Source organism: Pseudomonas citronellolis (assembly GCF_900112375.1).
GTDB classification, from domain to species: domain Bacteria; phylum Pseudomonadota; class Gammaproteobacteria; order Pseudomonadales; family Pseudomonadaceae; genus Pseudomonas; species Pseudomonas citronellolis.
The window spans coordinates 113,376-167,061 of sequence record NZ_FOLS01000014.1; the positions used below are offsets into that span (position 1 = coordinate 113,376).

Consider the following 53,686-nt stretch of genomic DNA (forward strand, 5'->3'; position numbering starts at 1 on the left):
GGATCACCCCGGTGGCCGAGCAGGGCGCGTCCAGCAGGATGCGCTGGAACGGCTTGCCGTCCCACCAGGCGACGGTATCGCGGCCGTCGGCGGCGAGCAGCGTGGCATCTAGTCGCAGGCGCTGCAGATTTTCGCGCACGCGCACCAGGCGGCTTTCTTCCAGGTCCACGCCGAGCACGCCAGCCAGGCCCGGCTCGGCCTCCAGCAGGTGGCAGGTCTTGCCGCCGGGGGCGCAGCAGGCGTCGAGCACGCGCTGGCCGGGGGCCAGTTCGAGCAGGTCGGCGGCCAACTGTGCGGCCTCGTCCTGCACGCTCACCCGGCCTTCGGCGAAGCCCGGCAGCTCGCGCACGTCGCAGGGCTGGGTTAGCTGGATGCCGTCGCGGCTGTAGGCGCAGGGCGCGGCCTCGATGCCGGCGGCCTGCAGTTCGGCCAGGTAGGCGTCACGGCTGCCCTGGCGGCGGTTCACCCGCAGGGTCATCGGCGGGTGGGCGTTGTTCGCCGCGCAAACGGCTTCGAACTGCTCCGGCCAGGCCTGCTTCAGCGCCTTCTGCAGCCAGCGCGGGTGGGCCAGGCGCGCGGCCGGGTCGCGGTCGACGTCGGCCAGCAGCACTTCGCCCTCGCGCTGGGCGCGGCGCAGCACGGCGTTGAGCAGGCCCTTGGCCCAGGACTTCTTCAGCTTGTCGGCGCAGCCGACGGTCTCGCCGATGGCCGCGTGGGGCGGAATGCGGGTGTAGAGCAACTGGTACAGGCCGACCAGCAGCAGCGCCTCGACGTCGCGGTCGCCGGCCTTGAACGGCTTCTGCAGCAGGCGCGCGGCCAGGGCCGCCAGGCGTGGTTGCCAGCGCGCGGCGCCGAAGGCCAGCTCCTGGGTCAGGCCGCGGTCGCGCGGGGCGACCAGCTCCAGCTGCGGCGGCAGCGAGCTGCCCAGCGAGGCGCGGCCGGCGAGCACGGCGGCCAGCGCGCGGGCCGCGGCGAGGCGCGGGCTGAGGCTCATTGGCCGAGCACCAGGCCGGTGGCGAACTGCTCGCGGCGGCTGTTGAACAGGTCGGCGAAGGCCAGCGGCTTGCCGCCGGGCAGCTGCACGCGGGTCAGCAGCAGGCTGCCTTCGCCGCAGCCCACCAGCAGGCCGTCACGGCTGGCGCCGAGGATTTTCCCCGGCTCGCCCCTGCTCTCGCCCAGGCGCGCGGCCCAGACCTTCAGCGGCTCGCCGTTCAGGGTGGTGTGGCACACCGGCCAGGGATCGAAGGCGCGCACGGCGCGCTCCAGTTCCACGGCAGGGCGGCTCCAGTCGAGCTTCGCCTCGTCCTTGCTGAGCTTGTGCGCGTAGGTGGCCAGGGCGTCGTCCTGCACCTCGCCCTTGAGCGTGCCTGCGGCCAGGCCGGCGATGGCCTCGACCACCGCCGGCGGGCCCAGGCGCGCCAGGCGGTCGTGCAGGCTGCCGCCGGTGTCCTCGGGACTGATCGGGGTGACGACCTTGAGCAGCATCGGCCCGGTGTCCAGGCCCGCTTCCATCTGCATCACGGTTACGCCGCTTTCCGCATCGCCAGCCTGCACGGCGCGCTGGATGGGCGCGGCACCGCGCCAGCGCGGCAGCAGCGAGGCATGGCTGTTGATGCAGCCCAGGCGCGGGATGTCCAGCACCGCCTGGGGCAGGATCAGGCCATAGGCGACCACCACCATCAGGTCCGGCTGCAGCGCGGCCAACTCGGCCTGGGCTTCTGGGTTGCGCAGGGTCGGCGGCTGCAGCACCGGCAGGCCATGCTGCGCGGCGAGCTGCTTGACCGGGCTGGGCATCAGCTTCTGGCCGCGGCCGGCCGGGCGGTCCGGCTGGGTGTAGACGGCGACGATCTCATGCGGGGTATCGAGCAGGGCCTTGAGGTGCTCGGCGGCGAATTCCGGGGTCCCGGCGAAGACGATGCGCAATGCTTGGCTCATGCGTAGGCTCGCTTAAAGAAAAAAGGCTTGCCGGAGCAAGCCTTTGGGGAGGAGGGTGTCAGGCGCGCTGGCGGTGCTGCTTTTCCAGCTTCTTCTTGATCCGGTCGCGCTTGAGGTTGGACAGGTAGTCGACGAACAGCTTGCCGTTCAGGTGGTCGCACTCATGCTGGATGCACACCGCCAGCAGGCCCTCGGCGATTTCCTCGAAGGCCTTGCCGTCGCGGTCCAGCGCCTTGACGCGCACCCGCAGCGGGCGGTCGACGCTCTCGTAGAAGCCGGGCACCGACAGGCAACCCTCCTGGTACTCGCCCATCTCTTCGGTGAGCGCTTCCAGTTCCGGGTTGATGAACACGCGCGGCTCGGACTTGTCCTCGGACAGGTCCATCACCACCACGCGCTTGTGTACGTTCACCTGGGTGGCGGCCAGGCCGATGCCGGGCGCCTCGTACATGGTTTCGAACATGTCGTCGACCAGTTGGCGCACGCTATCGTCGACCACCTCGACAGGCTTGGCGATCGTGCGCAGGCGCGGATCGGGGAATTCGAGGATGTTCAGAATGGCCATATGCGTTTGTGATGCACTTGTGGAATAAAGTAAAAATCGGCTGCTAATATGCTGAGCAGCATCGAAAAACCCTGGAAGGCCCGGTAGGGGCGGCTTTCCGGCGTTTCATGTGTATACATAATAAAGGGATTCACCGCATGAGGAAAACACTACTCGCCGTGCTGCTGCTGGCGGCAGGAAGCATGGCGCAGGGTGCCGTGGAACTCAGGGATGGCCACCCGGACCGCTATACGGTGGTCAAGGGCGACACCCTCTGGGACATCTCCGGCAAGTTCCTGAGCAAGCCCTGGAAGTGGCCGGAGATCTGGCAGGTGAATCCGCAGATTCGCAACCCGCACCTGATCTACCCCGGCGACGTCCTCAGCCTGGTGTACATCGACGGCCAGCCGCGCCTGGTGCTCAACCGCGGCGCCTCCCACGGCACCATCAAGCTGTCGCCCAAGGTGCGCAGCACGCCGATGGCCGAGGCGGTGCCGACCATCCCGCTGGACAAGATCAACGCCTTCCTGCTGTCCAACCGCATCGTCGACAGCGAGGGTGACTTCAGCAAGGCCCCCTACATGGTCGCCGGCGATGCCGAGCGCGTGGTCAGCGGCGCTGGCGACCGCGCCTACGCCCGCGGCGACTCCCTGGCCGAGGAAGGCAGCTACGGCATCTTCCGCCAGGGCAAGATCTACTCCGACCCGGACACCAAGGAAGTCCTCGGCGTCGACGCCATGGACGTCGGCAGCGCCCGGGTGACCGCCAAGGAAGACGACATCGCCACCCTCAACCTGACGCGCACCACCCAGGAAGTGCGGCCAGGCGACCGCCTGTTCCCCACCGAGGAGCGCGCGGTGACCTCGATCTTCATGCCCAGCGAGCCGAAGACGCCGATCAAGGGCAGCATCATCGACGTGCCGCGCGGCGTCACCCAGATCGGCAAGTACGACGTGGTGACCATCGACAAGGGCAGCCGCGATGGCCTGGAGGAAGGCAACGTGCTGGCCATCTACAAGCTCGGCGAGACGGTGCGCGACCGCGTCAGCGGCGACCTGGTGAAGATCCCCGATGAGCGTTCCGGGCTGGTGATGATTTTCCGTACCTATAACCGTCTCAGTTATGGCTTGGTGCTTACCGCCAACCGTTCGCTGGAAGTGCAGGACAAGGTGCGCAATCCCTGACTTGCGCGCCTGTGTGAAGAGCCCTGCCACCGCGGTAGTGCTGTTCACTTAAGAAAGAATGCCGTTTCTCTGTTTGGGGAAACGGCATTTTTCATATGGGGTGGGGGATGGCTTGGCTCGCGAGCTTTGATCCTTTGCACCCAACCTAACCCCGTCATTCCCGCGAACGCGGGACGCGGGAATGACGAGGGTGGAGTTAGGCGTTTCAGGATGACTCCAGATTTTCCGCCCACTCAGGACCGCCCCCTCTCCCGCTTGCGGGAGAGGGCTGGGGAGAGGGTGCTCTTGAGCCCAGCGCCTAAAGTTCTCGAGAAATCCGTACGGCGTTATCCGCCGAATCGCGGACAGAGTCCGCTCCTACAGTTCCAGGAAGCTCGGGCGTAGGAGCGGACTTTGTCCGCGATTGGATTCACCGACCACGCCGGAAGCCCCGGTGGCACGAACATCCCCCTCTCCCTCCGGGAGAGGGTTGGGGTGAGGGGCGGAGCCAGGCTTGGCCACCTCCGCTGAACCAACACATCGCTTGAATCAACAACATTGCTGCCACGACGGCGTTCTTCGTCTCTGCCGGCCGGATCTTCCGAAGCGTCCGGCAGGCGGCGGCCGGCGGACGCGGCATAGTCGGGGTTCCCGTCAACGCGCCAAGGACTGCCGCCATGCCCCGCCAACCCTCCCCCGCCGAACTGGAAGCCCGCCTGCGCCTGCACGCCCTGCCCGAACTGGGGCCGCGGCGTTTCGCCGCCCTGCTGGCGGCCTTCGGTAGCGCCTCCGCCGCCCTCAGCGCGCCCGCCGCGGCCTGGCGCTCGCTGGGCTTGCCGGCGGCCAGCGCCGAGGCGCGGCGCAGCGAGACCACCCGCCAGGCGGCAGCCGAGGCTCTGCGCTGGCTGGAAGGGCCCGAGCGGCACCTGCTGATGTGGGACGCCGAGGACTACCCCGCGCTGCTGGCGGAGCTGAGCGATGCGCCGCCGCTGCTGTTCGTCGAGGGCGCCCGCGCGGCCCTGGGCCGGCCGCAACTGGCGGTGGTCGGCAGCCGGCGCGCCAGCCGCCCGGGGCTGGACACCGCCCGCGCCTTCGCCCGCAGCCTGGCCGGCGGCGGCTTCGCCATCACCAGCGGGCTGGCCCTGGGCATCGACGGCGCCGCCCACGAAGGCGCGCTGGAAGCTGGTGGCGTCACCCTGGCGGTGCTCGGCACGGGCCTGCAATGCCTGTATCCCCGACGGCACCTGGGGCTGGCGCGGCGCATCGTCGAGGGCGGCGGCGCGCTGCTGTCCGAACTGCCGCTGGACTGCCCGCCGCGGCCGGACAACTTCCCGCGGCGCAACCGCATCATCAGCGGCCTGTCCCTGGGCGTGCTGGTGGTGGAGGCCAGCCCGGCCAGCGGCTCGCTGATCACCGCGCGGCTGGCCGCCGAGCAGGGCCGCGAGGTCTACGCCATTCCCGGCTCCATCCACCATCCCGGCGCGCGCGGCTGCCACGAGCTGATCCGCCAGGGCGCCACCCTGGTGGAGCGCATCGACGACATCCTCGAAGGCCTGAGCGGCTGGACTGCCGAGGCACCGGTCAGCAAACCGGCCCCGCAGCAGCAGACGCACCCACTGCTGGACCTGCTGCGCGCCGCCCCGCAGGGCTGCGAGGCGCTGGCCGCCGGCAGTGGCTGGGCGCTGCCACAGGTGCTGGCGGCGCTGACCGAGCTGGAACTGGAAGGCAAGGTGGCCTGCGAGGCCGGCGTCTGGGTGCATCGCGGCGGCTGAGCACGTAAACTGCCGCGCAATCGTTATTTCCCCGGAGTTTGCCGATGATCAGCAGCTGGCGTGTGCAGCGTGTGGCCAGGATAGTGCGCGAGGGCGGCGTCATCGCCTACCCGACCGAAGCCGTCTGGGGCCTGGGCTGCGACCCCTGGAACGAGGATGCCGTCTACCGCCTGCTGGCCATCAAGGCGCGGCCGGTGGAGAAGGGCCTGATCCTGGTGGCCGACAACATCCGCCAGTTCGACTTCCTGCTCGCCGACCTGCCGCAGGAATGGCAGGACCGCCTGGGCGCCACCTGGCCGGGCCCGAACACCTGGCTGGTGCCGCACCAGGGGCGCCTGCCGGAGTGGATCACCGGCCAGCACGACAGCGTGGCCCTGCGCGTCAGCGAACACCCGCTGGTGCGCGAACTCTGCGCGCTGACCGGCCCGCTGGTGTCCACCTCGGCCAACCCCGCCGGGCGCCCGGCGGCGCGCTCGCGGCTGCGGGTGGAGCAGTACTTCCGCGGCGAATTGGACGGCGTGCTCGACGGCAAGCTCGGCGGCCGGCGCAACCCCAGCGTGATCCGCGACCTGGTTACCGGCCGGACCTTGCGCCCGGCCTGAGGGCGGGCTGTGTGGTATGGGTGGGAAATTCGGCGCTGGCTGTAGGAGCAACTGTCTTGTATGCCGCGCCGGGGCTCTTCGTAGGAGCGAGCTTGCTCGCGAACAGTGCTCAGCTGTGACTTCGGTGTTTTAGTTTGGCTCCGTCCCCTCTCCCCAACCCTCGGCTGCGCGCCCCGCCCTGAAGGGAGAGGGGGCTGTCCGTGCCGAGAAATGGTATGGCGCCAGCCGAAAACCTCGCGGTAGCCGGCTAACACCAAAATTCCCCGAACACACCGAACGGTCCCCTCTCCCGCTTGCGGGAGAGGGTTAGGGAGAGGGCGCTCTGAACGCCAACATCCACTGTTCCCGGCAAATTCGGTTCGCGAGCAAGCTCGCTCCTACGAGAAGCCGTGCCCGTGGGCGGATAACGCCAACGGCGTTATCCGCTGTTTCCCTCAAGGCAACAGAATGGTCGACCCGGTGGTCCGCCGCGCCGCCAGTTCGGTCTGCGCCTTGGCCGCGTCGGCCAGGGCGTAGCGCTGGTTGATCTCCACCTTGACCTTGCCCGAGACGAGCATGCCGAACAGGTCCTCGGCCATCGCCTGCAGGCGCTCCGGGGTGTTGGCGTAGCCGAACAGCGTCGGCCGGGTGACGAACAGCGAGCCCTTCTGCGCCAGGATGCCCAGGTTGATGCCGTCCACCGGGCCCGAGGCGTTGCCGAAGCTGACGATCAGCCCGCGCGGGGCGGCGCAGTCCAGGGAGATCGGCCAGGTGTCCTTGCCCACCGAGTCGTAGACCACCGGGCACTTCTTGCCGTCGGTGAGCTGCAGCACGCGCTCCGCCACGTTCTCCTGGCTGTAGTCGATGGTCGCCCAGGCGCCATGGGCCTTGGCCAGCTCCGCCTTGGCGGCCGAGCCGACGGTGCCGATCAGCTTCACCCCCAGGGCCTTGGCCCACTGGCAGGCGATCAGCCCGACGCCGCCGGCGGCCGCGTGCCAGAGCACGGTCTGGCCGGGCTGGGCGTTGTAGGTCTGGCGCAGCAGGTACTGCACGGTCAGGCCCTTGAGCATCACCGCGGCGGCGGTCTCGAAGTCGATGGCGTCGGGCAGTTTCACCACGTTGGCCGCCGGCAGCACGTGCAGTTCGCTGTAGGCGCCCAGCGGGCCGGTGGCGTAGCCGACGCGGTCGCCGACCTTGACGTTGCTCACCTCGCTGCCCACCGCTTCCACCTCGCCGGCGCCCTCGGTGCCCAGCCCGGAGGGCAGCGCCGGGGCGGGATAGAGGCCGCTGCGGAAGTAGTTGTCGATGAAGTTCAGGCCGATGGCGCGGTTGCGTACGCGGACTTCCTTCGGGCCCGGCTCGGCGGGGGTGTAGTCGAGGTATTCGAGGACTTCGGGGCCGCCGGTGCGGGCGAACTGGATGCGCTTGGCCATGTCGATCTCCTGCTGCATGCGGCGTCGGAGGGGTCGGCGCCGCGTTGGGAAAAGTCTTTCATCCAAGCCGCCTTGTTGACCGCCGTCAAGCATGGCATGGCGGCCGGGAATGCTATGCTTGCGCCCCTCTCCCGGCCTGCAGCCCTGGCGCCGCAAGGCTTTCCCGCTCCAAGGTGATCCCGTGACCGACCCTATCCAGGCTGTGAAGGCCTACCTGCTCGACCTGCAAGACCGCATCTGCACCGCACTCGAAGCCGAGGACGGCGGCGCCCGCTTCATCGAGGACGCCTGGGAGCGTCCGGCCGGCGGCGGTGGCCGCACCCGGGTGATCGGCGATGGCGCGCTGATCGAGAAGGGCGGGGTGAACTTCTCCCACGTGTTCGGCGCCGGCCTGCCGCCATCGGCCAGCGCGCACCGTCCGGAACTGGCCGGGCGCGGCTTCCAGGCCCTGGGCGTGTCGCTGGTGATCCATCCGCGCAACCCGCACGTGCCGACTTCCCACGCCAACGTGCGTTTCTTCATCGCCGAGAAGGAAGGCGAGGAGCCGGTGTGGTGGTTCGGCGGCGGCTTCGACCTGACGCCCTACTACGGCAACGAGGAAGACTGCGTGCACTGGCACAAGGTCGCCCGCGAGGCCTGCGCGCCCTTCGGCGAGGACGTCTATCCGCGCTACAAGGAGTGGTGCGACCGCTACTTCCACCTCAAGCACCGCAACGAGCCGCGCGGCATCGGCGGCCTGTTCTTCGACGACCTGAACCAGTGGGACTTCGACACCAGCTTCGCCTTCCTGCGCGCCATCGGCGACGCCTACATCGAGGCCTACCTGCCCATCGTGCGCAAGCGCAAGGCCCAGGCCTGGACCGAACAGCAGCGCGAGTTCCAGGAGTTCCGCCGCGGCCGCTACGTGGAGTTCAACCTGGTCTACGACCGCGGCACCCTGTTCGGCCTGCAGTCCGGTGGGCGCACCGAATCCATCCTCATGTCGCTGCCTCCGCAGGTGCGCTGGGGCTACGACTGGAAGCCCGAGCCGGGCAGCGAAGAGGCGCGGCTGACCGAGTATTTCCTCCAGGACCGGGATTGGCTCGCCGGTAGCTGACGAGGGTTCGCGAGCAAGCTCGCTCCTACAGGTACGCGTCTGCTCTTCGTAGGAGCGAGCTTGCTCGCGAACCGCGGCCTGGCAGCTTGCCGCAAAAACCGGCAAGCTGCCGCTCTTTCGGTTTTCCCACCCGCAGGACTCCAATGGACCGCTATTGCGTCTTCGGCAACCCCATCGGCCACAGCAAGTCGCCGCTGATCCATCGCCTGTTCGCCGAGCAGACCGGCCAGGCGCTCACCTACGACGCCCAACTGGCGCCGCTGGACGACTTCGCCGGGGCCGCCCGCGGGTTCTTCGCCGAGGGCCTGGGCGCCAACGTCACCGTGCCCTTCAAGGAAGACGCCTACCGCCTGTGCGGTGAACTCACCGAGCGCGCCCGCCGCGCCGGCGCGGTGAACACGCTGAAGAGGCTCGACGACGGCCGCCTGCTGGGCGACAACACCGATGGCGCCGGCCTGACTCGCGACCTGGTGGTGAACAACGGCGTGGCGCTCAAGGGCCGCCGCGTGCTGGTGCTGGGCGCCGGCGGCGCGGTGCGCGGCATCCTCGAACCCTTCCTGGCCGAGGGCCCGGCGGCGCTGGTGGTGCTCAACCGCACCGCGGCCAAGGCCGAGCAGCTGGCCCGCGAGTTCGCCGACCTGGGCCCGGTGCGCGCCGGCGGCTTCGACCTGCGCGACGAACCCTTCGACCTGATCGTCAACGGCACCTCGGCCAGCCTGGCCGGCGAGCTGCCGCCCATCGACGCGGCGCTGATCCGCCCGGGGCACACCGTCTGCTACGACATGATGTACGGCAAGGAGCCGACCGCCTTCAACCGCTGGGCCGCCGAGCATGGCGCGGCGCGCTGCATCGATGGCCTGGGCATGCTGGTGGAGCAGGCGGCGGAGGCCTTCGTGCTGTGGCGCGGGGTGCGGCCGGATTCGCGGCCGGTGTTGGATGAGTTGCGGCGGCAGTTGGCGGGTTGAGCGCCGGATGCCCCGTGCGCTGGGCGAATAAATCGCGGACGGAGTCCGCTCCTACGCCTCCCGGCAAACACAATGCCCCCGTAGGATGGTGTTGAGCGAAGCGATACCCATCACCGCAACCGCATGGGTTTCGCAAGCTCAACCCATCCTACGAAAAGCACCTCGCCGCTTCCCTACTCCACCTGCAGAACCGCGCCTTCGCCCATCTGCCGCGCCAATTCCTCGCGGACCCTCGGCCGCGCATGGCGCAGCACCAGGTGCCGCCCCTCGCCGGCCAGCCGGCGGGCTTCCTGCTGCAGCATGTGCGCCCCGGCGAAGTCGATGAAGTTCACGTGCCTGGCATCCAGCACCAGGCGCCGGCCCTGGCTGGCCTGGATCAGGCGCTGCAGGTAGTCGCAGGCGCCGAAGAAGATCGAGCCTTCCACCCGCAGCACTTCCTCCTCGCTGGCCTGCCAGCGTTCCACTCGCGGCTGCGAGGTGCGCCGCAGGTAGAGCAGCAGCGAGGCCAGCACGCCCAGGTAGATGGCGTTCTGCAGCGGCAGCAGCAGGGTCGCCGCGGCGGTCAGGGCCATCACCGCGAACTCGCTGCGGCTGCCGCGCCAGAGGGCGCGCAGGGCCGGGCGGTCGACCAGGCCCCAGGCGATCAGCAGGATGCCGCCGGCCATGGCCGGCAGCGGGATGTGGGTGATCAGCCCGGCGCCGGCCACTGCCAGCACCGCGACCCAGGCGGCGGAGAACACCCCGGCCAGCGGCGTGCGCGCGCCGGCTTCGAGGTTGAGCCCGGAGCGGGTGAAGGAGCCCGCCGAGAGGCTGCCGGAGAACCATGGGCCGACCAGGTTGGACAGGCCCTGGGCGCGGATTTCCTGGTTGGCGTCCAGCACCTGCTGGCTGCGCGCGGCCAGGGCGCGGGCGATGGACAGGCTGGTGACCAGGCCGAGCAGCCCGCAGGCCAGGGCCCCGGGCAGCAGCGCGGCGATGCCGGCCGCATCGACCTGCAACGGGCTGAACGGCGGCAGCGCGCTGGCGAAGGCCCGCACCCGCGCCACGCCGCCGAACCATGCGGGCAGCGCCCAAACCGTCAGGCTGGCCACCAGCAGGCCGAACATCAGCGCCGGCCAGCGCGGCCGCAGCCAGCGGCACAGCAGGCTCGCCGCCAGGCTGAGCAGGCCGATGGCCAGGGACGCCGGCTCGCACTCGCCCAGCCGCGCCAGCAGCAGGCGCGTGCCGTCCAGGGCGCTGCCGCGGCTGTGCACTTCCACGCCGAGCAGGTAGGGCAACTGGCCCAGGGCGATGACCAGCGCCGCGCCCAGGGTGAAGCCGAGCATCACCGAGTGCGAGACGAAATTCAGCAGCACCCCGGCGCGCATCGCGCCCAGGGCCCATTGCAGGATGCCGGCGAGGAAGGTCAGCAGCAGCACGTACTGGATGAACGTCTCGCTGCCCGGCGGCGCCAGGGGCGCCACCGTGGCGTAGAGCACCACCGAGATGGCCGCGGTGGGCCCGCCGACCATGTGCCTGGAGGAGCCCCACAGGCAGGCCACCACCACCGGCAGCATGGCCGCGTACAGGCCGTACTGCGGCGGCAGCCCGGCGATCAGCGCGTAGGCGATGGACTGCGGCAGGGCCAGCACCGCGCCGGCCAGGCCGACCCAGGCTTCCCGCGCCATCGCCCGCGGGCCGAGGCCCGGCAGCCAGGCTAGGAACGGCAGCAAGCGATACAGGCGCTCCATCGGCGGTCAGAGCTTGGCCTGCACGGCGGCCAGGGCATCGCCGCCGTCGCGGCTCTTCACCCCGTCCAGCCACTTGCCCAGGGCCTGCGGGTTGGCCTTGATCCAGGCCTTCACCGCGTCGGCGTTCTTCACGTTCTTCTCCAGCACCTCGGCCATGATGGCGTTCTCCATCTTCAGGTCGAAGCTCAGGTTGGCCAGCAGCTTGGCGCTGTTCGGGCACTGCTGGGCATAGCCGTTGCGGGTGACGGTGTAGACGCTGCCGGTGCTGCCGAAGTACTTGTCGCCGCCGGCCAGGTACTTCATGTCGTACTTCACGTTCATCGGGTGCGGCGTCCAGCCGAGGAAGACGATCCAGCGCTCGCGCTTAACCGCCCGGCTGACCTCGGCGAGCATCGCCTGCTCGCTGGACTCCACCAGCTTCCAGTCGCCCAGGCCGAACTCGTTGCCGCCGATCATCTTCTGGATCGACAGGTTGGCCGGCGCGCCCGAGCCGATGCCGTAGACCTTGTGGTTGAACTGGTCGGCGTGCTTCTGCAGGTCGGCGAAGTTCTTCACCCCGGCGTCGTAGACGTAGGTCGGCACGGCCAGGGTGAATTCGGTGCCCTCCAGGTTCTTCGCCAGTCGCGTGACCTGGCCGCTGGCGATGAACTGGTCATGGAAGCCCTGCTGCGCCGGCATCCAGTTGCCGAGGAAGGCGTCCACCTGGCCGTCGCGCAGGCCGCCGTAGGTGATCGGCACCGAAAGGGTGTCGACCTTGGCCTGGTAGCCGAGGCTGTCGAGCAGGAAGCTGGCGACGCCGTTGGTCACGGCGATGTCGGTCCAGCCCGGATCGGCCAGTTTCACCGTGGCGCAGGCGTCGTCCTCGGCCTGCGCGGCCTGGCCGGCCAGCGCCATGGTGGTGGCCAGCAGCAATGCACTTAACTTGGTCATGCTTATCTCCCCTCGGCTTTTTCTGGTTGTGGTTATGGTCAGGGTCTGGGGTAACGGGCGCGGCGCTCCAGGTCGTCCAGGTCGATGTGGTTGCGCATGTACTGCTGGCTGGCATCGACGAACGGCTGGTGGTCCCAGCTGGTCAGCCTGCCGCGCTGCAAGGCGTCGGCGACGAAGCGCCGGCGGCGCTGGCTGGCCAGCACGCGGGCGGTGATCGCCGGTATGTCCCAGCGCTGCCGGGCCTCGGCCAGGAAGGCGTCGAACAGCTCGCGGTGCGCCGCGGAGCCGGCCAGGTTCTCCAGCTCGCGCGGGTCGTTCTTCAGATCGTAGAGCAGGCATGGGTCCTGTTCGGAATAGACGAACTTGTAGTCGCCGCGGCGGATCATCATCAGCGGGCTGAGGGTGCCTTCGGCGGTGTATTCGCCGATCACCTCGTCGTGCCCGCCCTGGCCTTGCAGGTGCGGCAGCAGCGAGCGGCCGTCCAGCTCCAGGTCCGCCGGCAGCTCGCCGCCGGCCAGTTCCACCAGGGTCGGCAGCAGGTCGAGGGTGGACACCGACTCGGCCACATGGCGCGCGGCGAAGCGGCCCGGGGCGTGGATCAGCATGGGCACGCGGGCGGCCATCTCGAACCAGTGCATCTTGTACCAGAGGCCGCGCTCGCCAAGCATGTCGCCATGGTCGCCGGAGAACACCACCAGGGTGTTCTCGGCCAGGTCGCATTCCTCCAGGGTCCTGAGCAGCGCGCCGATCTGCGCGTCGACGTAGCTGCAGGCGCCGAAGTAGGCGCGGCGGGCGTCGCGGATCTTCTCCGGCGGCAGCGGCTTGCCCCACAGGTCGATGACCTTGAGCAGGCGCTGGGAGTGCGGGTCCTGCTCGTGCTGCGCCAGTTCCACCGACGGCAGCGGGATGTCCTCGTCGCGGTACAGGTCCCAGTACTCGCGGGGGATGGTGTAGGGGTCGTGGGGGTGGGTCATGGAGACGGTCAGGCAGAACGGCTGCTCGGCGTGCTCGCGGACGTGGTCGTAGAGGTACTGGCGCGCCTTGAACACCACTTCGTCGTCGAAATCCAGCTGGTTGGTGCGCACGCAGGGCCCGGCCTGCAGCACCGAGGACATGTTGTGGTACCAGCTCGGGCGCACCTCCGGCTCGTCCCAGTTCACCGCCCAGCCGTAGTCGGCGGGGTAGATGTCGCTGGTCAGGCGCTCCTCGTAGCCGTGCAGCTGGTCCGGGCCGCAGAAGTGCATCTTGCCCGACAGCGCCGTGCGGTAGCCCAGGCGGCGCAGGTGGTGGGCGTAGGTGGGGACGTCGGCGGCGAAGTCGGCGGCGTTGTCCCAGGCGCCGATCTTCGTCGGCAGCTGGCCGCTGACCAGGGTGAAGCGCGAGGGCGCGCACAGCGGGCTGTTGCAGTAGGCCGAATCGAACACCACGGCCTGTTCGGCCAGGCGCACCAGGTTGGGCATGCGGATCGGCGAGGCGGCGTCGTGCAGCGGCAGCAGGGGCGCGGCCATCTGGTCGGCCATGATGAAGAGAATGTTCGGACGTGGCATGGCGAGGCTTATCCTATGCACGGTTGTTATGGAATAGTGCGTGACAGCAGTGTCACGCCGCACCGGCAGGGGGTAAACCGCATGGCCATACATGCTTCGGATAATGTCAGCTTATGGGTGGCGAACCCATGAGCCTGCCCCTGGAACTGCTCCGCGTGTTCGAGTGCGCGGCCCGCGAGCAGGGCTTCACCGCGGCGGCCGCCGAACTGGGCAGCAGCCAGCCGGCGGTGAGCCAGCAGATCAAGCGCCTGGAGAAGCTGCTCGGCGCACGTCTGTTCGACCGGGTTCACCGCGGGATCGTTCTGACGGAAAGCGGCCAGTTGCTGCTGCGCCACGTGCAGGCCGGGCTGGCGGAGCTGGAGGCCGGCGTCGAGGCGGTCAGCGCCCGGCGCACCCAGGAGGTGCTGCAGGTGGCCACCGACTTCGCCTTCGCCGCCTACTGGCTGATGCCGCGCCTGCCGCGCTTCCGCCAATTGCACCCGGAACTGGACGTCAGCCTGCTGAGCAGCGAGCGCAGCCCCAGCAGCCTGCGCAGCGACGTGGACGTGGCCATCGCCTTCGGCGACGGGCGCTTCAAGCATGGCGAGCCGCTGCTGCTGTTCGGCGAGGAAGTCTTCCCGGTGTGCAGCCCGCGCCTGCTGGGCGAGCGCCAGGCGCCGCTGCCGCTGGAGGAGCTGCAGCGCTTGCCGCTGCTGCACCTGAAGCCCGAGGCCCACAGCCGCTGGTTCGACTGGCCGGGGCTGTTCCGCGCCCTGGAGCTGCCGCGCCCGCCGGAGGCTTCCGGGCTACGCTTCGACAACTACACGCTGCTGGTGCAGGCGGCCATCGCCGGCCAGGGCGTGGCCATCGGCTGGCGCCACCTGGTCGACGAACTGCTGGAGCAGGGGTTACTGTGCCGGCCCATCCGCGAGAGCGCCGCCTCGCGCTACGGCTATTACGCCGTGCTGCCCGAGCGCAAGCGCCGCGCCCGCCTGCTGCAGCCCTTCGTCGACTGGCTGCGCGCCGAACTGGAACAGGACCCATGAACGAGATCCACGGCTACCACGCCCACGTCTACTACGATGCCGACAGCCTGGAGCAGGCCCGCCAGCTGTGCGAGGAGGCGGTGCGCCTGTTCGGCGTGAAGATGGGCCGCATGCACCAGCGCCCGGTCGGCCCGCACCCGGACTGGAGCTGCCAGCTGGCCTTCGGCAACGACGCCTTCGCCGCCGTGGTGCCCTGGCTGGCGCTGCACCGCGATGGCCTGGTGGTGTTCATCCACCCGGACACCGGCGACGACCTGCGCGACCATCGCGACCACGCCATCTGGATGGGCGCGGTGCGGCCGCTGGACCTGTCGCTGTTCGGTTGAGTTCGATAATGATTCTCGATTCGGTGTATGCTTGCCCGCTTTACCGGCGGCCCGCCCACGGCGGGCCGGCATTCCAGGGTATCGCGGTCATCATGCGGCGTTTCGCCTCCTCCCACCTCCTGCAGAGCTTCCAGGCGCACTATGCGGACCTGCTGCGCTTCCTCGCCCGCCGCCTGGGCGACAACCAGCGCGCCGCCGACGTCGCCCAGGACACCTGGCTGCGCCTGGCCGACCAGGCCCCGGAAGCCGAAGTGCAGGACCCGCGCGCCTACCTGTTCCGCGTGGCCGGCAACCTGGCCATCGACAACCTGCGTCGCGAGGGCCGGCTGGCCGAGCTGCACGTGGAGGAGACGGCGGCCAACGAGGTCAGCGACCCCGGCGCCGGCCTGGAGCGCAACCTGCTGGCCCGCGAGGCCCTGGAACAGCTCGACGCCGCCCTCGACCAGCTGCCGCCCAAGGCCCGCCAGGCGCTGCTGATGAACCGCCTGGACGGCCTGACCCACGCGCAGATCGCCCGCCGCCTCGGCGTTTCCGAAAGCATGGTGGGCAAGTACATCGTCCAGGCCATGCGCCATTGCCGCGACCACCTGCAACAGCGGGAGGCGCAGCCATGAGCCGCCGGGACCTGGAGAACCAGGCCATCGACTGGCTGGTGGAACTGCATTCCGGCCGCGTCGAGGCCGGCCGCCGCAGCGCGTTCGCCCAATGGCGCGCGCAGAGCCCCGAGCACGAAAGCGCCGCACGCAGCGCCGAGGCGCTGTGGGGCGCCCTGCCGGCCACCCGCACGGCGCGCCGCCACCGCCTGCTGCGCCCGCGCCGCCTCGTCGCTGTGGCAGCGGCCGCCTGCGTCGCCGCGCTGGCCGTGGCGCTGGCGCTGCCCACGCCAGTGGCGGGCCTGTACGCCGACTACGCCACCCGCACCGGCGAGCGGCGGATGATCGAGCTGGCCGATGGCAGCCGCGTCTGGCTGAACAGCGCCAGCGCGCTGTCGGTGGACTTCTCCGCCAGCCGCCGGAGCCTGCATCTGTATGGCGGCGAGGCGCTGTTCGAAGTGGCCAAGGACGCGCAGCGGCCCTTCGTGGTGCGCGCCGGCGACGGCGAAGTCACCGCCGTGGGCACCCGCTTCGACGTCGACAGCCGCGGCCCGGAAGTGCAGGTGGCGGTCAGCGAGGGCGTGGTGCGGGTGGAGGCCGGCGGCAAACCGGCGGTACGCCTGGCCGCCGGCGAGCGCCTGGCCTATCGCGGAGAAGCCGCCCCCGGCCCGGTGCAGCCGCTGGACCTGGACAGCGCCAGCGCCTGGCAGCGCGGCAAGCTGATCTTCAACCAGCGCCCGCTGGGCGAGGTGCTGGCGGAACTGGAGCGCTACCTGCCGGGGCGCATCCTGCTGACCGATGCCAGCTTGCGGCGGCACAAGGTGAGTGGGGTGTTCGACCTGGATGATCCCGATGCGTTGTTGCAGACGTTGCAGCGGTTGCAGCCGGTGCGGGTGACGCGGTTGCCTTGGTTGGTGGTGGTTAGGCCGGTTTCTTCGTAGGGGCTGGAGAGCGCCCTCTCCCTAACCCTCTCCCTGAAGGGAGAGGGGACCGTTCGGAGCGTTTGGATATTCCTGAGTCAGCCGGCAGCGCCGTCGGTTTCCGGCTGAAACCATTCCTCCTCTCGGCACGGACAAGCCCCCTCTCCCTTCAGGGAGAGGGCTGGGGAGAGGGAGCGGAGTCAAACCGAAGCACCCAGGCCGCCTGGAAACTCCGTTCGCGAGCAAGCTCGCTCCTACAAAATACAAAACCAGACCCCACGAAAAATTTTTCCCTCCCCCACTGCAAGATCGCCCACCCCGTTTCGTCGTAGGCATGAACGCGAAGAATTCCCAACAAACGCGCCCTGCCCACAAGAACGGAAACCCCCGCATGCATCACCGCCTCTCCCCGCTGTACCGCGCCCTGGCCCTGGCCGCCCTGCTCGGCGGCGCCAGCCCCCTGGCCCTGGCTGCCGAGGACGTCGAGCTGCACATCGCGCCGCGCAGCCTGGACAGCGCCCTGACGCAGTTCGCCGACCAGGCCGGGCTGCACCTGCTGTTCAACTCCGAGGACGTCCAGGGCCTGAAGAGCCCCGGCCTGGACGGCCGCTACAGCCGCGAGGAGGCGCTGGACAAGCTGCTTTCCGGCAGCGGCATGCGCTGGAGCTTCAGCGACGAGCGCACCGTGGTGTTGCAGCGCGAGAAGGCCGCCGGCGGCGAGCCGCTGAGCATGGCGCCGACGCAGATCAGCGTGGCCGCGCGCACGCCCACCGACATCAGCTCTATCCCCGGCACCGTCTGGGTGGTGGACCAGGCGCAGCTGCGCGAACAGCTGGACACCGGCGTCAGCCTCAAGGAAGCCGTGGGCAAGCTGGTCCCCGGCCTCGACCTGGCCCCGGAAGGCCGCACCAACTACGGTCAGAACATGCGCGGGCGCAACGTGCTGGTGATGATCGACGGCGTCAGCCAGAACAGCTCCCGCGGCCTGTCGCGGCAGTTCGACAGCATCTCGCCGTTCAACGTCGAGCGCATCGAAGTGCTCTCCGGCGCCAGCGCCATCTACGGCGGCGGCGCCACCGGCGGCATCATCAACATCATCACCAAGAAGGGCGCGCCCGGTGCTGCCCGCTTCGAAAGCCAGCTGGGCGCCAGCAGCGGCTTCAACAACAGCGACGACCTCTCCACCCGCCTGGCCCAGTCGGTCAGCGGCGGCAGCGACCGCCTGAGCGGGCGCCTGGGCGTTTCCGCGGAGAAGAACGAAGCCTTCTACGACGGCGCCGGCAACCAGATCTTCATCGACAACACCCAGACCGACCTGCAGTACAACCGCACCGTCGATGTCATGGGCAACCTCACCGCGCAGTTCACCGACGAGCAGAGCCTGGACCTGCTGGCCCAGTACTACGACTCGGGCAACGACGGCAGCACCGGCATCTACTTTCCGCACCTGAACTACAAGGCCCCCTCGGACCTGGACGACGCGCAGATCCGCAGCGGCATGGACACCGACCTGGAGCCGCAGACGCGCCGCCTGCTGCTCAACGCCAACTACCACCACGCCAACCTGCTGGACCAGGACTTCTACCTGCAGGCCTACTACCGCAAGGAAGACGACAACTTCTACCCCTTCCCCTACTACAACGCCGGCAAGCCGGCCGGCAGCACCGGCGTGTACTTCGCCGCCTCGCAGCAGAACTTCGAGGTCAGCGGCCTCAAGGGCCTGTTCAGCAAGCAGTGGGACAAGCTGAAGCTCACCTACGGCGTGGACCTGGACCACGAGCGCTTCAACGCCGAGCAGAAGACCTTCGACCAGCTGATCTCCTCGGAAAGCGGCGGCCTCGACCTGAGCACCGCCAGCAGCGCGCCGCGCTACCCCAGCTACGTGGTCGACGGCCTGTCGTTCTATGGCCAGCTGGACTACAAGCTGACCGACGCCCTGACCCTCTCCGGCGGCGCGCGGCACCAGAAGATGGACGTCGAGGTCGACGACTTCAAGGGCGTGCCCGGCGGTAACAACGACTACCAGGTCAACCTGTTCAACCTCGGCGCCATCTACGACTTCCACAACGGCCACCAGCTGTGGGGCAACTACAGCGAAGGCTTCGACCTGCCCGACCCGGCCAAGTACTACGGCAAGCCCGGGCTCTCGGTGGACGACAACCCGCTGGCCGGCATCAAGAGCCGCCAGGTCGAGCTGGGCTGGCGCTACGCGGACATGGACTGGCAGGCGCAGACGGCGGTGTACTACATCTGGTCCGACAAGGTGATCACCACCGACCAGGCCACCCTGACCATCGACGTGGTCGACCAGAAGAGCCGCGATTTCGGCTTCGAGGGCGCGCTGACGCGCTACTTCCAGAACGGCTGGCAGGGCGGCACCACCCTGCACCTGGTGCGTTCCGAGGAAGAGGACGCCGACGGCGACTGGATCAAGCGCGACGCGCGCTACGCCTCGCTGTCCAAGGCCACCGCCTTCGTCGGCTGGAACGATGAGCTGAACAGTGCGCGCCTGCAGGCCAACCACGCCATGAGCCTGAAGGACGACGCCGACCACGAGATCGACGGCTACACCACCTTCGACCTGATGGGGGAGCGCAAGACGGGCTTCGGCACCTTCAGCGCGGGCATCCAGAACCTGCTGGACCGCGAGTACAGCACCGTGTGGGGGCAGCGGGCGACGCTGTTCTACTCGCCGACCTACGGGCCGGCCTACCTGTACGACTACCAGGGCCGCGGGCGTACCTTCACCCTGGGCTGGCGCATGGAGTACTGAGGGGGCTCACGCCGCGCGGGATTCCTCGCGCGGCGCGTCCAGGTGGGTGTGCAGGCTGAGGGCGTGGTGCTGGAGGATTTCCCCCAGCAGCTGTTGCAGCGGCAGTTCCAGGTAGGCCTGCAGGCTTTGCGCATCGGCCCAACGGCCGCGCAGGCGCCAGAAGTCGCTGCTGGTGGCCGGCAGCAGCACCTCGTAGGACTGGCAGCCGGGCAACTGGTGCGCGGCGCTGATCAGGCGGTCGAGCAGCTGCGCCAGCTCGGCCTCGTGGCCGGGGCGTGAGCGGATCAGCAGGTGGTGTTCGAATGGTTGTCGAATGGCCATGAGCGATTTCCTCCTGTCCCGGGCGCTGGAATGGGGGCTCGGCCCGGTTGTGCCAGAGTAGGAGACGGGCGTCTGCGGGCGGTAGACGGATGCTGTCGGCTTCTTGCCTGATCCTGCGTCATCCTCGCCGCCTTGCCCGAAGCGGCGGATTCCCTGGCCTGGCTGGCATGATGGGGGCTTCCCGCGGCGGCTGGCTTGTACGATCCTGCCGATTGCTTGCCCGATCCTCCAGCGTCCGTCGTCCTGTCACACTTCCCGCGTGTGCCCGGGCGTAAGCTGGACGCCGCCACTCTCGGAGGCCCCCGTATGTCGCAGCCCCACGACCCCGTCGCCGCCAGCCGCCAGGAACTGGCCGACATCATCGAGCGCCACTGCAATGGCGTCTCCGGCGTCCACGACACCGCCGTCGAATCGCTGTCGCTGGCGCGCCTGGAGCAGCCCAGCGAAGGCCGCATGCCCACCCTGTACCGCCCGGCGCTGTGCGTCATCGCCCAGGGCAGCAAGGAAATCCGCGTCGGCCCGGAAATCTACCGCTACGACGAACTCAACCTGCTGGTGGTCTCGGTGACCCTGCCGGTGTGCGGCCAGGTGGTCGACGCCTCGCCGGACAAGCCCTACCTGTCGCTGCGCCTGGACATCGACCCGGGCGAACTGACGCGGCTGATCGCCGACGCCGGCCTGGCCGGCAGCACCCCGCGCCCGGCCAGCCGCGGCATCTACCTGCAGCGCCTGGACACCTCGGTGCTCGACGCCCTGCTGCGGCTGATGCGCTTGCTCGACAGCCCGCGCGACATTGCCATGCTGGCGCCGCTGTACATCCGCGAGATTCTCTACCGCCTGCTGCGCGGGCCCCAGGGCCACCTGCTGCACGACCTGGCGATGACCGACAGCCAGACACACCGGGTGACCCGCGCCATCGAATGGCTCAACCGCAACTTCGACAAGGCCCTGCGCATCGACGACCTGGCCCGCGAGGTCAACCTCAGCGCTTCGACCCTGCACCACCGCTTCAAGGAAGTCACCGCGCTCAGCCCGCTGCAGTACCAGAAGCAGCTGCGCCTGCAGGAGGCGCGCCGGCTGATGCTCTCCGAGGGCCTGGAAGTGGCGGTGGCCGGCCACCGCGTGGGCTACGAGAGCCCCTCGCAGTTCAGCCGCGAATACAGCCGCCTGTTCGGCGCCCCGCCGCTGCGCGACCTGGCCAGCCTGCGCAACGCCCTGGGAGATGCGGCGATGCCGGCCTGAACTGTCTATTGGGTTCCCGCGTTCGCGGGAATGACGTTGGAAAACACGACTCTCGACCCGTCATTCCCGCGAACGCGGGACGCGGCTCCATCGCGAACAGCGCTTGCGCTGGTCCGAAGGGGAATAACCCAGAGACGTAGGGCGTATAACCGTTCGCGGTTATACGCCGCCTGACCTTGATCGCCCCTCGCTCCATGGCGACCCGTCCGCGACTTTCCGCCATGGCGATGGGTATCGCTTCGCTCAACGCCATCCTACGAGAAGCCGTGCCTGTCCGTATGGAGGCGATTCTCGGCTGCTGGCTGGTAGGTCTAAGAGCCCCTCTCCCCAGCCCTGGCTGCGCGCCCCGCTCCGAAGGGAGAGGGGGCTAGTCCGTGCCGAGAAGGGATCTGGTGTCAGCCGGATACTCGGTATGAGCCGGCTAACGCCGAAACGTCAGCGCACTCCGAACGGTCCCCTCTCCCTTCAGGGCGGGGCGCGCAGCCGAGGGTTAGGGAGAGGGCGCTCCAAAGCCCAACCCCAAAGTCCCAGGCAAGCACCATTCGCGAGTAAGCCGGCCGCCCTTACGGTAGGAGCGGATTCATCCGCGATTCCGCCCAACAGGCCGGCGGCCAATCCATCAACGCTCGTACAACTCCAACGGCAACCCATCCGGATCGGCAAAGAAGGTAAAGCGCTTACCGGTCAACCCATCGCAACGAATCGGCTCGCAGCGCACCCCCTGCCCCTCCAGCTCGGCCACCGCCGCTTCCAGGTCCTCCACGGCAAAGGCCAGGTGACGCAGTCCCAGGGCCTCGGGATAGGACGGCCGCGGCGGCGCGGCGGGGAAGGAGAACAGCTCCAGCTGCACCTCGCCCAGGGCCAGGTCGAGCTTCCAGGAATCGCGTTCGGCGCGGTAGGTCTCGGCGACCACCCGCAGCCCCAACACCTCGGTGTAGAAACGCTTGGAGCGAGGGTAATCGGAGCAGATCAGGGCAACGTGGTGGAGGCTGTGCAGGTTCATGGACTGGGGCCGCTGCGGAAAAACACCCGACCCATTATGCAGCCTGCCCACCGCCCCCCGTAGGATGGCGTTGAGCGAAGCGATACCCATCGCTGGATATTGCCCCGCTCATGCTGCCGGGCCCTCAGCGCGCCTTGCGCACGCCCTCGGCCAGTTCGCGGCACAGGCCCAGCACGCCCTGCACGGCGTCGGCGGAGCTTCCCGCGTTGGCGATCTTGTCCACCAGCGCCGAGCCCACCACCACGCCGTCGGCCAGGCGCGCGACGCTGGCGGCGTGTTCCGGGGTGCGGATGCCGAAGCCGATGGCCACCGGCAGGTCGGTGTGGCGGCGCAGGCGCGCCACGGCCTGCTCGACGTGCTCCAGGGTCGCGGCTCCTGCGCCGGTCACGCCGGCCACCGAGACGTAGTAGACGAAGCCCGAGCTGCCCGCGAGCACCGTGGGCAGGCGCTTGTCGTCGGTGGTCGGGGTGGTCAGGCGGATGAAGTCCAGCCCGGCGGCCTGGGCCGGCTGGCACAGGTCCTCGTTATGCTCCGGCGGCAGGTCGACGATGATCAGGCCATCGACGCCGGCTTCCTTGGCATCGGCGATGAAGCGCTCGACGCCGTAGTAGTGGATGGGGTTGAAGTAGCCCATCAGCACCAGCGGGGTGCTGTCGTTGCCGGCGCGGAATTCGCGGACCATCTTCAGCGTCCTGGCCAGGTTCTGGCCGTTGCCCAGGGCACGGATGTTGGCCAGCTGGATCGCCGGGCCGTCGGCCATCGGGTCGGTGAACGGCATACCCAGCTCGATCACGTCGGCGCCGGCCTCGGGCAGGCCCTTGAGGATGTCCAGCGAGGTGGAGTAGCCCGGGTCGCCGGCGGTGATGAAGGTCACCAGGGCGGCGCGGTTCTGCTGTTTCAGTTCGGCGAAGCGGGTCTGCAGGCGGCTCATGCTTGCTGCTCCTGTTGCATGTGGTGCATGACGGTCTGCATGTCCTTGTCGCCACGACCGGACAGGTTCACCACCATGATGTGGTCCTTGGGCAGGTTCGGCGCGCGCTTGAACACTTCGGCCAGGGCGTGGGAGGACTCCAGCGCCGGGATGATGCCTTCCAGGCGGCAGCAGGTGTGGAAGGCCTGCAGCGCCTCGTGGTCGGTGATCGAGGTGTACTCGACGCGGCCGATGTCGTGCAGCCACGCGTGTTCCGGGCCGATGCCGGGGTAGTCCAGGCCGGCGGAAATGGAGTGGGCGTCGATGATCTGGCCGTCCTCGTCCTGCAGCAGGAAGGTGCGGTTGCCGTGCAGCACGCCGGGCACGCCGCCGTTCAGGCTGGCCGCGTGCTTGCCGGTCTCGATGCCGTGGCCGGCGGCTTCCACGCCGATGATCTCCACCCCGGCGTCATCCAGGAACGGGTGGAACAGGCCCATGGCGTTGGAGCCGCCGCCGATGCAGGCGACCAGGGAGTCGGGCAGGCGCCCTTCCTTCTCGGCCAGCTGCTCGCGGGTCTCCTTGCCGATCACCGCCTGGAAGTCGCGGACCATCGCCGGGTAGGGGTGCGGGCCGGCCACGGTGCCGATCAGGTAGAAGGTGTCGTGGACGTTGGTCACCCAGTCGCGCAGGGCTTCGTTCATGGCGTCCTTGAGGGTGCCGGTGCCGGCGGTGACCGGGATCACCTCGGCGCCCAGCAGGCGCATGCGGAAGACGTTGGCCTGCTGGCGGTCGATGTCGGTGGTGCCCATGTAGACCACGCACTTCATGCCGAAGCGCGCCGCCACGGTGGCGGTGGCCACGCCGTGCATGCCGGCGCCGGTCTCGGCGATGATGCGCTGCTTGCCCATGCGCCTGGCCAGGAGGATCTGGCCGATGCAGTTGTTGATCTTGTGCGCGCCGGTGTGGTTCAGCTCTTCGCGCTTGAGGTAGATCTTCGCGCCGCCGCAGTGCTCGGTCAGGCGCTCGGCGAAGTACAGCGGGCTCGGGCGGCCGACGTAGTCGCGCTGGAAGTAGGCCAGTTCCTTGTGGAACTCCGGATCCTCCTTGGCCTTGTCGTACTCGCGGGCCAGGTCGTGGATCAGCGGCATCAGCGTCTCGGCGACGTACTGGCCGCCGAAGCTGCCGAACAGGCCCTTGGCGTCGGGACCGGTGCGCAATGTGGACATGGGAAGGCTCCTCTGGTGTCGGTAGGCAGGAGCGCCCCTGGGTGCGAAACACCTCCAGGGAAGCACGGCTTTTCGTAGGATGGCGTTGAGCGAAGCGATACCCATCAGCGCAACCGCATGGGTTTCGCAAGCTCAACCCATCCTACGAAGAGCACCTCGGCGCAAGGTCGTTGCTCCTACGGAATGTGCCGAGGATACGACTGCCGGCCGGGCGGGAAAAGCGATAAGATCGCCCGGACATGTCAGGAAAACTCACAGGTTGAACGCCATGAGCCGCGACCTTCCCCCACTCAACGCCCTGCGCGCCTTCGATGCCGTCGCCCGCCTCGGCGGCGTGAGCCAGGCGGCGGCCGAGCTGCACGTCACCCACGGCGCGGTGAGCCGGCAGCTGCGGCAACTGGAGGAAGACCTCGGCGTGGCCTTGCTGGCCAAGGACGGGCGCGGCGTAAAACTCACCGATGCCGGGCGCCGCCTGGGCGAGGCCAGCGGCGACGCCTTCGAGCGCCTGCGCCGTGTCTGCGCCGAGCTGCGCCAGGCTGGCGGCGAGGCGCCCTTCGTGCTCGGTTGCCCGGGAAGCCTGCTGGCCCGCTGGTTCATCCCGCGCCTGGACCGCCTGAACCGCGAGCTGCCGGAACTGCGCCTGCAACTCTCGGCCAGCGAGGGCGAACTGGACCCGCGCCGCGGCGGCGTCGACGCCACCCTGCTGTTCGCCGAGCCGCCGTGGCCGGCCGACATGCAGGTGTTCGAACTGGCCGCCGAGCGCATCGGCCCGGTGCTCAGCCCGCGCCACCCGCGCTTCGCCGAACTGCAGCGGGCCGAACCCCGGGCGCTGCTGGGCGAGGCGCTGCTGCACACCACCTCGCGGCCCCAGGCCTGGCCGCAATGGGCGCTCGCCCAGGGCCTGGACGCCGGCGCGCTGCACCTGGGCCAGGGCTTCGAGCACCTGTACTACCTGCTGGAAGCGGCGGTGGCCGGCCTGGGCGTGGCCATCGCTCCCCAGGCGCTGGTGGCCGACGACCTCGCCGCCGGCCGCCTGGCCGCGCCCTGGGGCTTCGCCGAAACCGCCGCGCGCCTGGCGCTGTGGGTGCCGGCCCGGCGCGGCGACGCCCGCGCCGAACGCCTGGCCCGCTGGTTGCGGGGCGAGTTGGCCGGCGCGGCGCGCTGAGGGCTCAGAAGTCGTACTTGGCGGTGAGCATGTAGCTGCGCGGAGTGCCGTAGGTGTCGGTGGAGCCCCAGTAGATGTCGTAGCCGATGGCCGAGTAGTAGGTGCGGTCGAACAGGTTGTCGACGTTCAACTGCAGGTCCAGGTGCTCGTTGGCGCGGTAGCCGGCCACCAGGCCCGCGATGGCATAGCTGCCCTGCTCCACCCGGTAGCGGCTGCCGTCGGCGAGGTCCACGTCGTTGTAGATGCGGCTCTGCCAGTAGAGGCTGCCGCCGACGCGCCATTTCTCCAGCGGGCCCTGCAGGTGATAGAGGCTGGTGAGCTTGAACAGCCGCTCGGGGGTATCGGTGCTGAAGCGCTGGCCTTCGTTGGCCGGGTCGGCGTCGTGCTTGTAGCGCGCACGGGTGTAGGTGAAGCCGGCGCCCACCTGCCAGTACTCGCTCAGCGCGCCCTGCAGTTCCAGGTCCAGGCCCTGGCTGCGCACCAGCCCGGCCGCCTCGTAGCAGGACTCGGACGGGAAGGTCGGGCAGGCGCTCTGGTCGTCCAGCAGGCTGGCGCGGTTCTTCTGGTCGATCTGGAAGACCGCGGCGCTGGCGTTGAGTGCGCCGTCGAAGTACTCGCCTTTCACGCCGATCTCGTAGTTCTTGCCCTCGATGGGCGCGAGCAGCGCGCCGCCGGTGTCCTTCTGCGTCTGCGGCTGGAAGATGTCGGTGTAGCTGGCGTAGAGCGAATGGTGTTCGTCCAGGTCGTAGACCAGGCCGGCGTAGCGGGTGACGTTGCGCACCACCTTGTAGTCGGCGTCGCTCTTGCGGTCGTCGTACTCGTACCAGTCCAGGCGGCCGCCGAGGATCAGCTTGAGCGGGTCGGCCAGGCTGAAGCGGCCGGTGAGGTAGCTGCCTTCCTGGGTGGTGACGTCATGCGCCTTGTAGGAACGGATGAAGTCGGGTTTCGCCGCGCCGATGGGGATTATGCCGCCGCCGCTGTAGTTCTGCGTGGTGCGGTCGGTTTCGCGGCGGCTGACGCCGGCGACGATCTCGTGCTCGCGGTCGAACAGCCGCACCGGCCCGCTGGCGTACAGGTCGAAGGCGTTCTGGTCTTCGTCGTAGCGGCCCTGGTAGGCCTGGTGGTAGAGGTCCAGGGCCGTGTCGCGGCGCAGGTAGGTGCCGGAGAACAGCCCGTCCTGCGACGCCGCCATGGCGGCCAGGCGCAGCGTCCAGCCATGGTCCAGGCGGTGCTCGAGGTTGCCGAACAGGGTGTTGGTCTTCTGCTCCTTGTTCTCCCAGTCGCTGCCCGGATAGGTGGAACGCGGCAGGTCCAGGTGATGGCCGTCGACGCCCAGCGGCAGGCCGCCCCAGAACAGGTTGGTCTTGTCCTCCTGGCGCGAGAAGCCCAGGGTCAGGGTGGTGTCCTCGCCCAGGTCCGCCTCGCCGACCGTGTAGAACAGCCCGTGGTCCTGTTCTTCCTCGTCGCGGAAGCTGTCGGCGTCGCGGTAGGAGCCGACCACGCGGCCGCGCAGGGTGCCGCTGTCATTGAGCGGCCCGGAGGCGTCGAGTTCGCCGCGGTAGTCGTCCCAACGGCCGGCGGCGCCGGTCAGGCTGACCTGCGGGGCGCTGGTGGGCCGCTTGCGCACCATGTTGATCGCCGCCGAGGGGTTGCCGCTGCCGGTGACCAGGCCGGTCGCGCCACGGATCACCTCGACGCGGTCGAACATCGCCAGGTTCGGTTGCACCCCGATGGTCCAGCCCTGGTAGGCGCTGGGCAGGCCGTCGTACATCACGTTGTCGATGTCGAAGCCGCGTGCGCTGAACGAAGGGCGGCCGGGGCCGTCGGCATGGCTGAGGAACAGGCCGGGGGTGTACTGCACCACGTCGGTGATGCTGGTCATCGCCTGGTCGTCCATGCGCTGGCGCGTCATCACGGTGACGGCCTGGGGCGTCTCGCGTATCGACAGCGGCAGGCGGGTGGCGGTCTGCATGTCGCCGGTGGTGTAGGAGCCGCTGTGCTCGGTGGTGGCGCCCAGGCCCTGGCCGGTCACGGTGGTGCTGCCCATTTCCAGCGCGCTGTCGGTGGGCGCGGGTTCCACGCTGTAGGCGCCGCTGGCGGTGACCTTCAATTGCAGGCCGCTGCCGCGCAGGGCACGCTCCAGCGCCTGCTCGGCGCTCAGCTCGCCGTGGATGGCCGGAGCGCGCTTGTCGCGGACCAGGGCCGGGTCCAGGGAAATCACCTGGCCGCTCTGCCGGGCGATGGCGTTGAGCGTCTCGGCCAGGCTGGCGGCGGGCAGTTCGAAGTGCAGGCGCTGGCCGTTGGCGGCGAACGACTGCGCACTGGCGACGGCCAGGACGAGGGTGGTGGCGAAGGCGCGGGGCCAGGGTGTGGGCACGGGATTCTCCTGAGAATGTGTCTTGTTTCAGGAGTTAGGTGCGATGGCGCGAAAAAACCGGACAGCCATGCGGCAAATTTTTTCGTCCTTCACTCGCGAAGGCCGACCAGGGTCAGCCAGGGGCCATAGCGCTCGATGCGCAGCGGCAGGGTCTCGCCCAGCGCGGCGAGGGCGCGGGCCGGCTGGTCCAGCGGGAACACGCCCTGCACCCGCAGCTGCCGGGCGCGCGGCTCGACGCGGATGTAGCCGCGCAGGTACGGACGCAGTGCGTCGATCACCGCCTCCAGCGGTTCGTCGGCGACGCTCAACTGGCCGTTGAGCCAGTCGGCGCGGCGTGCCTGGCCGCGCAGCGGCTGGATGCCATCCGCCTGCAGCAAGGCGCCCTCGCCTTCGCGCAGGTCGCGCCAGTCCTGCCTGCCCGGCAGGCTGACGCGCACCGAATGCTCCAGCACCACCACGCGGGTGTCGGCGGCTTCCTGGCGCACCAGGAAGCGCGTGCCCAGCGCCCGCGCCTCGCCCTGGGCGGTGCGGACCACGAAGGGCCGCGCGGCGTCCGCGGCGACCTGCACGACCAGTTCGCCACGGCGCAGCAGGATCAGCCGCTGGCTGGCGTCGAAGGCGATGTCCACGGCGCTCTCGGCGTTGAGGTAGAGGTGGCTGCCGTCGGCCAGGACGAAGTCGCGGCGCTCGCCGGTGCCGGTGCGCAGGTCGGCCAGCAGGGCGCGCCCGGGCGTGCTGCGTGCGCCCAGCCAGAGGCCCGCGCCGAGCAGGCCGAGGCCGGCCAGGCCGCGCAGCAGGTCGCGGCGGCCGCCGTGCTGGCGCAGCAGCAGCTCGCTGGCGCCGGGCAGCCGGCGCAGTCTGTCGTAGGGGCTGCCAAGGCCGCGTTGCAGGCGCGCCCAGGCCTCGGCGTGGGCCGGGTCGCTGGCCAGCCAGGCGTCCAGCTGGCGTTGCAGTTCGGCGTCGGCGTGGCCGGCGCGCAGCCGCACCATCCAGTCGATGGCCTGCTCGCCGGCCGCATCCAGGCGCATGCCGCTCATGGCACCAGCTCATTGAGGTAGATCTGCCGCAGGGCCTGCTTCATGTAGCGGCCCACGGTGCGTTCCGACACCCCCAGGCGGTGGCCGATCTCGGCGTAGCCCAAGCCGTCGAGCTGGCTGTAGAGGAAGGCCTGCTTGACCTCCTGGGGCAGCCCGCTGAGGCTGCGGTCGACCAGGCTCAGCGCCTCCAGCAGCAGGGCGCGTTCTTCCGGCGATGGCTCCAGGGCCTCGGGCTGGCCGGCCAGGTAGTCGAGGTAGGCCTGCTCCAGGCGCCGGCGGCGGTGGCGGTCGTAGACCAGGCGGCGGGCGATGGTCGACAGGTAGGCGCGCGGTTGCTGGATGCCCTGCGGGTCGACGCGGGCGGCGAGCAGCTGGCAGAAGGTCTCGGCCGCGGTGTCCTCGCTGTCGGCGCGGTTGCCCAGGTAGCGCTGCACGTGCAGCAGCAGCCAGCGGTGGTGATCGCTGAAGAAACATTCCAGCTTGCTGGAGTAGGTGCCGGACACGGGCGTCATCCCAGGTATGCGCAAATAAGAATGCTTCGCATTCTATAGATCCCGGGCCCCGGCCGGCAATTGGCCCCTGGCGGCAATTTGCTGCACTTCCAGGGCTCGGCTAGTGTCCTACGAGGACATTCAGCACTGTGCGCCGCCGGGCGCGCTCAAGGAGAAGCCGATGTCGAACCATCACACCTACAAGAAGATCGAGCTGGTCGGGTCTTCGCGCACCAGCATCGAGGACGCCATCAACAACGCCCTGGCCGAGGCCTCGAAGTCGTTGAAGAACCTGGAATGGTTCGAGGTGGTGGACACCCGCGGGCATATCGAGAACGGTGCGGTGGGGCATTACCAGGTGACGCTGAAGGTCGGCTTCAAGATCGCCGACAGCTGACCGGCATTCGCCGCCGCGCGCCCGCGGGCCGGGGCGCCGGGGGCTTTCGGGGGCCGCCGCGGGGCGGCCGTTTTCACGGGCCCAGCGGGCCCTTCTCAACGCAAGGAGCACCAGTCATGAAGAAAGTGTTGTTGGCCGCCGGCCTGCTGGCCATGGCGGGCAGCGTCCTGGCCGCCGGCAAGCCGTGCGAGGAGCTCAAGGCCGAGATCGACGCGAAACTCCAGGCCAAGGGCGTCTCGGGCTACACCCTGGAGGTCGTCGACAAGGGCGCGGGTGGCGCTCGTCAGGTGGTCGGCACCTGCGAGGGCGGCAGCAAGGAGATCGTCTATTCGCGGCACTGAAGCCGCCGCGGGACCGCGAAGGGGCGCCATTGGCGCCCCTTCGTCGTTGGGCACTCTGTCGCCGCCGCGCTGTCTCTCGTTAGGATAGGGCGCCCCGTGGTGGGGCTGACGAGGGAATGCCATGACCGTGAGCAAGTTCGCCGTGCTGATGCTGGCCCTGGCCTGCGCGGGCGCCGCCCAGGCGAAGACCAAGCCGTGCGAGGAACTCAAGGCGGAGATCGAGACCAAGATCCAGTCCGCCGGGGTGACCGCCTACACCCTGGAGATAGTCACCAACGCCGAGGTGAAGGACCCGAGCATGGTGGTCGGCAGCTGCGAGGGCGGCACGCGCAAGATCATCTACCAGAAGAACGACGACTGAGCCGCCCGGCTCAGAACAGCCCGCAGTCCATCCGCCCCTGGAAATCGGTCTTGGCCACCAACTGGCCGTTGGCGTCGGTGAGCAGGGCCAGGGCCTTGCGCAGTTGCGGGCGCACTTCCAGGCGGTAGCGCTGGCCGGGGGCGAAGTTGTCGTAGGTCAGCCATACGCGGCAGGTGATCTGCGTGGTGTTGTCGCTCATCGCCAGGCCGCCGCCGCCACCCCCGGGAATCTCGTACTGGTAGCGCACTTCCAGCTCGTGCTTGCCCGGCGGCACCTGGAAGAAGCGGCCGTCGCGCAGCACCTGCTTGTCCAGGCGCTCGGCGAGCAGGGTGTTGGCCGGCTGGGTGTAGAGGTCGACCCAGGCCAGTTGCGGGTCGTGGGCCGGCAGCGGGCCGGCGCAGGCGCTCAGCAGGGCCGGCAGGAACAGCAGCGGGAGTTTGCCCATGGCGGTGTCGCTCGAAGCGGGGAATCCGCCCAGCATACGCCCTGGGCGGCGCCGCGGCGCGTTCGCTCAGACCTTCTCGCAGCGCCCGGTGCGGCCGCGGGCGATTTCATTGGCCTGCTGGTCGTACAGCCGCGCCCAGGGATAGAAGCCGATGCTGCCGGTCTCCAGGCGGTAGCGCTGGCCGGCGCCGAAGTCCTTGTACTTGAGGGTCAGCTGGCAGTCGCGCCACATCGCCTCGGAAACCGCGGCCTCGGAGCCGATGTTCTGCGGCTCGACCTGGAACTGGTAGCGCACGCGCAGCTCGTGCTGGCCGGGGTCGACTTCGAAGTAGCGGGTGCTGTGCCAGGGCTGGTCGTCCACCTGCAGGGCCGAGAGGTCGCTCTGGCCGTTGGTGTCGAGGTCGATCCAGGCACGGTTGGGGTCGGGTTGCGGCAGGATCAGCGAGCAACCGCTCAGGACGAGCAGGCCGGTGGCGAGCAGCAGCGGGCGCATGGGTACACTCCAGGGTGGTCTTGTTGTGTCGGCAGCGGCGGTTAGGGGCCTGTGCTAATGTGCCGCGCATGCCCGCCCGCCTGTGTATTGCGTTTCTCGACCGCCGATTGCCCCGCTGGGTTCCCTGCCTGGCATTCTTCCTGCTGGGCGGTTGTTCCACCGCCGGCTATTACAGCCAGTTGGGCAACGGCCAGTTGCAGTTGCTGGCGGCCCGCGAGCCGGTGGCCGAGGTGGTCGCCGACCCCGCCCGCGACGCCAGGCTGCGCCAGCGCCTGGCGCTGTCCCAGGAGGCCCGCGCCTTCGCCAGCGCCGAGCTGGCCCTGCCGGACAACCGCAGCTACCGGCTGTACAGCGATATCCACCGGCCCTACGTGGTGTGGAACGTGTTCGCCACGCCGGAGCTGTCGCTGCAGCCGCTCACCCACTGCTTCCCCATCGCCGGCTGCGTGGCCTACCGCGGCTACTACGCCGAGGCCGGCGCCAAGGCCGAGGCGCAGCGCCTGAAGGCGCAGGGCTGGGACGTCTACGTCGGCGGCGTGGAGGCCTACTCCACCCTCGGCTGGTTCGACGACCCGATCATCAGCAGCATGCTGCGCTGGGACGACCAGCGCCTGGCCGAGACGCTGTTCCACGAGCTGGCCCACCAGCGCTTCTACCTGCCCGGTGACACCGCCTTCAACGAGTCCTACGCCAGCTTCGTCGAGCAGGAGGGCGGCCGCCGCTGGCGCGCCTTCCGCGGCCTGCCGCCGGAGCAGGCCAGCCGCGTGCGCCAGCGCGAAGGCTTCACCCGCCTGGTGCTGGACACCCGCGAGCGCCTGAAGGAACTCTACGCCCGCGACCTGCCCGAAGCCGACAAGCGCGCCGCCAAGGCCGCCGAGTTCGAGCGCCTGCGCCGCGACTATCGCGCGCTGTGCCAGCGCGAATGGGCCGGCAAGTGCCCCTACGACGCCTGGGTGAACGGCCCGCTGAACAACGCCAAGCTGCTGCCATTCGGCCTCTACGACCAGTGGGTGCCGGCCTTCGCCACCCTGCTGCGCCAGGTCGGCGGCAACTGGCCGGCGTTCTATGCGCGGGTCGAGAAGCTCGGCGCGCTGCCCGCGGAAGAGCGCCAGGCGGCGCTGGAGCGACTGAAAACCGGCGAATTCGTCAGCCTGCGCTAGCCTCACCCGTAAAGAGTCGATTTTTTGACTTCGCGCGGGCCGCCATGGCCCCCCTGCCCCGGGTCAACGGGCATGGAGGTGCGCCATGGGCTTCGTCCATCGCGCCTTGGCCTGCCTGGGCCTGCCGTTGCTGGTGGCCTGCGCCGCCGGGAGCTACCAGGAGCAGTTGCACGAGGGCCAGCGGGAAGTGCTGGCCAACGCCCTGCCGGTGGCCGAGGTGCTGGCCGACCCCGGCACCGACGCGCGCACCCGGCGCCTGCTCGCCGCCGCCGTGGCCGCCCGCGACTTCGCCAGCCGCCACCTGGACCTGCCGGACAACGCCAGCTACCGCCGTTACGCCGACCTGGGCCGGGACTACGCGGTGTGGAACCTGTTCGCCACCGACGAATTCTCCCTGCGGCCGCGCGACCGCTGCTTTCCCCGCGCCGGCTGCGTCAGCTACCTCGGCTTCTACGATCCGCATGCCGCCCGGCGCGCGGCGGCCGAGCTGCAGCGCCAGGGCCTGGACACCTGCATAGGCGCGGCCGCGGCCTTCACCATTCCCGGGCGCGAGGATGCGCCGATCCTCAGCACCATGCTCGGCGACGAGGCGCACCAGGCCGAGCTGATCTTCCACGAGCTGGCCCACCAGCGCCTGTACCTGCCCAGCGACAGCGCCTTCAACGAATCCCTGGCGGTCTTCGTGCAGCGGGAGGGGCTGCGCCAGTGGCTGGCCTCGCGCGGGCAGCCGCTGCCGACGGAGGCGGGGCCGCGGCAGCGCGAGGAGCTGGCGGCCCTGGTGCTGGCGACGCGGGCGCGGTTGCAGGCGCTCTACGCCAGCGGCCTGCCGCCGGAGGCCATGCGGGCGCGCAAGGCCGCCGAGTTCGAGCGACTGCGTAGCGAATACCGGCGGTTGGTAGCGCAGCGCTGGGGTGGCAAGGGCCTGTTCGACGGCTGGATCGACGGGCCGCTGAACAACGCCACGCTGCTGCCCTTCGCGCTCTACGACCAGTGGGTGCCGGCCTTCGCCGCGCTATACCGCCAGGTCGACGGCGACTGGCCGGCGTTCTATGCCCAGGCCGCAAGGCTCGGCGCGCTGCCCGCGGCGCAGCGGCAGGCGGCGTTGGAGCAGCTTGCGGATGGGCGGTTTCGGTGGTTGTGAGGCATGCCTGCGCCTAGGCGATCTTCGTAGGATGGGTTGAGCTTGCGAAACCCATCGGGCCGGGGTGATGGGTATCGCTTCGCTCAACCCATCCTACGATGGCGTTTCTCCTGTGCCTGCAGGAGCGGTTGCATTGGTGGTGAGGGGCTGGGGGCTCCATCCTCACCCCGTAGGAGCGGATTTATCCGCGATTTCGCCGGCAGGGCCGGCGCTGGGCCTATCGCGGACGGAGTCCGCTCCTACGCCACCCCCACCCGCGTAGCTTCCCTGTAGGAGCGCGCCCTGCGCGCGAAATCGCGGGCAGGGCGCGCTCCTACCCTACGGACGGGCACGGCTTCTCGTAGGAGCGAGGGGGACGCCTAGTTCTTGCTCGCGAACAAATGTGGTGCCATGCGGTTCGCGAGCGAGCTCGCTCCTACGAAGAGCGGTTCGGCGCAGCCTGTAGGACAGTTGTTCTCAGTCCGCCGCATCCGGGGCGTGCAGCGGCAGGTCCAGCTGTACGCGGCGGCGCAGCCAGGGGCTGGGGCGGTAGCGCGGTTCGCCGTAGCAGGCCTGCAGGCCCTGGAGGATGGTGAGGATGCGCGCCGCGCCGTAGTGCTCGCCGAAGGCCAGCGGGCCGAAGGGGTAGCCCAGGGCCAGTTGCACCGCGCGGTCGAGGGTCACCGGGGTGGCGATGCCGCGCTGGGCGATCTCGCAGCCCAGGTTGACGATGCTGGCGATCACCCGCTGGGTGACGAAGCCGGCGGAGTCGTTGATCACTTCCACCGGCACGCCGTCGGCGCCCAGGGCCTGGCGCGCCTGGGCCTCCAGCTGCGGGTCGAGGGCCGGCTGGCGCATCAGCACGCGGCGCTTGTCGAGGTCGCCGAAGCTTTCCAGGGCCAGGCTGCGCTCCGCCGGCAGGCCGAGGGCGTCGATGCGGGTGCTGGCGTCTTCCCCCAGCGGGGTGACCAGGCAGATGGCGCGGGCCGAAGGCGCCTCGGCGCTCTCCAGCACCAGCCCGGCCTGGATCAGCAACTGGCCGACATGGTGGCGCAGCTCCGGGTCCTGGCTGTCCAGCCAGAAGGGCCGGTCGAGCAGCACCGGCTCGGGCTGCGGCTCCGGCTCACGCAGCGGCTGGCCGTCGCGGTAGCGGTAGAAGCCCTCGCCGCTCTTGCGCCCGAGCAGGCCGGCGGCCACCCGCTGCGCCGCCAGCGGCGAGGGCAGGTAGCGCGGGTCCTGGTAGAACTGCTGGTACAGCGACTCCATCACCGCGTGGGAAACGTCCAGCCCGGTCAGGTCGAACAGTTCGAAAGGCCCCATGCGGAAGCCGGCGCCGTCGCGCAGGATGCGGTCGATCTGCGCGGCGCTGGCGATGCCTTCGCCGAGGATGCGCAGGGCCTCGGTGCTGTAGGCGCGGCCGGCGTGGTTGACGATGAAGCCGGGGCTGTCCGGGCTCACCGCCGGGAAATGCCCGGCTTGTTCGGCCAGGCGCGAAAGGCGCGTTATCACCGCCTCGTCGGTGCGCTGGCCGCGCACCACTTCGACGATGCGCATCAAGGGCGCCGGGTTGAAGAAGTGGAAGCCGGCCACCCGCTCGGGGCGGCGGCAGCGCGCGGCGATGCGGGTGACCGACAGCGACGAGGTGTTGCTGGCCAGCACCGCGTCGTCCGCCACCCGCGCCTCCAGCTCGGCGAACAGCGCCTGCTTGGCGCCGAGGTCTTCGACGATGGCCTCGATCAGCAGGTCGCAGCCGGCCAGCTCGTCGAGGCTGTGCGCCGCTTGCAGGCGCTGCAGGGTGGCGGCCAGGGCGTCGGCGCCGAGCTTGCCCTTGGCGGCGGCGCGCTCGAGCAGTTCGCGATTGAAGTCCAGGGCCTGCTGGATGCTCTCGGCGCGGCTGTCGTAGAGCTGCACCGGCACCCCGGCGCTGGCGAACAGCTGGGCGATGCCGCGGCCCATGGCGCCGGCGCCGATCACGCCGATGCGGCGGAACGCGGGAAGGTTGCTGGCTGGCATGGACGTGGCGTCCCCGTCTGGCTGGCTTGTCTTCACCATAGTCGCTGGGATCACGGCGTGGGGTTCCGTCGCTCTTCCAGGTCGCGCAGCTGGCGGCGGAGCATCTTGCCCACCGAGGTCTTGGGCAGTTCGTCGAGAATCTCGACGAAGCTCGGCACCTTGTAGCCGGTGAGGTGCTCGCGGCAGTGGGCGATGATCGCGGCGGCGTCCAGGGCCGGGTCGCGCAGGCTGACGAACAGCTTCACCGACTCGCCCTTGCGCGCGTCCGGCACGCCGATGGCGATGCACTCGCGGATGCCCGGGTGGCGCATCACCGCGTCCTCCACCTCGTTGGGGAAGACGTTGAAGCCCGACACCAGAATCATGTCCTTCTTGCGGTCGACGATCTTCAGCAGGCCGTTGGCGTCCTGCAGGGCGATGTCGCCGGTGCGCAGCCAGCCGTCGGCGTCCAGCACCTGGGCGGTTTCCTCCGGGCGGCCCCAGTAGCCGCGCATCACCTGCGGGCCGCGCAGGCACAGCTCGCCGGGGACTTCCAGCGGGCACTGGTTGCCCTCCTCGTCGACGATGCGCACTTCGGTGTCGATCAGCGGCTGGCCGACGAAGCCCTCGCGGTAGGGCGTCAGCCGGGTGTTGGTGCACACCACCGGCGACGCCTCGGTGAGGCCGAAGCCCTCCAGCACCGGGGCGCCGGTGAGCGCCTGCCAGCGCCGGCCGACTTCCAGGTTGAGCGGCGCGCCGCCGCTGGTCACCCATTTCAGGTGGCTGAAGTCCAGGCTGGCGAAGGCCGGGTGGTTCATCAGCCCGACGAACAGGCTGTTCAGCCCGCTGAGCAGGGTGAAGGGGTAGCGGCGCATGGCCTCGATGATCTCGTCGAGGTTGCGCCCGTCGCGGATCACCACGGTGTGCAGCCCCATGGCCACGGAACTGAGGCAGTTCGTGGAGAAGGCCATGATGTGGTACAGCGGCAGCGGGGCGATGCGCACGTCGCTGGCCGGGTCGAGCAGGCCCGGGCGCATGAACAGCTCCAGGGTCTGGATGACGTTGGCCAGCAGGTTGTAGTGGCTGAGCATGGCGCCCTTGGACACGCCGGTGGTGCCGCCGGTGTACTGCAGCAGCGCCAGGCGTTCCAGGCCCGGCTCGGCGTCCAGCGGCGGGGCTTCGGCGCCCAGGCGCAGGGCCTGCATGAAGCGCGTGGCGTCGGCCTCGTCGCAGGTGTACTGCGGCGCTTGCATGTCTTCCACCGAGGTCAGCAGCACCTGGCGCACCGCGCTGTCGCCCTGGACCTTGCGCAGCAGCGGCAGCAGGCGATCGAGCAGCAGGATGGCCACGGCGCCGGAGTCGCGCAGCTGGTGGCTCAGCTCGCCGGCGGTGTACTGCGGGTTGGTGTTGACCAGCACCAGCCCGGCTTTGAGCGCGCCGAAGGCGGCGATGGGGTATTGCAGGGAGTTGGGCAGCATCAGCGCCAGGCGCTCGCCGGGTTGCAGGCCGGCGCAGTGGCGCAGGTAGCGGGCGAAGGCGTCGGCCTGGCGCTCCAGCTCGGCGAAGCTCAGGCAGCTGCCGGCGCAGGAGAAGGCGGGGCGCTCGGGGTGTTCGCGGCTGGCGTCGCGCAGCAGGTCGTGGACGTTGCGGTAACCGCGCGCGGCGAATTGCGCGGCGACATGGCTTTCGGCAGTGACGGGCATCGTCGCCCTCCATCAGTGAATTGTTATTCTGCTCTGCGAAACATGATGTCGAAATCGATGGTATGCGATAGCCTTTGCCTGTGCAACGGCCCGTCGCCCTGCTGTCCGCGGCATGCCGATCTGCTATCGTTCGCCCGCGCCGGACGCCGCTCCGGCCCTTATTTCCCCCATAGCCGAGGCAGCATGAGCGACGATTTCGAAGACTCCAGCGCACCCAAGGACCGCAAGTTCGTCGAGGCCCTGGCCCGCGGCCTGGACGTGCTGCGCGCCTTCACCCACGGCTCGGTGGTGCTGGGCAACCAGGAGATCGCGCGGATCACCGGCCTGCCCAAGCCGACCGTGTCGCGCATGACCTACACGCTGACCAGGCTCGGCTACCTCAGCTATTCGCAGCAGCACGAGAAGTACCAGCTGGATTCCGGCGTGCTCGCCCTGGGCTACGCCTACGTGTCGAACCTGCGCGTGCGCCAGCTGGCCAAGCCCTATATGGACGCCTTCGCCCGCCGCACCAACACCACCGTGGGCCTGACCTGCCGCGACTGGCTGTCGATGATCTACGTGGAGAACTGCCGGCCGCCGGAGGCTACCTCGTTGCGTATGGATGCCGGCGTGCGCTTGCCGCTGGCTACCACTGCTGCGGGTCGTGCCTACCTGGCGGCGACTCCGGAGCAGGAGCGGGAGCATTTGCTGCAGGCCCTAGAAGCTCGTCATGAAGGCGATTGGGCGGCCATGCGCGCGTCGCTGGAGCGTTCCTTCGAGGAATATCGTGAGCATGGTTTCTGCCTGTCCCTTGGTGATTGGGATCGCAATGTGCGTGCTGCTGGCGTGCCGCTGCGTTTGGCCGATGGGGGACTGATGGCGCTGACCTGTGGTGCGCCGTCGTTCCAGTTGAGTGAGGAAACGCTCAAGGGGTCGTTGGCCCATGAGCTGGAGATGCTGGCGCGGGATATCGAGAGCCTGGGGGCCTGAGGCGGGTTCGCGAGCAAGCTCGCTCCTACAAGGGGTGGGCCTGTTGGTGGTGGTGCTCGGGCTTTTCCCTCACCCCAGCCCTCTCCCAGGCTGTCCGTGCCGGCTGTGAGTGGGGTTTCAGCCGGAAACGCCTGGGCTCCCGGCTGACTCCAACCTCCCCGCACACACCGAACGGTCCCCTCTCCCTCCGGGAGAGGGTTAGGGTGAGGGGGCCGCAGGCCTGCCCTACGCCACCTCCATCAACCCCGCATAAGCCTTCAGGTGATGGTCGTCATCACCCAACTGGTGACCCAGCATCACCAGTCGCTTGGCATGGTGCGCCAGCACGTATTCCCAGGTCATGCCGATGCCGCCGTGCAGCTGGATCGCCTGCTCGGCGATGTAGCGCCCAGCGCGGGTGACGATGAACTTGGCCGCCGCCAGGGTGCGGCTGCGCTCGGCGCTGTCCGGCTGGTCCGCCACGCACGCGGCGAGGATGGCCATGCTGGTGGCCTGCTCCAGCTCGCTGCGCATATCCACCATGCGGTGCTGCAGCACCTGGAACTTGCCGATGGGCACGCCGAACTGCTTGCGCGTCTTCAGGTAGTCGAGGGTCAGGGCGCAGGCTTCCTGCATGCTCCCCAGGGCTTCGGCGCACTGCGCGGCGATGGCGCGGCCCTGCTGGTAGCGTAGCGCCGCCAGGGTTTCGCCCGGAACGCCGACGGACTCGGCCACCGCGCCGTCGAGGAACAGCTCGCAAGCCTTCTGCCCGTCGATGGTCGGATAGGCACGGCGCTGCACACCGGGTTGTTGCGGATCGACCAGGAACAGGCCGATGCCCGCCTTGTCCCGCGCATTGCCGGATACCCGCGCCGAAACCAGGAGCGCCGTGGCGCTCTGCCCGCCGACCACCACCGCCTTGCGGCCGCTGAGCTTCCAGCCGTCGCCGGCCTGTTCCGCGCGGGTCTGCACGTCGTGCAACTGGTAATGGCTCTGCGGCTCTTCCAGGGCCACCGCCAGTTGCGCCTCGGCGCTGGCGATGCGCGGCAGCCAGCTTTCCTTCTGTGCTTCGCTGCCAAGCTGGGCGAGCAGCCCGCCGGCGTGCACCACCGATTGCAGGTAGGGCTCCAGGCACAGGCCGCGGCCCAGTTCGGTGAGCACCAGCATGCTGTCCACGCCGCCGCCGAAGCCGCCGTAGGCTTCGGGCAGCGACACCGAGGTCAGGCCCAGCTCGCCCAGCTGGCGCCAGAAGCCGGCGCTGTAGCCCAGCTCGCTGTTGCCGAAGCCCTCGCGCCTGTCGAAGGCGTATTCGTCGCGCACCAGGCGCGCCGCGGTGTCCTGCAGCATCTGCTGCTCTTCGCTGAGTTTGAAGTCCATGCTCACGCCCTCACAGCTCGAGAATCATCTTCGAGACGATGTTCTTCTGGATTTCGTTGGAGCCGCCGAAGATCGACAGCTTGCGCAGGTTGAAGTACTGGCTGGCCGGCGCGCTGGCGTAGTCGGCGTGCAGCGGCTCGGCGCCCAGCTCGAATTCTTCTTCGAGGAAGGGCAGCGCGTAGGGGCCGATGACCTTGCGCAGCAGGTGGCTGATGGCCTGGCGGATCTCGGTGCCCTTGACCTTGAGGATCGAGCTTTCCGCCCCCGGCACGCCGCCTTCGCGGGCGGCGGCGAGGATGCGCAGGGTGCTCATCTCGATGGCCATCAACTGCATCTCCACCTCGGCGACCTGGGCACGGAACAGCGGGTCTTCCAGCATCGGCCTGCCGTCGCACAGCTCGCGGCTGGCCACGCGCTTGAGGTGCGCCAGCACCGCCTTGGACGCGCCTATGCCGGCCAGGCCGGTGCGCTCGTAGGTGAGCAGGTACTTGGCGCAGGTCCAGCCTTCGTTCTCGCGGCCGACCAGGTTCTGCACCGGCACTTTCACGTTGTCGAAGAAGACTTCGTTGACCTCGTGCTCGCCGTCCAGGGTGATGATCGGCCGCACGGTGATGCCGGGGCTCTGCATGTCGATCAGCAGGAAGCTGATGCCGCGCTGCTGCTGGGCCTCCGGGTCGGTGCGCACCAGGCAGAAGATCCAGTCGGCGTGCTGGCCGAGGGTCGTCCAGGTCTTCTGGCCGTTCACCACGTAATGGTCGCCCTCGCGCACCGCGCGGGTTTTCAGCGAGGCCAGGTCGGAGCCGGCGCCCGGCTCGGAGTAGCCCTGGCACCACCAGTCGGTGCCGTCGAGGATGCGCGGCAGGTAGTGGGCCTGCTGCTCGGGCGTGCCGAACCTGATGATCACCGGGGCGACCATGTTCACGCCGAAGGGGATGGTGCGCGGCGCGCCGAAGGCGGCGCATTCCTCTTCGAAGATGTGCTTCTGCACGGCGTTCCAGCCGGTGCCGCCGAATTCCACCGGCCAGTGGCTGGCGTACCAGCCCTGCTCGCTGAGGGCGCGTTGCCAGCGCTGGTGGTCCTGCTTGTTCAGGTGCTTGCCCAGGCGCACCTTGCTGGCGATGTCGGCCGGCAGCTTGGCCTGGAGGAAGGCGCGGACTTCATCGCGGAAGGCCAGTTCGTCGGGTGTGAAGTGGATGTCCATGGCGGTTCCTTAGAGGTCGGCGAAACGGCGGCCTTCGGCCACCAGGCGTTCGAGCAGCGGCGCCGGCTCCCACCAGGCGCCGAAGCGCTGGTGGAATTCGCGGATGCGTTGCAGTACGTGGTCCAGGCCCAGGCGGTCGGCGTGGAACAGCGGGCCGCCGCGCCAGGCCGGGAAGCCGTAGCCGTTGAGGAAGATCAGGTCGACGTCGCTGGCGCGCTGGGCGATGCCCTCGTCGAGGATGCGCGCGGCCTCGTTGACCAGGGCGAAGAGGCAGCGCTCGACGATGTGCTCGGCGCTCTCCGGCTGGCGAGTGATGCCGCGGGCAGCAGCGGCTTGCTCCAGCATGGCCGGCAGCGCCGGGTTGTCCTGCGGGGTGCGCGAGCCTTGCGGGTAGAGGTAGAAGCCGGCGCCGGTCTTCTGCCCGAGCATGCCGGCGGCGAACAGGTGGTCGAGCACCGTGGGCAGCGTCTGCCCGGGCTCGAGGCCGGGGCGCTGGCGCTCGCGGATGGCGTGGCTGATGTCCAGCCCGGAGAGGTCGCGCACTGCCAGCGGGCCCATGGCCATGCCGAAGTCGCGCAGGGCGGCGTCCACCTGGGCCGGGCTTGCGCCCTCCTCCAGGAGGAACTCGGCCTGGCGGCCGTACTGGAAGATCATGCGGTTGCCGACGAAGCCGTCGCACACGCCCACCGCCACCGCGACCTTCTTCAGGCGTTTGCCCAGTTGCATGGCGCTGGCCAGCACTTCGGCGGAAGTCTCGCGGCCGCGCACCACTTCCAGCAGGCGCATGACGTTGGCCGGGCTGAAGAAGTGCAGGCCGACCACGTCCTGCGGGCGTTGGGTGAAGGCGGCGATGGCGTCGAGGTCCAGCGACGAGGTGTTGCTGGCGAGGATGGCGCCGGGCTTGCACACCGCGTCCAGGCGCTCGAAGACCTGGCGCTTGACCTCCAGGCTCTCGAACACGGCTTCGATTGCCAGGTCCACGTCGGCCAGCGCGGCGTAGTCGAGCACGCCCTGGATCAGGCCCAGGCGTTTTTCCATTGCGTCGCTGGCGAGGCTGCCGCGCTCGACGCTGGCCTGGTAGGTGGCGCGGGCGCGTTGCAGGGCGCGGTCGAGGGCGGCGCCGTCGACTTCCAGCAGCTTCACCGGGATGCCGACGTTGGCGAAGCACAGGGCGATGCCCACGCCCATGGTGCCGCCGCCGATCACCGCGGCCGTGCGTACTTCGCGCACCGGGGTGTCGGTGGGCAGGCCGGCGATCTTCGCCGCTTCGCGCTCGGCGAAGAAGGCGTGGATGAGGGCGGCGCGCTGCGGCGACTCCAGGCATTCCTGGAACAGTTCGCGCTCGCGCTTCAGGCCCTCGGCCAGGGGCAGGCGGCTGGCGGCTTCCACCGCGGCCACGCAGCGCAGCGGGGAGAACAGGCCGGGCATGCGCTTCTGCACTTCGGCGTGCTTGGCTGCGATCAGCGCGGCGTCGCCTTGTACCTGGCGCTCGCCGCTGCGGCGCGGGCCGCGGCCCTCGTCCAGCAGGCGGCGGGCATAGGCCAGGCCGGCTTCGGCCAGGTCGCCGTCGACGAGTTCATCGAGGATGCCGTATTCCAGGGCCTGCGGCGCCTTCACCGGGTTGCCGGAGACGATCATCTCCAGCGCCCGTGCCACACCGGCCAGGCGCGGCAGGCGCTGGGTGCCGCCGGCGCCGGGGAGCAGGCCGATCTTCACTTCCGGCAGGCCGACCTGGGCGTCGGCCCGGGCGATGCGGTAATGGCAGGCCAGGGCCACTTCCAGCCCGCCGCCCAGGGCGGTGCCGTGGATGACCGCCACGCTGGGCTTGGTCGAGGCCTCGATGGCTTCCACCACCTCGGGCAGCGAGGGCGCCTGCGGCGGCTTGCCGAATTCCTTGATATCCGCCCCGGCCATGAAGGTACGCCCGGCGCACACCAGCACCACCGCGCGCACGGCGGCATCCGCCTCGGCCTCGCGGAAGGCCCGCAGCAACCCGGCGCGCACCGCCAGGCCCAGGGCGTTGACCGGGGGATTGTCGACCTTGATCAGGGCCACGTCGGCGTGACGTTCGACCTGCACTACCTCGGACATGCTCAGCGTCTCCGTTGTAATTGTGGTTTTTAACGGAATTATGTTTCGCTGTGCAGAATATAAAGATCACTGGGGGTTGTCGAGGGTGTTGTGCTTTTCGTAGGAGCGAGCTTGCTCGCGAACGGATTTCCGGCCGGGCCTATGGTGTTTGTTCGAAGAGCGCCCTCTCCCCAGCCCTCTCCCTGAAGGGAGAGGGGGCAGTCTGTGCCGAGAGAAGTGATGGTTTCAGCCGGAAACCGCTGGTGCTGCCGGCTAACCCAGGAATGCCCAAGCACACCGAACGGTCCCCTCTCCCTTCAGGGAGAGGGTTAGGGAGAGGGAACGGAGTAAAGCCATGGCGCCGAAGCCGCCGGGAGGCACCGTTCGCGAGCAATCTCGCTCCTACGAGAGCGTAGAGCGCAAAGCGCAGGGCGTTGGGGCGGCGGGCGAAACACAGACAAAAAAAGACCGCTCTCCCCTGCCTGAATCTGGAAAAGCGGTCTGTAAGCGAAAGAAGTCGTGGTAATACCGTTATAGCCCCCCGGCCGTTGCAGCTTGTTTACAGCCGCCAAGAAAAAAGCCGCGCCCTTGCGGGGCGCGGCTTCTTCAAAGGTGCGGTCGGCTATCAGAACGCCGGAACCACGGCACCCTTGTACTTCTCCAGGATGAACTGCTTCACCTCGGGGCTGTGCAGGGCGGCGGCCAGTTTCTGCATGGCGTCGCTGTCCTTGTTGTCCGGGCGGGCTACCAGGATGTTCACGTAGGGCGAGTCGGAACCCTCGATGGCCAGGGCGTCCTTGGTCGGGTTCAGCTTGGCTTCCAGGGCGTAGTTGGTGTTGATCAGCGCCAGGTCGACCTGGCCCAGCACGCGCGGCAGGGTCGCGGCTTCCAGTTCACGCACCTTGATGTTCTTCGGGTTGTCGGTGATGTCTTTCGGAGTGGCGGTGATGCTCTTCTCGTCCTTGAGCTTGATCAGGCCGGTCTTGGCCAGCAGCAGCAGGGCGCGGCCGCCGTTGGTGGCGTCGTTGGGGATCACCACGGTGGCGCCGGAGGGCAGCTCGTCGAGCTTCTTGTACTTGCTGGAGTAGGCGCCCAGCGGCTCGATGTGCACGCCGGTGACGGCCACCAGGCTGGTACCCTTGGACTTGTTGAACTCGTCCAGGTACGGCTGGTGCTGGAAGAAGTTGGCGTCCAGGCGCTTCTCGGCGACCTGGGTGTTGGGCTGCACGTAGTCGGTGAATTCCTTGACCTTCAGCTCCACCCCTTGCTTGGCCAGGATGGGTTTGACGAAGTTGAGGATTTCCGCGTGCGGCACCGGGGTGGCGGCCACGCTGAGGGTTTCGGCCGCGTGGGCGCCGGTGATCGACAGCGCCGCGGTGGCGGCGAAGGCGGCAAGCAGTTTCTTCATGGATCGCTCCTTTTGGGATTTTCCTGTGGCCCGCGGGCCTTGTGGTTATTTGCGGGAGAAGTGGACCACCAGCTTGTCGCCGACGGTCTGCAGGATCTGCACCAGCACCAGCAGCATGATCACGGTGACCACCATGACGTCGGTCTGGAAGCGCTGGTAGCCGAAGCGGATGGCCAGGTCGCCGAGGCCGCCGGCGCCGACCACGCCGGCCATCGCGGTGTAGGACACCAGGGTGATGGCGGTGACGGTGATGGCGGCGATGATGCCCGGGCGGGCCTCCGGCAGCAGGGCGTTGCAGATGATCTGGCGGGTGCTGGCGCCCATCGCCTGGGTGGCCTCGATGATGCCCTTGTCGACCTCGCGCAGGGCGGTTTCCACCAGGCGCGCGAAGAACGGCGTGGCGCCCACCACCAGCGGCGGGATGGCCCCGGCGACGCCCAGCGAGGTGCCGGTGATCAGCACGGTGAAGGGGATCATCACGATCAGCAGGATGATGAACGGCAGCGAGCGCAGCACGTTGACCACGAAGGACAGCAGGGCATAGACCGCGCGGTTCTGGAACAGCTGCCTGGGCCCGGTGAGGAACAGCAGCACGCCCAGCGGCAGGCCGAGGATGACGGTGAACAGCAGCGAGCCGCCGAGCATCCAGAAGGTGTCGATGCTGGCCTGGAGGATTTCCGACCAGTCGATATTTATAAAGAAGTCGTTCATGCGCGCAGCACCTCCACATGCACCTCGGCCGCGTTCAGCTGGGCCATGGCCGCCTCCATGTCGCCGCCCACCAGGGCCAGGGTCAGCTGGCCGTAGGGCTGGTCCTTGATGCGGTCGATGCGCCCGGCGAGGATGCTGTAGTCCACCCCGGTCTGCCGCGCCACCGTGCCCAGCAGCGGGGCGTAGGTGGCTTCGCCGCGGAAGGTCAGGCGCAGGATGCGCCCGGGCACGTGGGCGAAGTCGTCGTGCTGCTCGTCCTCGTCGACGCGCTCGGCCTCGAAGACGAAGCGCCGGGTGGTCTCGTGCTGCGGGTGGAGGAAGACGTCGGCCACCTCGCCCTGCTCGACGATGCTGCCGGCGTCCATCACCGCCACGCGGTCGCAGACGCGGCGGATCACGTCCATCTCGTGGGTGATGAGCACGATGGTCAGCTTCAGCTCGCGGTTGATCTCCGCCAGCAGCTGCAGGACCTGGCCGGTGGTCTGCGGGTCCAGCGCGCTGGTGGCCTCGTCGCAGAGCAGCAGCTTGGGCCCGCAGGCCAGGGCGCGGGCGATGCCGACGCGCTGCTTCTGGCCGCCGGAAAGCTGCGCCGGGTACTTGCGGGCGTGGTCCTGCAGGCCCACGCGCTTGAGCAGTTCGTCCACCCGCGCGGCGATCTGCGCGGCGCTGAAGCTGCCGGCCAGCCTCATCGGCATGGCGATGTTCTCGGCCACGGTCTTGGAGGCCAGCAGGTTGAAGTGCTGGAAGATCATCCCGACGCGCTGGCGGAAGCGCCGCAGGCCGTCGGCGTCGAGGGCGGTGACGTCCTCGCCGTCGATGACGATGCGCCCGCCGCTGGGTTCTTCCAGGCGGTTGATCAGGCGCAGCAGGGTGCTCTTGCCGGCGCCGGAGTGGCCGATCAGGCCGAACACCTGGCCGGCGCCGATGGTCAGGCGCGTCGGCTGCAGGGCCGGGATGTCGCGGCCGGCGACGCGGTAGGTCTTGTGGACGTCGTGGAATTCGATCACGTGGCGAACCTTGTGGGTACGGCGAAGTGTGGGAATGGCGCGCTCTGCCGGGGTGTCCTGGCAAACGAGCGTAGGCGCTCGGCAAAAACCGCGCATTTTACCCTGCTTTCCTATAGCCGATTAATCCTTGTTCGGATAAGGGCCGTGCGAAATGGAATAAGACGGGTGGACGCGGGTTTCAGGGCTCGCACTTGACCGGGGCGGCGGCCTTGGGCTGGCCGATGTCCTTGACGTCGGCGGCCAGCGCCGGGGCGCGCGGCATCAGCGAGCGGGCGCGGGCCAGGGCGTTGCTGGCGCCGTTGACGTCGCCGGCCTGCAGGGCCTCGCGGCTGCGTTGCAGGTAGGCGTCGGCCAGGCGCTGGCGGCGTTCGGCCAGCTGCGCGGCGTCCTCGTGCTCCTGGCCCAGCTGCAGTTGCGCGGCTTCCAGCTGGCCGGCGGCCAGGCGGGCCTCGAAGCCGGAGCCGCTCGGCGCCTGGCCGGACAGGCTCTGGCACGCGCCCAGCAGCAGGGCGAGGGAGAGGACGGAAAGCAGACGGAGGGCAAGGGACTTCATGCCAGTCATTCTCGATTGATCAAAAAATCGACAAATTCTACACCGTCCGCCGCGGCAGGACAAAACTCAGCAGGAACAGCGCCGCGGCGCTGACCACGATGGACGGCCCGGCCGGGGTGTCCTTGAACCACGACAGCGCAAGCCCGGCGCACACCGCCACCAGGCCCACCAGGGTGGCGCCGAAGGCCATCTGCTCGGGGCTGCGGGCGTGGCGCTGGGCGGCGGCGGCGGGAATGATCAGCAGCGAGGTGATCAGCAGCACGCCGACGATCTTCATGGCCACGGCGATGACGATGGCGATCAGCAGCATCAGCGCCAGGCGGATGGCGGTGACCGGCAGGCCCTCGACCCGCGCCAGCTCCTCGTGCACGGTGATCGCCAGCAGCGGCCGCCACAGCCAGCAGATCAGCCCCAGCACCAGGGCGCTGCCGGCGACTATCCACATGAGGTCGGTCTGGCTCACCGCCAGCAGGTCGCCGAACAGGTAGGCCATCAGGTCCACCCGCACTTCCTTCATGAAGCTCAGGGTCACCAGGCCCAGGGACAGCGTGCTGTGGGCGAGGATGCCCAGCAGGGTGTCGGCGGCCAGCGGCTGGCGCTGCTGCAGGGTCACCAGCAGCACGGCCAGCAGCACGCAGCCGACGGTCACCGCGAGGGTCGGGCTGACGTCCAGCAGGAAGCCCAGGGCCACGCCGAGCAGCGCGGCATGGGACAGGGTGTCGCCGAAGTAGGCCATGCGCCGCCAGACCACGAAGGAGCCCAGGGGGCCGGCGACCAGCGCCAGGGACAGCCCGGCCAGCAGCGCGTAGAGAAGGAAATCAGCCATGGTTGCAGTCGGGGCCGTGCTTGTGGACCGGGGTCAGTTTGCCGTGGATCGCCAGGCCGGCGCCGCCCTGCGGCACCACTTCGCCGTGCAGGTCGTGGGCATGGTCGTGGTGGTGGTGGTAGACCGCCAGGCTGCGGGCGTCCTGGCCGAACAGCTCGACGAAGGCCGGGTCGCCGCTGACCTGCTCGGGGTGGCCGTGGCAGCACACGTGGCGGTTCAGGCAGACCACCTGGTCGGTGGTGCTCATCACCAGGTGCAGGTCGTGGGAGACCATCAGCACGCCGCAGCCCAGGCGGTCGCGCAGGCGGGTGATCAGGCGGTACAGCTCGGCCTGGCCGGCGACGTCGACGCCCTGCACGGGCTCGTCCAGCACCAGCAGCTGCGGCTTGCGCAGCAGCGCGCGGGCCAGCAGCACGCGCTGCAGTTCGCCGCCGGAGACGGTCTGCAGCGGGCTGTCCAGCACCTGCGCGGCGCCCACTTCCTTGAGCGCGGCCAGGGCCTGCTCGCGGCCCACGCCCGGCACCAGGCGCAGGAAGCGCAGCACCGAGAGCGGCAGGGTCGGGTCGACGTGGAGCTTCTGCGGCATGTAGCCGATGGTCAGCTTCGGCTGGCGCCACACCGTGCCGCTGTCGGGCTTGAGCAGGCCGAGCACGCTGCGCACCAGGGTGGTCTTGCCGGCGCCGTTGGGGCCGATCAGGGTGACGATCTCGCCGGCGCCGATGCTCAGGCTGACGTTCTGCAGCACCGCCTGCCCGGCATAGCGCACGCCCACCCCTTCGAGGCGGACCAGGGGCTGGCTCATCAGGCCTCCCGCTGCTTGGGCGCGCAGGCGGCGCAGAGGCCGACCACTTCGACGGTCTGCGTCTCGACGCTGAAGCCGACGCCCTCGGCGCCGGCGACTATGGCCTGGCTGATGGCCGGCTGCTCCAGCTCGATGGCGGTGTGGCAGGCGCGGCAGATGAGGAACTGGCCCTCGTGGGCGTGCTCGGGGTTGTTGCAGCCGACGAAGGCGTTGAGCGAGGCGATGCGGTGCACCAGGCCGTTTTCCAGGAGGAAGTCCAGCGCCCGGTAGACGGTGGGCGGCGCGGCGCGGCGGCCGTCCGCCTCGCTGAGCACGGCGAGGATGTCGTAGGCGCCCAGCGGCTTGTGGCTCTGCCACACCAGTTCCAGCACGCGCCGGCGCAGCTCGGTCAGGCGCACGCCCTGGCGCGCGCAGAGCGCGTCGGCCTCGGCCAGGGCACCGGCCACGCAGGTGGCGTGGTCGTGCGGGCGGCAGGCCAGCGGGGTGTTGGGCATCAACTTGTACATGCGGCGACGACGCTCGGGTACGGAGACGTTATTATATTACCCTTTACCTCCCTTCCCGTGTGAGTCCGCCGTGTCCCTGCGCCCATCCGCCCTGCTCCTCGCCTGCTGCACCCTGTTCCTGAGCCTTGGCGCCAGCGCCGAGGTCAAGGTGCTGACCAGCATCAAGCCGCTGCAACTGATCGCCGCCGCCGTCCAGGACGGCGAGGGCAGCCCCGACGTGCTGCTGCCGCCCGGCGCCTCGCCGCACAGCTACGCCCTGCGCCCCTCGGACGTGCGCCGCCTGCGCGAGGCCCAGCTGTTCTACTGGATCGGTCCGGACATGGAAGTGTTCCTCGGCAAGCCGCTGCAGGCCCGCCAGGCCCCCAGCGTGGCGGTGCAGGAGCTGCCGGGCATGCACCTGCGCAAGTTCGTCAACTTCGAGAACATGAGCCACGCCGACTACGAGGATCACGACCACGATCACCGCCCCGGCACCCTGGACGCGCACCTCTGGCTGCTGCCGGCCAACGCCCAGGCCATCGCCGCGCGCATGGCCGAGGACCTGGCCATCGCCGACCCGCTCAACGCCGGGCGCTACCAGGCCAACCTCAAGGCCTTCGACGAGCGCATGGAACAGCTCGACGCGCGCCTGAAGCAGCGCCTGGCGCCGCTGGTCGGCAAGCCCTACTTCGTCTTCCACGAGGCCTTCGACTATTTCGAGGAGGCCTACGGCCTGCGCCATGCGGGGGTCTTCGCCCTGTCCGCGGACGTGCAGCCGGGGGCGAAGCACGTCGCTGCGATGCGCGCGCAGCTGCAGAAGGCCGGCCCGTCGTGCATCTTCAGCGAACCGCCGCTCCGCCCGCGCCTGGCCGATACCCTCAGCGCCGGCCTGCCGGTGCAGCTGGCCGAGCTGGATGACCTGGGCGTGGCGGTCAAGGTCGATGCCAATGGCTATGAGAAGCTGCTGGGTAACCTGGCTGACGAGTTCGCCGGGTGTCTGGAGAAGCTCTGAGAGAGTGCTCTTGTAGGATGGGTTGAGCGAAGCGATACCCATCGGGCCATGCCATGGTGATGGGCCATGGTGCTGAATCGGGGTCCGCTCCCTCTCCCCAGCCCTCGGCTGCGCGCCCCGCCCTGAAGGGAGAGGGGGCTAGTCCGTGCCGAGAAAGGATTTGGTGTCAGCCGGCAACTCGGTACAAGCCGGCTAACGCGGAAATATCAGCGCACTCCGAACGGTCCCCTCTCCCTTCAGGGCGGGGCGCGCAGCCGAGGGTTAGGGAGAGGGCGCTCTTGCGCTCTTGCCCCCACCCCAACCCCTCCCTCCCGCCCCCGCTCACCTACACTTTCCCCCTGCGTCCCATCGCCTCATAGGCAAATACCTCTTCCGGGTACTAGAGTCTCCGACAGGACTAAATACACAATATGTAGTTTCGTGTATTTATTGGATAACTAGATATTGCGGTCTGCTCCAAGCCGGCCGCGCACCAACGGGAGGATCTTCAGCGGATGGCCAAGACCGATGCTCGCCCGCAGGGCACAGACCAGGCGGCACTCGAACTGCAGCCGGCGTCCCAGGACATCTGGGACAGCAAATACCGGCTCAAGCAGAAGGACGGCACGCCCATCGACGCCAGCGTCGACGAGACCTGGCAGCGGGTGGCCCGCGCCCTGGCCGACGTCGAGCCGGACGCGGCGACCCGCGAGCACTGGTACGAGCGCTTCCTCTGGGCCCTGCGCCATGGCGCCATCCCGGCCGGGCGGATCATCTCCAACGCCGGCGCCCAGGGGCACAAGCCGGCCACTTCGACCATCAACTGCACCGTCTCCGGGATCATCCACGACTCCATGGACGACATCCTGCAGAAGGTCCACGAGGCCGGCCTGACGCTCAAGGCCGGCTGCGGCATCGGCTACGAGTTCAGCACCCTGCGCCCGCGCGGCGCCTATGTCTCCGGCGCCGGCGCGCACACCAGCGGGCCGCTGTCGTTCATGGATATCTTCGACAAGATGTGCTTCACCGTCAGCTCCGCCGGCGGCCGCCGCGGCGCGCAGATGGGCACCTTCGACGTCGCCCACCCGGACGTGCGCGAGTTCATCCGCGCCAAGCGCGAGGACGGCCGGCTGCGCCAGTTCAACCTCAGCCTGCTGGTCACCGACGACTTCATGCAGGCGGTGCAGGCCGACGCCGACTGGCCGCTGCTGTTCCCGGTGCACCACAAGGAGCGCGACGAGGTCGACCTGGACGACCCGGCCCAGGTGCTCTGGCGCGACTGGCCGATCCACGACGACTACCTGGTCGGCGACGACGGCCGCGTCGCCTGCAAGGTCTATGGGCGCGTCAAGGCGCGGCACCTGTGGGACATGATCATGGTCTCCACCTACGACTATGCCGAGCCGGGCTTCATCCTCATCGACCGCGTCAACGAACTGAACAACAACTGGTGGTGCGAGGCCATCCGCGCCACCAACCCCTGCGGCGAGCAGCCGCTGCCACCCTATGGTTCCTGCCTGCTGGGCTCGGTGAACCTCACCGGCTTCGTCGTCGACCCCTTCGGCGACGAGCCGCACTTCGACTGGGAGCGCTACCGCGAGGTGGTGCGGGTGTTCACCCGCATGCTCGACAACGTGGTGGAGGTCAACGGCCTGCCGCTTGCGCAGCAGCGCGAGGAAATCCTCGGCAAGCGCCGCCACGGCATGGGCTTCCTCGGCCTGGGCTCGACGCTGACCATGCTCAAGCTGCGCTACGGCAGCCCCGAGGCCTGCGTGTTCACCGAGGAAGTGGCGCGCGAGATGGCCCTGGTGGGCTGGGAAGTGGCTCTCGACCTGGCCCTGGAGAAAGGCCCGGCGCCGGTGCTGGCGCAGGACTACGAAGTGACCGCGGAAATGCTGCGCAAGCGCCCGGAAATGGCCGCCGACGGCCTCAAGGCGGGCGACCGGGTGCCCGGGCGCGTCCTCCACGCCAAGTACTCGCGCTACATGCAGCGCATCGCCGAGCACGCCCCGCAACTGGTCGAGGCCCTGGCCCGCCACGGCGCGCGCTTCACCCACCACAGCTCCATCGCGCCCACCGGCACCATCAGCCTGAGCCTGGCCAACAACGCCTCCAACGGCATCGAGCCGAGCTTCGCCCATCACTACTCGCGCAACCTGATCCGCGCCGGGCGCAAGACCAAGGAGAAGATCTCGGTGTTCAGCTACGAGCTGCTGGCCTACCGCGCCAAGGTCGACGCCAAGGCCGTGCCCGACGCCGAGGACGGCAAGCACCGCCTGCCGGAGTACTTCGTCACCGCCGACGACATCACCCCGCAGCAGCACGTGGACATCCAGGCGGCGGCGCAGCGCTGGATCGACTCGTCGATCTCCAAGACCGCCAACGTGCCCACCGACTACCCCTTCGAGGACTTCAAGGACATCTACCTCTACGCCTGGCGCCAGGGCCTGAAGGGCTGCACCACCTTCCGCTTCAACCCGGCGGCCTTCCAGGGCGTGCTGGTCAAGGACTCGGACCTGGAGAAGACCCTCTACCGCTTCGAGCTGGAAGACGGCAGCACGGTGGAACTCAAGGGCAACGAGGAAGTGGAGTACGACGGCGAGACGCACACCGCCGCCAACCTGTTCGATGCCTTGAAAGAAGGCTACTACGGCAAGTTCTGAAGCCGCGGAGGAATCCCATGCCAGTGAAAATCAACCAGAAGATCCGCAGCTTCGAAGTGGTCGACGTCGCCGAGGAAAAGGCCCGCGCCGAGGCTGCCGCGGCGGCGGCCGTGGTGAAGATGGACGAAACCCTGCAGCGCCCGGAGATCCTGGTGGGCGCCACCTACAAGATCAAGTCGCCGCTGTTCGAGCACGCGCTCTACGTGACCATCAACGACATGGTGCTCAACCCCGACACGCCCTATGAGCAGCGCCGGCCCTTCGAGATCTTCATCAACTCGAAGAACATGGACCACTTCCAGTGGATAGTCGCCCTCACCCGCATCATGTCGGCAGTGTTCCGCAAGGGCGGCGACTGCACCTTCCTGGTGGAGGAAATGAAGGCGGTGTTCGATCCGCGCGGCGGCTATCTCAAGCGCGGCGGCATCTACATGCCCTCCATCGTCGCCGAGATAGGCGCGGTGGTGGAACGCCACCTGGTGGCCATCGGCCTGATGCAGGGCCCGCAGATCGACGAGGAACAGCGCCTGTACCTGGCGGAAAAGCGCGCGGCCTACGAAGCGGCCCAGGGCACCAACAAGGCCGAACCCGGCGAAGGCTTCCCCGCCGGCGCCCAACTGTGCGGCAAGTGCAACACCATGGCGGTGGTGCAGATGGACGGTTGCGCGACCTGCCTGAATTGCGGGTATTCGAAATGTGGGTGAGCCGGCGCTACGCGACGCATGCGTCGCGCCGGCGAACGACCGGCCAAGGATGGCCGGGCTGGGGTTGAACTTGAGCAGAGGAGTATCGACAGGGATGTCTGCTCCGAATCAGATCTTCACACCCGCATGCGCCACGCTGGCACATCCCCTGTAGGAGCGAGCTTGCTCGCGAACCGTGTTTCCCGACGACTCTGGTGCGTTGGGTTGACTCCGCTCCCTCTCCCCAACCCTCGGCTGCGCGCCCCGCCCTGAAGGGAGAGGGGGCTGTCCGGCGCAGATGGGAAATTCGGCGTTAACCTGTAGGCCTGTAGGAGAAACACCCCCGTAGGATGGGTTGAGCGAAGCGATACCCATCGCCATGACTCGGCACGATGTGGTGGTCAAATAATTTCGGACACTTCGATAGGTTGTCTGGGTGGCCTGCGCTCGTAGCGGGTGGGAGGCAGATAGCCCAGGCTGGAGTGCAGGCGCACGTTGTTGTAGAAGCCGACGATGTAGTCGGCAATATCGGTCATAGCCTCAGCATGATTGGCATAGTCACGTTGCCAGACCCGCTCCATTTTCAGGTTCAGGAAGAAGCGTTCCATGACCGCGTTGTCCCAGCAATTTCCCTTGCGGCTCATGCTCAACACCAGACCATGCCGCCTGAGCAGCGCACGATAAACCTCGCTGGCGTACTGGCTACCACGATCCGAGTGCACCACCAGGCCCGGCGCGGGTTGCCGCTGAGCAATCGCCATCTGTAGCGCCGAACAGACCAGTTCCGCCAGCATGTTCGGCGCCATCGCCCAGCCGACGATCTTGCGCGAATACAGGTCCATCAC

Annotated in this window: 50 protein-coding genes (1 of these 50 running past the window's edge); 21 read left to right on the top strand and 29 right to left on the bottom strand. The window is 69.0% G+C overall.

The annotated features are described in order from the left end of the window. The 3 genes in view from rsmB to def are tightly spaced (at most 58 nt apart) and all read right to left on the bottom strand, a layout consistent with a single transcriptional unit that may run on beyond the window. Window positions 1-994 carry the 5' portion of a 16S rRNA (cytosine(967)-C(5))-methyltransferase RsmB gene (rsmB, locus tag BM060_RS15125; RefSeq protein ID WP_074980788.1) on the bottom strand. The gene continues 317 nt to the left of window position 1, outside the view, so the window shows 994 of its 1,311 coding nt (coding positions 1-994); its start codon is at window positions 992-994; the stop codon falls past the left edge of the window. Continuing rightward, the gene (fmt, locus tag BM060_RS15130; RefSeq protein ID WP_074980789.1) at window positions 991-1,935 is read right to left on the bottom strand and encodes a methionyl-tRNA formyltransferase; all 945 of its coding nucleotides are present in this window, start codon (window positions 1,933-1,935) and stop codon (window positions 991-993) included. The genes rsmB and fmt overlap by 4 nt, the downstream gene beginning before the upstream one ends. A 58-nt stretch (window positions 1,936-1,993) precedes the next feature. Beyond that, window positions 1,994-2,500 carry a peptide deformylase gene (gene def / locus BM060_RS15135; protein ID WP_074980790.1) on the bottom strand — a complete coding sequence of 169 codons (507 nt, stop codon included), beginning with the start codon at window positions 2,498-2,500 and terminating at the stop codon, window positions 1,994-1,996. Window positions 2,501-2,637: 137 nt separating this feature from the next. On the opposite strand from def, the gene BM060_RS15140 reads away from it, so the two are divergent. From BM060_RS15140 to tsaC, 3 genes are all read left to right on the top strand, one after another. Continuing rightward, window positions 2,638-3,663 (top strand): LysM peptidoglycan-binding domain-containing protein, encoded by a 1,026-nt coding sequence (locus BM060_RS15140; RefSeq protein WP_074980791.1) that lies wholly within the window; start codon window positions 2,638-2,640, stop codon window positions 3,661-3,663. A gap of 656 nt (window positions 3,664-4,319) precedes the next feature. Next, the gene (gene dprA, locus BM060_RS15145; RefSeq protein WP_074980792.1) at window positions 4,320-5,414 is read left to right on the top strand and encodes a DNA-processing protein DprA; all 1,095 of its coding nucleotides are present in this window, start codon (window positions 4,320-4,322) and stop codon (window positions 5,412-5,414) included. 44 nt (window positions 5,415-5,458) lie between these two features. Beyond that, window positions 5,459-6,016 (top strand): L-threonylcarbamoyladenylate synthase type 1 TsaC, encoded by a 558-nt coding sequence (gene tsaC / locus BM060_RS15150; RefSeq protein WP_074980793.1) that lies wholly within the window; start codon window positions 5,459-5,461, stop codon window positions 6,014-6,016. 434 nt (window positions 6,017-6,450) lie between these two features. Here the strand turns inward: tsaC and BM060_RS15155 are convergent, their stop codons facing one another. Continuing rightward, entirely contained in the window at window positions 6,451-7,428 is a 978-nt protein-coding gene (locus BM060_RS15155) for a quinone oxidoreductase family protein (RefSeq protein WP_074980794.1), read from the bottom strand. A 181-nt stretch (window positions 7,429-7,609) separates the two neighbouring features. Here BM060_RS15155 and hemF point away from each other — a divergent pair, with 181 nt between their 5' ends. Further along, entirely contained in the window at window positions 7,610-8,524 is a 915-nt protein-coding gene (gene hemF, locus BM060_RS15160; protein WP_074980795.1) for an oxygen-dependent coproporphyrinogen oxidase, read from the top strand. Window positions 8,525-8,667: 143 nt separating this feature from the next. Then, window positions 8,668-9,489, top strand: a complete 822-nt coding sequence (gene aroE / locus BM060_RS15165) for a shikimate dehydrogenase (RefSeq protein ID WP_074980796.1) — start codon at window positions 8,668-8,670, stop codon at window positions 9,487-9,489. A 173-nt stretch (window positions 9,490-9,662) separates the two neighbouring features. Here the strand turns inward: aroE and BM060_RS15170 are convergent, their stop codons facing one another. The 3 genes from BM060_RS15170 to betC are packed head-to-tail and all read right to left on the bottom strand — an operon-like array spanning window position 9,663 to window position 13,696. Continuing rightward, window positions 9,663-11,219 carry a SulP family inorganic anion transporter gene (locus BM060_RS15170; protein ID WP_074980797.1) on the bottom strand — a complete coding sequence of 519 codons (1,557 nt, stop codon included), beginning with the start codon at window positions 11,217-11,219 and terminating at the stop codon, window positions 9,663-9,665. A 6-nt stretch (window positions 11,220-11,225) separates the two neighbouring features. Further along, window positions 11,226-12,149 (bottom strand): choline ABC transporter substrate-binding protein, encoded by a 924-nt coding sequence (locus BM060_RS15175; RefSeq protein WP_074980798.1) that lies wholly within the window; start codon window positions 12,147-12,149, stop codon window positions 11,226-11,228. A gap of 38 nt (window positions 12,150-12,187) precedes the next feature. Beyond that, window positions 12,188-13,696: a choline-sulfatase gene (betC, locus tag BM060_RS15180; protein WP_074980799.1), complete on the bottom strand. Its 1,509-nt coding sequence runs from the start codon at window positions 13,694-13,696 to the stop codon at window positions 12,188-12,190. A 128-nt stretch (window positions 13,697-13,824) separates the two neighbouring features. On the opposite strand from betC, the gene BM060_RS15185 reads away from it, so the two are divergent. The 5 genes from BM060_RS15185 to BM060_RS15205 all read left to right on the top strand — a co-directional run bounded on the left by BM060_RS15185 (window position 13,825) and on the right by BM060_RS15205 (window position 19,333). Further along, window positions 13,825-14,721 (top strand): choline sulfate utilization transcriptional regulator, encoded by an 897-nt coding sequence (locus tag BM060_RS15185; RefSeq protein ID WP_074980822.1) that lies wholly within the window; start codon window positions 13,825-13,827, stop codon window positions 14,719-14,721. Then, window positions 14,718-15,047 carry a DOPA 4,5-dioxygenase family protein gene (locus tag BM060_RS15190; RefSeq protein ID WP_043313885.1) on the top strand — a complete coding sequence of 110 codons (330 nt, stop codon included), beginning with the start codon at window positions 14,718-14,720 and terminating at the stop codon, window positions 15,045-15,047. The genes BM060_RS15185 and BM060_RS15190 overlap by 4 nt, the downstream gene beginning before the upstream one ends. A gap of 92 nt (window positions 15,048-15,139) precedes the next feature. Next, the gene (locus BM060_RS15195) at window positions 15,140-15,661 is read left to right on the top strand and encodes a sigma-70 family RNA polymerase sigma factor (protein WP_024128852.1); all 522 of its coding nucleotides are present in this window, start codon (window positions 15,140-15,142) and stop codon (window positions 15,659-15,661) included. Then, window positions 15,658-16,581 (top strand): FecR family protein, encoded by a 924-nt coding sequence (locus BM060_RS15200; RefSeq protein ID WP_074980800.1) that lies wholly within the window; start codon window positions 15,658-15,660, stop codon window positions 16,579-16,581. The genes BM060_RS15195 and BM060_RS15200 overlap by 4 nt, the downstream gene beginning before the upstream one ends. A 370-nt stretch (window positions 16,582-16,951) precedes the next feature. Next, window positions 16,952-19,333, top strand: coding sequence for a TonB-dependent receptor (locus BM060_RS15205; RefSeq protein WP_074980801.1), 2,382 nt, complete (start codon window positions 16,952-16,954; stop codon window positions 19,331-19,333). Between the two features lie 6 nt (window positions 19,334-19,339). Here the strand turns inward: BM060_RS15205 and BM060_RS15210 are convergent, their stop codons facing one another. Further along, window positions 19,340-19,654 (bottom strand): antibiotic biosynthesis monooxygenase family protein, encoded by a 315-nt coding sequence (locus tag BM060_RS15210; protein ID WP_074980802.1) that lies wholly within the window; start codon window positions 19,652-19,654, stop codon window positions 19,340-19,342. 306 nt (window positions 19,655-19,960) lie between these two features. Here BM060_RS15210 and BM060_RS15215 point away from each other — a divergent pair, with 306 nt between their 5' ends. Beyond that, a complete protein-coding gene (locus BM060_RS15215; protein WP_064987650.1) occupies window positions 19,961-20,896 on the top strand; it encodes an AraC family transcriptional regulator in 936 nt (311 codons plus the stop codon). A 619-nt stretch (window positions 20,897-21,515) separates the two neighbouring features. Here the strand turns inward: BM060_RS15215 and gloA2 are convergent. From gloA2 to trpB, 3 genes are all read right to left on the bottom strand, one after another. Further along, window positions 21,516-21,899, bottom strand: coding sequence for an SMU1112c/YaeR family gloxylase I-like metalloprotein (gene gloA2 / locus BM060_RS15220; protein WP_074980823.1), 384 nt, complete (start codon window positions 21,897-21,899; stop codon window positions 21,516-21,518). 124 nt (window positions 21,900-22,023) lie between these two features. Beyond that, entirely contained in the window at window positions 22,024-22,830 is an 807-nt protein-coding gene (trpA, locus tag BM060_RS15225; RefSeq protein WP_043270093.1) for a tryptophan synthase subunit alpha, read from the bottom strand. Beyond that, entirely contained in the window at window positions 22,827-24,035 is a 1,209-nt protein-coding gene (gene trpB / locus BM060_RS15230; RefSeq protein WP_074980803.1) for a tryptophan synthase subunit beta, read from the bottom strand. Before trpB ends, trpA begins: the two co-directional genes overlap by 4 nt. 268 nt (window positions 24,036-24,303) lie before the next feature. Between trpB and BM060_RS15235 the strand changes: the two genes are divergently transcribed. Then, window positions 24,304-25,200, top strand: a complete 897-nt coding sequence (locus BM060_RS15235; RefSeq protein ID WP_074980804.1) for a LysR family transcriptional regulator — start codon at window positions 24,304-24,306, stop codon at window positions 25,198-25,200. 4 nt (window positions 25,201-25,204) lie between these two features. Here the strand turns inward: BM060_RS15235 and BM060_RS15240 are convergent, their stop codons facing one another. The 3 genes from BM060_RS15240 to BM060_RS15250 all read right to left on the bottom strand — a co-directional run bounded on the left by BM060_RS15240 (window position 25,205) and on the right by BM060_RS15250 (window position 29,126). After that, window positions 25,205-27,577 (bottom strand): TonB-dependent siderophore receptor, encoded by a 2,373-nt coding sequence (locus tag BM060_RS15240; protein WP_116426168.1) that lies wholly within the window; start codon window positions 27,575-27,577, stop codon window positions 25,205-25,207. 89 nt (window positions 27,578-27,666) lie between these two features. After that, complete coding sequence (locus tag BM060_RS15245) at window positions 27,667-28,614, bottom strand: FecR family protein (RefSeq protein WP_074980805.1); 948 nt, start codon at window positions 28,612-28,614, stop codon at window positions 27,667-27,669. Further along, a complete protein-coding gene (locus BM060_RS15250; protein ID WP_174672436.1) occupies window positions 28,611-29,126 on the bottom strand; it encodes a sigma-70 family RNA polymerase sigma factor in 516 nt (171 codons plus the stop codon). The genes BM060_RS15245 and BM060_RS15250 overlap by 4 nt, the downstream gene beginning before the upstream one ends. Window positions 29,127-29,286: 160 nt before the next feature. Between BM060_RS15250 and BM060_RS15255 the strand changes: the two genes are divergently transcribed. The 3 genes from BM060_RS15255 (at window position 29,287) to BM060_RS15265 (ending at window position 30,204) form a co-directional block, all read left to right on the top strand. Beyond that, window positions 29,287-29,502, top strand: coding sequence for a dodecin (locus BM060_RS15255; RefSeq protein ID WP_009614515.1), 216 nt, complete (start codon window positions 29,287-29,289; stop codon window positions 29,500-29,502). 116 nt (window positions 29,503-29,618) lie between these two features. Beyond that, window positions 29,619-29,843: a DUF1161 domain-containing protein gene (locus BM060_RS15260; RefSeq protein WP_074980806.1), complete on the top strand. Its 225-nt coding sequence runs from the start codon at window positions 29,619-29,621 to the stop codon at window positions 29,841-29,843. Between the two features lie 148 nt (window positions 29,844-29,991). Further along, window positions 29,992-30,204 carry a DUF1161 domain-containing protein gene (locus BM060_RS15265; RefSeq protein WP_099049091.1) on the top strand — a complete coding sequence of 71 codons (213 nt, stop codon included), beginning with the start codon at window positions 29,992-29,994 and terminating at the stop codon, window positions 30,202-30,204. A 10-nt stretch (window positions 30,205-30,214) separates the two neighbouring features. On the opposite strand, the gene BM060_RS15270 is transcribed toward BM060_RS15265, so the two are convergent. Then, a complete protein-coding gene (locus BM060_RS15270; RefSeq protein WP_009614521.1) occupies window positions 30,215-30,649 on the bottom strand; it encodes a PA0061/PA0062 family lipoprotein in 435 nt (144 codons plus the stop codon). Window positions 30,650-30,715: 66 nt separating this feature from the next. Next, complete coding sequence (locus tag BM060_RS15275; RefSeq protein ID WP_043270085.1) at window positions 30,716-31,141, bottom strand: PA0061/PA0062 family lipoprotein; 426 nt, start codon at window positions 31,139-31,141, stop codon at window positions 30,716-30,718. A gap of 68 nt (window positions 31,142-31,209) precedes the next feature. Between BM060_RS15275 and BM060_RS15280 the strand changes: the two genes are divergently transcribed. Further along, window positions 31,210-32,301 carry an aminopeptidase gene (locus BM060_RS15280; protein ID WP_009614525.1) on the top strand — a complete coding sequence of 364 codons (1,092 nt, stop codon included), beginning with the start codon at window positions 31,210-31,212 and terminating at the stop codon, window positions 32,299-32,301. Window positions 32,302-32,386: 85 nt separating this feature from the next. Next, window positions 32,387-33,442 (top strand): aminopeptidase, encoded by a 1,056-nt coding sequence (locus tag BM060_RS15285; RefSeq protein WP_074980807.1) that lies wholly within the window; start codon window positions 32,387-32,389, stop codon window positions 33,440-33,442. Between the two features lie 456 nt (window positions 33,443-33,898). Here the strand turns inward: BM060_RS15285 and BM060_RS15290 are convergent, their stop codons facing one another. Beyond that, window positions 33,899-35,434 (bottom strand): 3-hydroxyacyl-CoA dehydrogenase, encoded by a 1,536-nt coding sequence (locus tag BM060_RS15290; RefSeq protein ID WP_074980808.1) that lies wholly within the window; start codon window positions 35,432-35,434, stop codon window positions 33,899-33,901. A gap of 50 nt (window positions 35,435-35,484) precedes the next feature. Further along, entirely contained in the window at window positions 35,485-37,116 is a 1,632-nt protein-coding gene (locus BM060_RS15295) for an AMP-binding protein (RefSeq protein ID WP_074980809.1), read from the bottom strand. A gap of 183 nt (window positions 37,117-37,299) precedes the next feature. Here BM060_RS15295 and BM060_RS15300 point away from each other — a divergent pair, with 183 nt between their 5' ends. Further along, entirely contained in the window at window positions 37,300-38,085 is a 786-nt protein-coding gene (locus BM060_RS15300; protein WP_009614533.1) for an IclR family transcriptional regulator, read from the top strand. Between the two features lie 225 nt (window positions 38,086-38,310). Here the strand turns inward: BM060_RS15300 and BM060_RS15305 are convergent, their stop codons facing one another. From BM060_RS15305 to zur, 10 genes are all read right to left on the bottom strand, one after another. Then, window positions 38,311-39,441, bottom strand: a complete 1,131-nt coding sequence (locus tag BM060_RS15305; protein ID WP_074980810.1) for an acyl-CoA dehydrogenase family protein — start codon at window positions 39,439-39,441, stop codon at window positions 38,311-38,313. 10 nt (window positions 39,442-39,451) lie between these two features. After that, window positions 39,452-40,642 (bottom strand): acyl-CoA dehydrogenase family protein, encoded by a 1,191-nt coding sequence (locus BM060_RS15310; RefSeq protein ID WP_074980811.1) that lies wholly within the window; start codon window positions 40,640-40,642, stop codon window positions 39,452-39,454. A 9-nt stretch (window positions 40,643-40,651) separates the two neighbouring features. Then, the gene (locus BM060_RS15315; RefSeq protein WP_074980812.1) at window positions 40,652-42,733 is read right to left on the bottom strand and encodes a 3-hydroxyacyl-CoA dehydrogenase NAD-binding domain-containing protein; all 2,082 of its coding nucleotides are present in this window, start codon (window positions 42,731-42,733) and stop codon (window positions 40,652-40,654) included. A gap of 604 nt (window positions 42,734-43,337) precedes the next feature. Next, window positions 43,338-44,120 carry a MetQ/NlpA family ABC transporter substrate-binding protein gene (locus BM060_RS15320; RefSeq protein ID WP_074980813.1) on the bottom strand — a complete coding sequence of 261 codons (783 nt, stop codon included), beginning with the start codon at window positions 44,118-44,120 and terminating at the stop codon, window positions 43,338-43,340. A 45-nt stretch (window positions 44,121-44,165) separates the two neighbouring features. Next, window positions 44,166-44,831, bottom strand: coding sequence for a methionine ABC transporter permease (locus tag BM060_RS15325; protein WP_009614544.1), 666 nt, complete (start codon window positions 44,829-44,831; stop codon window positions 44,166-44,168). After that, window positions 44,828-45,838, bottom strand: coding sequence for a methionine ABC transporter ATP-binding protein (locus BM060_RS15330; protein WP_074980814.1), 1,011 nt, complete (start codon window positions 45,836-45,838; stop codon window positions 44,828-44,830). Before BM060_RS15330 ends, BM060_RS15325 begins: the two co-directional genes overlap by 4 nt. A 178-nt stretch (window positions 45,839-46,016) precedes the next feature. Next, window positions 46,017-46,391, bottom strand: a complete 375-nt coding sequence (locus tag BM060_RS15335; RefSeq protein ID WP_074980815.1) for a hypothetical protein — start codon at window positions 46,389-46,391, stop codon at window positions 46,017-46,019. A 37-nt stretch (window positions 46,392-46,428) separates the two neighbouring features. Beyond that, window positions 46,429-47,217, bottom strand: a complete 789-nt coding sequence (znuB, locus tag BM060_RS15340; protein WP_009614550.1) for a zinc ABC transporter permease subunit ZnuB — start codon at window positions 47,215-47,217, stop codon at window positions 46,429-46,431. After that, window positions 47,210-48,019, bottom strand: a complete 810-nt coding sequence (gene znuC / locus BM060_RS15345; protein ID WP_074980816.1) for a zinc ABC transporter ATP-binding protein ZnuC — start codon at window positions 48,017-48,019, stop codon at window positions 47,210-47,212. The genes znuB and znuC overlap by 8 nt, the downstream gene beginning before the upstream one ends. Next, window positions 48,019-48,525, bottom strand: a complete 507-nt coding sequence (zur, locus tag BM060_RS15350; protein ID WP_074980817.1) for a zinc uptake transcriptional repressor Zur — start codon at window positions 48,523-48,525, stop codon at window positions 48,019-48,021. The genes znuC and zur overlap by 1 nt, the downstream gene beginning before the upstream one ends. Window positions 48,526-48,595: 70 nt before the next feature. On the opposite strand from zur, the gene BM060_RS15355 reads away from it, so the two are divergent. The 3 genes from BM060_RS15355 (at window position 48,596) to BM060_RS15365 (ending at window position 52,862) form a co-directional block, all read left to right on the top strand. Further along, window positions 48,596-49,516, top strand: a complete 921-nt coding sequence (locus tag BM060_RS15355; RefSeq protein ID WP_074980818.1) for a zinc ABC transporter substrate-binding protein ZnuA — start codon at window positions 48,596-48,598, stop codon at window positions 49,514-49,516. 494 nt (window positions 49,517-50,010) lie between these two features. Further along, window positions 50,011-52,158 (top strand): adenosylcobalamin-dependent ribonucleoside-diphosphate reductase, encoded by a 2,148-nt coding sequence (locus BM060_RS15360; protein WP_074980819.1) that lies wholly within the window; start codon window positions 50,011-50,013, stop codon window positions 52,156-52,158. 17 nt (window positions 52,159-52,175) lie between these two features. Continuing rightward, entirely contained in the window at window positions 52,176-52,862 is a 687-nt protein-coding gene (locus BM060_RS15365) for a TSCPD domain-containing protein (RefSeq protein WP_043270067.1), read from the top strand. 380 nt (window positions 52,863-53,242) lie between these two features. Here the strand turns inward: BM060_RS15365 and BM060_RS15370 are convergent. Further along, window positions 53,243-53,686 (bottom strand): IS3 family transposase (locus tag BM060_RS15370; RefSeq protein ID WP_143096593.1); only part of this gene is annotated, 444 nt, incomplete at its 5' end.

Coding starts and splice junctions, on each gene's coding strand:
- znuB (WP_009614550.1), bottom strand. CDS start 47,217: ATGGCTGATTTCCTTCTCTACGCGCTGCTGGCCGGGCTGTCCCTGGCG.
- BM060_RS15215 (WP_064987650.1), top strand. CDS start 19,961: ATGTCGCAGCCCCACGACCCCGTCGCCGCCAGCCGCCAGGAACTGGCC.
- BM060_RS15275 (WP_043270085.1), bottom strand. CDS start 31,141: ATGCGCCCGCTGCTGCTCGCCACCGGCCTGCTCGTCCTGAGCGGTTGC.
- BM060_RS15255 (WP_009614515.1), top strand. CDS start 29,287: ATGTCGAACCATCACACCTACAAGAAGATCGAGCTGGTCGGGTCTTCG.
- BM060_RS15300 (WP_009614533.1), top strand. CDS start 37,300: ATGAGCGACGATTTCGAAGACTCCAGCGCACCCAAGGACCGCAAGTTC.
- BM060_RS15280 (WP_009614525.1), top strand. CDS start 31,210: ATGCCCGCCCGCCTGTGTATTGCGTTTCTCGACCGCCGATTGCCCCGC.
- BM060_RS15320 (WP_074980813.1), bottom strand. CDS start 44,120: ATGAAGAAACTGCTTGCCGCCTTCGCCGCCACCGCGGCGCTGTCGATC.
- BM060_RS15200 (WP_074980800.1), top strand. CDS start 15,658: ATGAGCCGCCGGGACCTGGAGAACCAGGCCATCGACTGGCTGGTGGAA.
- BM060_RS15295 (WP_074980809.1), bottom strand. CDS start 37,116: ATGCCCGTCACTGCCGAAAGCCATGTCGCCGCGCAATTCGCCGCGCGC.
- trpB (WP_074980803.1), bottom strand. CDS start 24,035: ATGTCCACATTGCGCACCGGTCCCGACGCCAAGGGCCTGTTCGGCAGC.
- BM060_RS15310 (WP_074980811.1), bottom strand. CDS start 40,642: ATGGACATCCACTTCACACCCGACGAACTGGCCTTCCGCGATGAAGTC.
- BM060_RS15195 (WP_024128852.1), top strand. CDS start 15,140: ATGCGGCGTTTCGCCTCCTCCCACCTCCTGCAGAGCTTCCAGGCGCAC.
- tsaC (WP_074980793.1), top strand. CDS start 5,459: ATGATCAGCAGCTGGCGTGTGCAGCGTGTGGCCAGGATAGTGCGCGAG.
- BM060_RS15325 (WP_009614544.1), bottom strand. CDS start 44,831: ATGAACGACTTCTTTATAAATATCGACTGGTCGGAAATCCTCCAGGCC.
- BM060_RS15265 (WP_099049091.1), top strand. CDS start 29,992: ATGCTGGCCCTGGCCTGCGCGGGCGCCGCCCAGGCGAAGACCAAGCCG.
- BM060_RS15245 (WP_074980805.1), bottom strand. CDS start 28,614: ATGAGCGGCATGCGCCTGGATGCGGCCGGCGAGCAGGCCATCGACTGG.
- betC (WP_074980799.1), bottom strand. CDS start 13,696: ATGCCACGTCCGAACATTCTCTTCATCATGGCCGACCAGATGGCCGCG.
- BM060_RS15190 (WP_043313885.1), top strand. CDS start 14,718: ATGAACGAGATCCACGGCTACCACGCCCACGTCTACTACGATGCCGAC.
- BM060_RS15205 (WP_074980801.1), top strand. CDS start 16,952: ATGCATCACCGCCTCTCCCCGCTGTACCGCGCCCTGGCCCTGGCCGCC.
- BM060_RS15260 (WP_074980806.1), top strand. CDS start 29,619: ATGAAGAAAGTGTTGTTGGCCGCCGGCCTGCTGGCCATGGCGGGCAGC.
- BM060_RS15360 (WP_074980819.1), top strand. CDS start 50,011: ATGGCCAAGACCGATGCTCGCCCGCAGGGCACAGACCAGGCGGCACTC.
- BM060_RS15315 (WP_074980812.1), bottom strand. CDS start 42,733: ATGTCCGAGGTAGTGCAGGTCGAACGTCACGCCGACGTGGCCCTGATC.
- BM060_RS15270 (WP_009614521.1), bottom strand. CDS start 30,649: ATGGGCAAACTCCCGCTGCTGTTCCTGCCGGCCCTGCTGAGCGCCTGC.
- znuC (WP_074980816.1), bottom strand. CDS start 48,019: ATGAGCCAGCCCCTGGTCCGCCTCGAAGGGGTGGGCGTGCGCTATGCC.
- BM060_RS15290 (WP_074980808.1), bottom strand. CDS start 35,434: ATGCCAGCCAGCAACCTTCCCGCGTTCCGCCGCATCGGCGTGATCGGC.
- dprA (WP_074980792.1), top strand. CDS start 4,320: ATGCCCCGCCAACCCTCCCCCGCCGAACTGGAAGCCCGCCTGCGCCTG.
- gloA2 (WP_074980823.1), bottom strand. CDS start 21,899: ATGAACCTGCACAGCCTCCACCACGTTGCCCTGATCTGCTCCGATTAC.
- BM060_RS15185 (WP_074980822.1), top strand. CDS start 13,825: ATGAGCCTGCCCCTGGAACTGCTCCGCGTGTTCGAGTGCGCGGCCCGC.
- BM060_RS15170 (WP_074980797.1), bottom strand. CDS start 11,219: ATGGAGCGCCTGTATCGCTTGCTGCCGTTCCTAGCCTGGCTGCCGGGC.
- BM060_RS15155 (WP_074980794.1), bottom strand. CDS start 7,428: ATGGCCAAGCGCATCCAGTTCGCCCGCACCGGCGGCCCCGAAGTCCTC.
- BM060_RS15305 (WP_074980810.1), bottom strand. CDS start 39,441: ATGGACTTCAAACTCAGCGAAGAGCAGCAGATGCTGCAGGACACCGCG.
- trpA (WP_043270093.1), bottom strand. CDS start 22,830: ATGAGCCGCCTGCAGACCCGCTTCGCCGAACTGAAACAGCAGAACCGC.
- BM060_RS15365 (WP_043270067.1), top strand. CDS start 52,176: ATGCCAGTGAAAATCAACCAGAAGATCCGCAGCTTCGAAGTGGTCGAC.
- BM060_RS15285 (WP_074980807.1), top strand. CDS start 32,387: ATGGGCTTCGTCCATCGCGCCTTGGCCTGCCTGGGCCTGCCGTTGCTG.
- zur (WP_074980817.1), bottom strand. CDS start 48,525: ATGTACAAGTTGATGCCCAACACCCCGCTGGCCTGCCGCCCGCACGAC.
- BM060_RS15140 (WP_074980791.1), top strand. CDS start 2,638: ATGAGGAAAACACTACTCGCCGTGCTGCTGCTGGCGGCAGGAAGCATG.
- BM060_RS15210 (WP_074980802.1), bottom strand. CDS start 19,654: ATGGCCATTCGACAACCATTCGAACACCACCTGCTGATCCGCTCACGC.
- fmt (WP_074980789.1), bottom strand. CDS start 1,935: ATGAGCCAAGCATTGCGCATCGTCTTCGCCGGGACCCCGGAATTCGCC.
- BM060_RS15335 (WP_074980815.1), bottom strand. CDS start 46,391: ATGAAGTCCCTTGCCCTCCGTCTGCTTTCCGTCCTCTCCCTCGCCCTG.
- BM060_RS15175 (WP_074980798.1), bottom strand. CDS start 12,149: ATGACCAAGTTAAGTGCATTGCTGCTGGCCACCACCATGGCGCTGGCC.
- BM060_RS15250 (WP_174672436.1), bottom strand. CDS start 29,126: ATGACGCCCGTGTCCGGCACCTACTCCAGCAAGCTGGAATGTTTCTTC.
- aroE (WP_074980796.1), top strand. CDS start 8,668: ATGGACCGCTATTGCGTCTTCGGCAACCCCATCGGCCACAGCAAGTCG.
- BM060_RS15235 (WP_074980804.1), top strand. CDS start 24,304: ATGAGCCGCGACCTTCCCCCACTCAACGCCCTGCGCGCCTTCGATGCC.
- def (WP_074980790.1), bottom strand. CDS start 2,500: ATGGCCATTCTGAACATCCTCGAATTCCCCGATCCGCGCCTGCGCACG.